Genomic DNA, 57,009 nt, shown 5'->3' with positions numbered 1-57,009 from the left:
TGACCGAAGGTCTGTCGAAGAAGCAATCGGACGAGGAATTCACCGCGGCACTCGGCTCGAATATCGACAAGATCCACGCAGCGTCCGCCGCCTGATCCAGCGGGGCGGAGGCCGGATCGGCCTCCGCGCATGTCATGTAAAAAGCGCCCCCGAAATCGGGGGCGCTTTTTACGTGTCTGGTCTGCGTGAAGTGCGCGGCGCTCAGTTCTGCAGGGAGTAGAGATAGGCCAGAAGGTTGGCGCGGTCGCCGTCATCCTTCACGCCGGGATAGCTCATCGAGGTGCCGGACGCGTATTCGCGCGGATTGAGAAGCCAAGCGTCGAGCTCCTCGGGCGTCCATTGATTGCCCTGCAACTCCTGCAAGGCGGAGGAGTAGCGGAAGCCGTCGATCGAGGCGATATCGCGCCCGACAATGCCCACGAGATGCGGGCCGACGCGGTTCTGTTCCTGCTCGGCCACGTGGCACGCGCGGCATTGGTTCCAGACGCGGCTGCCGGCATCGGCATCCCCATCGAGATAGGCCATCTGTGCTTCGGGCCAGGCTGCATCGCCCTCGGCGGAGGCGGTTTCCTCGGTGGCTTCTTCTTCGGCGGGGGCTTCGGCGGTGTCCTCGGAGGTCTCTTCCTCGGCGGGGGCTTCAGCGGTGTCCTCGGAGGTCTCTTCCTCGGCGGGGGCTTCAGCGGTGTCCTCGGAGGCCTCTTCCTCGGCGGGGGCTTCTGCAGTCTCCTCGGAGGTCTCTTCCTCGGCGGTGTCCTCGGAGGTCTCTTCCTCGGCGGGGGCTTCTGCGGTGTCCTCGGAGGCCTCTTCCTCGGCGGGGGCTTCAGCGGTGTCCTCGGAGGCCTCTTCCTCGGCGGGGGCTTCTGCAGTTTCCTCGGAGGTCTCTTCCTCGGCGGGGGCTTCAGCGGTGTCCTCGGAGGTCTCTTCCTCGGCAGGGGCTTCTGCGGTGTCCTCGGAGGCCTCTTCCTCGGCGGGGGCTTCTGCGGTTTCCTCTGGAGCCTCTTCCTCGGCAGGCGCTTCGGCGGTCTCGTCCGGGGTTTCCGTCTCCGTGCCCTCAGCCATCTCCGCGGGCGCGTCTTCCTCGGCGGGTGCGTCTGCGGTCTCCGCAGGCTTTTCCGGTGCGCTCATTTCGGCGGGTGCGTCCGCGGTCTGCGGGTCGGGCACGACAAGCGCGTGCCAGGCTGCCAGAAGCACGAGGCCGCCGCCGAAGACGGCAATCCCGCCCAGGATGGCCTGGTCGAACGGATCCTTATCTTTGAACATGGGGTGATCTCCTTACTGTCCTACGAAGGAGATGGAGCAATCCGGCGCGTTGGAAAGGTTTGAGGCGCAACCTTCAAGATGCAGGCCGATCTCCGCCAGCCGTGCCGGAGGATTCGATGGGAGACGCTGCGGCACGGTCCCCCGCGCCGCAGCGCTGCTTTTAGCTGCCCGCGCGGGCCAAGGCCTGATCGAGATCCGCGATCAGATCCTCCGCATCCTCGATCCCGATGGAGATCCGCACGACATTCGGGGCCGCCCCGGCTGCGACCTGCTGCTCTTCGGTCAGCTGACGGTGCGTGGTGGAGGCCGAATGGATCACGAGGCTGCGGGTATCGCCGAGATTGGCGACATGGCTGAAGAGCTCAAGACTGTCGACGAAGGTCTTGCAGGCTTCGTAGCCGCCTTTCAGTGTCACAGTGAAAAGCCCGCCCGCCCCCTTGGGACAGATCCGCGGCACCCGGTCGTAATAGGGCGAGGAGGGCAGGCCCGCATAGGTCACGGCCTCGACGGCGTCGTGGTTTTCAAGCCAGCCCGCTACGGCCTCGGCGTTTTCCACATGCTTTTTCATGCGCAGGCTGAGTGTCTCGATGCCCATCAGCGTGTAATGCGCGGCCTGCGGGTTCAGCGTCATCCCGAGATCGCGCAAGCCCACGGCGATGCCGTGGAAGGTGAAGGCGAGGTTGCCGAAGGTCTCGTGGAACTTCAGGCCGTGATAGGCGGGCTCGGGCTCTGACAGAGACGGGAACTTGTCCGAGGCCGACCAGTCGAACTTGCCCGAATCGACCACGACGCCGCCCGTGACCGTGCCGTTGCCGGTCAGGAACTTGGTCATGGAATGCACGACCAGCGTCGCGCCATGCTCGATCGGACGGCAGAGATAGGGCGTGGCGGAGGTGTTATCGACGATGAGCGGCAGGCCCGCCGCGTCCGCGACCTTGGCGGCGGCATCGAGATCGGTGATGTAGCCGCCGGGATTGGCGATGCTCTCGCAGAAGACCGCGCGCGTGTCGTCGTCGATGGCCGCCGCAACGGCGTCCATGTCGTTGAAATCGACGAATTTCGCCGACCAGCCGAAGCGCTTGATGGTCTGGCTGAACTGCGTGACCGAGCCGCCGTAAAGCCGTGTCGAGACGACGATGTTCTTGCCCGGACCCATCAGCGGGAAAAGCGCCATGATCTGCGCCGCGTGCCCCGACGAGCAGCAGACGGCGCCCACGCCGCCTTCAAGCATCGCCATCTTCTCCTGCAAAACCGCCACCGTGGGGTTCGTGAGGCGGGAATAGATGAAGCCCACCTCCTGAAGGTTGAAGAGTGCGGCGGCGTGATCGGCGTCGCGGAAGACGTAAGCCGTGGTCTGGTAGATCGGCGTCTGGCGCGCGCCGGTGGCCGGGTCGGGCCGGGCGCCCGCGTGGATCAGCAGCGTGTCGAAGCCGTATTGCGGTTGATCGGTCATGTCATGGGTCTCCAATTTCCCTCTCCGAGGCGCACGCTAGGAGATCGTACAGGGGGAGGAAAGAGCCACGATGCGGGATTGGCGCGGCATCGCCGTCCTTATGTGGTAGTATGAAGAGTGATTGAGGCGGTCTGCACAGCCGGGAACTATCCCATTCGGAGGGCGTCCCATGATCATGCGAGTATTCCAGGTTCAGATCCGGCCCGGCAAGGAAGCGGCCTTTGAACGCTTCTTCCGCGACACGGCCATCCCCCTGATGAAATCAACCGACGGTCTGGTCGAAATCCTGCCCGGGGCGGCCCGCGCGGATACCCCGCGGAATTTCTGCTTCGTGATGATCTGGCGCGATCTGGACGCGCTTCGGGATTTCGTCGGGGATGACACCAACAGTCCGCATATCGACCCGGCCGAGGCCGAGTTGGTGGAGCACAGGATGATCCGCCATTACGACCTGGTGCAGGTCTGACGCGTCAGCGCATCCAGAAGCCGTTGCGTTTGATCTTGTTGCGGATGGCCTGTTCCTTGCGGGGCAGGTCGTTCTGATCGAAGAGCGCGCGGACCTTGGCGCCGCGGCCCTGGTAGATCATGCGCTTGATGGGCTCGTATTCCTTGAGCACCTTCTTGACCTTGTTGGGGGCGGTGATCGCCTCCAGCGTGTCGATCACGCTTTGATCTTCACGCGCATAGAGCATGGGGAGCATGCGGTAATGGCAGGTCGTCCGCCCATCGAGCCATCCGGGCTCCAGCGCGTCGCGCCCGCCGCCAAGCCCGTGGATCACAAGCGGCAGGGCCACCTGATCGAGCCAGGGATCGAGGCTCTGGCAGATGAGCTCGGCGGGCGGGTCGTCGCGTATCGTCAGGGCGTAATCTAGGAACCGTTCGGCGAAGGGGCGGGCGGCCTTGTAGTAGAAGAAACCCGCATTGAAATAGAGATAGCGCTGCCAATACTCGTCGGGCTGGCTGAGATCGAGCGAGCTGTCGAAATCGAGGCCGAAGCGGTCGTAGAGGCTTTTCCAGATGGCGCTGTAGCCCGGCCCGTAAAGCTCGATCTCGGGCCAGGTGCCTTCGCGCTTCATGGACGCCGTCGGCTTGGCGTAATCGATCGGCACCTCCGACAGATCGCCGGTGATAAGCGTGTCGGTGTCGAAGAAGAGGAACGGCTCCTTTTCGGGCAGGGCGAACAGCGCCTCGATCTTGTTGCCGTAAGGATAGGCATGGCCGAAATGGCGGCTCTCGAAAGGCAGGAAGGTCGCGCCCTGATCCTCCAGCAGCGCGCGCAGCTCGGGCGACTGGATGCGCGGGTCGTGATGCCAGAGGGGGCCGGGCTGCGGCTCCGCGATATAAAGGCGGAACCGGTCGCCCGTGGTGTGGGCATTGAGCGACAGCGCAAAGAGCGCGGCCTCATAGCCGAGCCGCCCTTCCTGTCCAACGATCAGAAGATTGACCCGGCTGGGCGGGGCTTTCCTGCGTGCCATCTCGACTGCTCTTGCCGTTTTGGCGGCACACTAGCCGGGATGGCGCGGGCGGCAAAGAGCCGGTTTTGCAATTGGCCGCCCGCTGTGGCCGATCAGAGCGTGATGGGCGTCATCACCTCGGGCTCGATCACGTTCACGCCCGGAAGGCCCGCCTTCAGCGCGTCCGCCGATTGCTCCAGCGCGGGGAAGGTCTTGTAATGGCAGGGAATGACCGTCTTGAAGTTGAAGAAGGTCTTGGCCGCATAAGCCGCGCGTTTCATGTCCATGGTGAAATGCCCGCCCGCGCAAAGGATGCCCGTGTCGGGCGCGTGCAGATCGTTGAAGACCTTCATGTCAGCCATCACGTCCGTATCGCCCGAGACATAGACCGTGTGCCCGTCCGCTTCGATCATGTAGCCGCATTCGGAGCCCGTCGCGACCGGACCGGCCTCGGTATTGAAGGTCGAGGAATGGGTGGCATGGACCATCGTGACCTTGACGCCCGCAAGATCGACCGTCCCGCCCTTGTTGAAGCCCATGGTCTCGAGGCCTTGGCTGCCGAGATATCCGGCCAGATCGGCAATGGCCACGACCGGCGCGCCGGTGTCGCGAGCGATATCCATGACCTCGTCGGCGTGATCGAAATGCGCATGCGTCAGCAGGATATGCGTGGCGCCTTCGAGGGCCGCCGCGCGCTGGTCATCGGGGAAAGCCGGGTTCCCGGCGAGCCAGGGATCGAGCAGGATGACGGCATCTGCGGCCTCGATGCGGAAGGACGCATGGCCGAGGAAGGTGATTTTCATGGGAGTCTCCTCTTGGTCGCGTGGATTGCTGCGAAGCATAGCGTGTCTGCGCCCTGTGACGAGGGGGGCATGGAGCCCGGACCGGCCGGGGCATTGAGCCCCGTCCGCCCCGGACGAGAGGCCGGCCTCTCGTGCTCTCCGACGTTTTCGGGAAAGGTGAAGCACGGGCAGGGGCTGCGATGGGTAGGTGGCGCGGGCCCCTGCTGCGGGGGCCGCTGCCGGGCAAACAAGTCGCGTCATGGGGCGGTTGCGCGACCCCTTGGGAGAAAGCCGCGCATTTGATCTTGAGGGCGGCTTGCGGGGCGGCGGTGCGGGCGATAAACGCACAGCAACATTCCGCATAGCAAAGAGGTCGTCGCCCATGTCGATCGACGAAAAGACCGCCGCCCATGTGGCCAAGCTTGCCCGGATCCAGGTGGATGCGGCGCGGCTTCCCGAATTGGCGCAGGAATTCAACACGATCCTCGGCTTCATCGAGCAGCTCTCGGAAGTGGATGTCGAGGGGGTCGAGCCGATGGTTTCTGTCGAGCCGATGCGCCTCAAGCGGCGCGAGGATGCGGTAACGGATGGCAATCAACAGGCCAAGGTCCTGTCGAACGCGCCCGATGCGCGCGAAGGCTTTTTCGCGGTCCCGAAGGTGGTGGAATAATGTCCGAGCTGACGAAAATGACGATTGCGGGCGCGCGCGACGCGATGGCCAAGGGCGACGTGACGAGTGCGGAGCTGACCGAGGCCTGCCTGTCGGCCATCGACGGCGCGGATGCGCTGGGGGCCTTCGTGCACAAGACGCCGGATCTGGCGCGCGAGATGGCGTCTGCCGCCGATCAGCGCATCAAGGCGGGCGAGGCCGACAAGCTCACCGGCATTCCGCTGGGTATCAAGGATCTCTTCTGCACCAGGAGCGTGCCTTCCCAGGCGGCGAGCCGCATCCTCGAAGGCTTCAAGCCGGAATACGAATCGACCGTGAGCGGCAAGCTCTTCGATGCGGGCGCGGTCATGCTGGGCAAGCTCAACATGGACGAGTTCGCCATGGGCTCTTCGAACGAGACCTCGGTCTATGGCAATGCGGTGAACCCCTGGCGCGTGGACGGCCAGGACCTGACGCCCGGCGGCTCCTCGGGCGGATCGGCGGCGGCGGTCGCGGCCGATCTCTGCCTCGGCGCCACGGGCACCGATACGGGCGGCTCGATCCGCCAGCCCGCGGCCTTCACCGGCATCACCGGGCTGAAGCCCACCTACGGGCGCTGCTCGCGTTGGGGGATCGTGGCCTTTGCCTCCTCGCTCGATCAGGCGGGCCCGATGGCAAAGGATGTGCGCGACTGCGCCATCATGCTCGAGGCGATGTGCGGGCATGACCCCAAGGATTCCACCTCCGCCGATCTGGCCGTGCCGGATTTCGAGGCGATGCTGACCGGCGATATCCGCGGCAAGACCATCGGTATCCCGCGCGAATACCGCATGGACGGGATGCCCGACGAGATCGAAGCGCTTTGGGCCGAGGGCCGCAAGATGCTGGAGGATGCGGGCGCGAAGATCGTCGATATCTCGCTGCCGCACACCAAGTACGCGCTGCCCACCTATTACGTGATCGCGCCTGCGGAGGCGTCGTCGAACCTCGCGCGTTACGATGGCGTGCGGTTTGGCCATCGCGCGAAGCTCGCCCAGGGCGACGGCATCACCGAGATGTACGAAAAGACCCGCGCCGAAGGCTTCGGTCCCGAGGTGCAGCGCCGCGTGATGGTCGGCACCTACGTGCTGTCCGCGGGCTTCTATGACGCCTATTACAATCGCGCGCGCAAGGTCCGGACCCTGATCAAGCGCGACTTCGAGGAGGTCTTCGCGCAAGGCGTCGATGCCATCCTGACGCCCGCGACGCCGTCGGCGGCCTTCCCGCTGGGCCAGGCCGACGATGCCGATCCGGTCGCGATGTATCTCAATGATGTGTTCACCGTGACCGTGAACCTTGCGGGACTTCCGGGTATATCCGTGCCTGCGGGCAAGGATGCCAAGGGTTTGCCGCTGGGCCTGCAGCTGATCGGACGGCCCTGGGAAGAGGGCGATCTGCTCAATACCGCCTATGCGCTGGAAGCGGCGGCAGGCTCCGTGGGCAAGCCCGAGAAATGGTGGTAAGGCCCGGGCCATTCCCCGAGAGGAGCGACGCGAAACCATGCGCAACCTGATCCTGATTCCCGCGGCTCTGGCCGCCCTCGCGGCCTGCAGCCCGTCCATCCCCGATAGCGGCGCGGGCGTGGGCTTTGACAATTACGACAATTACGACGCCAATCAGCGCGCCGCGGTCGATGCGCAGCTGCAGGGCCGCACCAATATCCAGCCGCCCGCGCAAGGCACTGAAACCGGCGGCGGCGATGACGTGGCCGAAATGGCCGCACGCGCACTCGGCTCGGAGACGAATTCCGGCCAGACGCCGCTCGAGGCCTCGCCCTCGAACCCCTCGCCGCAAGTGGTCTCCAACGCGGCCGGCATCTCCGGCGAGCAGGATTTCGACGCCGTTTCGGGCGAACGCTCCATCGAACAGGATGCGGCGCTGATCGCGCAGAACCGCGCGCAATACCAGGTCGTCCAACCCGGCGCGGTGCCGCAGCGGGAAGGTAATGAAGGGCCGAATATCGTGGCCTATGCGTTGCAGACCACCAATGCGGTGGGTCAGCCGCTTTACCGTCGCGGGGCCTTCAGCTCCAAGGAGAAGGAGCAGCGCAATTGCCGCCGCTTTGCCTCCGACGATCTGGCGCAGGAGGCATTCCTTGCCGCCGGCGGGCCCGAGCGTGATCGCGAAGGCCTCGATGCCGATGGTGACGGCTTTGCCTGCCGGTGGAACCCGGCGGTCTTCCGTTCGGTGCGCGGCTGATCCCCGAACAGCACGCTTCACCCAATCACGGGCCCCGGCGCGATGGCGCCCGGCCCGACCATGTGGTCTTGCATTATACCGCCATGCAAAGCGCCGAGGCCGCGCTGAAGCGCCTCTGCCTGCCCGAGGCGGAGGTCTCGGCGCATTATCTCATCGCCGAAGACGGGCGCGTCTGGCAGATGGTCGACGAGACGGCGCGCGCCTGGCATGCGGGGGCCGGCTGCTGGCGCGGCATTTCGGACATGAACTCCCGCTCCATCGGCATCGAGCTTGCCAATACCGGCGCGCAGCCCTTCGCGGAGCCGCAGATGACCGCGCTCGAAGCGCTCCTGCCCGGGATCATGACGCGCTGGGACATCGCACCCGAAGCGGTCATTGGCCATTCGGACATGGCCTTGGGCCGCAAGATCGATCCCGGCTCCCGCTTCGATTGGCGACGGCTGGCACGGCGGGGCCTCTCGATCTGGCCCGACCCGGCCGATCCGGGCGATTTCCACCAAGACGCCGCGCGCTTCGGCTATCACTGGAACGCGGGCCAGGAGGACGCGCTCCTCGCCGCTTTTCGCGCCCGTTTCCGTCCCGGCGCGACCGGCCCGCTTTCAGATCACGACCGCGCCATCATGGCAGGCCTTGCGGCGACCTGGCCCGCCGCTCCCTGACGCGCCACGCCCTGTTACGACCGGACGATAAATACCTCCGGAGGTCTGGAGGCAGAGCCTCCAGCGGATCCGATGCCAGGGGCATCGGATCAGATCAGGGCTCGCAAAGGCTCACTCCACCTCGTAGGGCAGCACGCCGCGATGATCCGGCGCGATGGACAGGGACCGCTCCAGCGGCGGGACCGAGCGTTGATGACACATCTTCCGCTCACAGATCCGGCAGGAAATCCCGATCGGCTCGAAGGCCTCGGCGCGGTTCACATCGAGCCCGTCCGCATAAACGAGCGCGCCCGCATGCGCCACTTCGCATCCCAGCGCGATGGCGTAGCGCCGCACCGGCGCGCCGAAATGCCCGCCCGGCTTCGAGACGTCCCGCGCAAGACTGATATACCGTACGCCGTCGGGCGTCTCCGCCAGCTGCCGCAAGAACCGCCCCGGCGTCTCGAAGGCGCGATGCACGTTCCACAGGGGGCACGCCCCGCCGAAACGCGCGAATTGCAGCCGTGTGGCCGAGTGGCGCTTGGTGATGGTGCCCGCCTGGTCCACGCGCACGAAGAAGAACGGGATGCCCTTGGCGCCCGGGCGCTGCAGGGTCGACAGCCTGTGCGCGACCTGCTCCACGGACGCATGAAACCGCGCGGATAGAAGCTCCAGGTCGTGCCGGACCTCTTGGGCCGCTGCGAGGAATGCCCGATAGGGCATGAGGGCAGCGCCTGCGAAGTAATTGGCCAGCCCGATCTTCGCGATCGCCCGCGCGCTCTCCGATTGAAATCGCGCGAGATCGAGCGTGGCCTCCAGAAGCTTGTCATGCTGGATCAGCGCGACCTGAAGCAGCAACTGGAAGGTCTGCGTCTCCGGCGGCACCAGCGCCGAGATGCTGAGCCGCCGCAAGGCGGGATCGTAATCCCTGAGCGTGGTCTCGCGCAGGAACCGCGTCTCGATCCCGAGGCCCGCGAAATGCTGCACGAGGGCGCGGCGCGGATCCTCCCCCGCTTGCAGCAATTTCGATGCGTGCTCCGCCGCGCGGTCCACCGCATCGATGTAATTGTCGCAATAGTGGAAGAAATCCCGCACCTCTTCCCAAGGCGAGGGCGCAAGCTGCGCGCCTTCGCGTCCCAAGGCCTCGTCGAGGGAGGCCAGCCGTTCATGGGTCTGCCGGTAGGCGCGGTGCAATTCCAGAAAGGCGCGCGCGAAGGATGGCGCGTTCGACGCCGTCAGCCGCAAATCCGCCAGCGGGGCCGCGTCGGTGAAGACCGGATCGGCCAGCGCCTCGCGCATGTCGGTGATCAACCGCTCGGCATCGCCCTGGCCCAACTCGGTCACGTCGAAGCCGAATTCCTGCGCCAGCGCCAGCATCACCGTCGAGGAGACGGGGCGATTGTTGTTCTCCATCTGATTGAGATAGGGCAGCGACACGCCCAGCTTGGCAGCGAAATCCTTCTGGGTCAGGCTCAGCCGCTGACGCAGCTCGCGCAATTTCGCGCCTGCATAGAGTTTCTGTTGGGCCATGGACCTGTCGCCTTTGCAAATGCACTGGCGTCAGTTTGCAAAAAGATCAGGCCGGGTCCAGCCGGTTGATTTGCCGCTCGCGCCGGATCACCACCAGGATCGACAGCACGCCAAGACAGGCGGTTCCCATCTGCAGCCAAAGAAGCGGCCAGGCCCCCGTGCCGGGTTGCAGAAGCGCTCCCGCAAGCGCCGACAGGGCCGCGCCGAGCCCGATCATGATCGCCCCCGAAAGCCCCGAGGCGGTGCCCGCCAGATGCGGGCGCACCGACAGCGCGCCTGCCGTGGCGTTGGGGATCGTCATGCCATTGCCCAGGCCCACGAAACACATGAAGCCGAAGAACGAGAGGGCCGATCCATATCCCAGCGCGAAGACCAGCATCGAGGCCGCGATGCCGAGACCGTTGATCATCGCCCCCATCAGGACCATGCGGTTCACACCCACATCCTGGCTGAACCGGCCCGACGCGAAATTTCCCAGGAAATACCCCACCGCAGGCGCGCCGAAATAGAGGCCTAGTTCGGCGGGCGTGAGGCCGAACACCTCGGAGCCCACGAAGGGCGCGCCACCGAGATAGGAGAAGAACGCCCCCGACGACATGCCCGCGGCCAGCGCGTATCCCCAAAAACGGGGCGAGCGAAAGAGCTCGGGATATTCGCGGAATTGCTGGAGCAGCGTCAGGCCGGAGGGGCGCGAGGTCTCGCCCAGATCCCGCCAGGACAGCCAGAAGAGGGCAAGGCCGAGGATCAGCAGCAGCCAGAAATTGGCCTGCCAGCCGAAGACCTGATCCAGAACGCCGCCGATTGCGGGGCCGATCATCGGCACCACGGCCATGCCCATGGTCACATAGCCGATCATCGAGGCCGCCTGGTCTTGCGGCACCATGTCCCGGACGACCGCGCGGCTGAGCACCATGGCGGTCACGATGGCCGCCTGTATCATGCGGAAACTCAGGAAGACCCAGATATTGGTGGAGAGCACGCAGCCCAAGGTTGCGAGGCAGAAGATCGCGATGCCGCCCAGGATGACGGGCCGCCGTCCGATCTTGTCCGAGATCGGGCCGACAAGGATCTGCAACACGGCATTCACGGCGAGATAGACCGCGACCGACAGCTGGATGAGGCGGTATTCGGTATCGAAAAACTCTGTCATCTGCGGCAGGCTGGGCAGGAAAATGTTCATGGCCAGCGCGGAGATGCCCGCAAGCAGGATCAGCGTCGCGATATGAGGAGGCGTGCTGCGGTCGAGAAACCGGACGGGTTTGTGGTGGTCCATCCCTTGCGATTTAGGCAAGGCACGCTCCGAAGTCCATCGCGCCAAGGGGCTGGAAAAGCGTCCTTGCAAAAACCGGGACTGGTCGGACGTTCTTAACGCCAGTCACTTTGCTGAATTGCAATTAGCGCATCGTCCGTTTTCCAATATTTGCAAATTTGCGGTATTTTCCTTGTCGCACGCGCCGCCTTTTGGCAAAGCAAACCAACCGGACATGGGAGCGGGCGATGAAAGACATCCTTCAGGAACTCGAGCATCGGCGCGCAGAGGCGCGTCTCGGCGGCGGCGAAAAGCGCATCGATGCGCAGCATGCCAAGGGCAAGCTGACCGCGCGCGAGCGCATCGAGCTTCTGCTCGACGAGGGCTCGTTTGAGGAATTCGACATGTTCGTCGCCCATCGCTGCACCGATTTCGGCATGGAGAAGCAGCGCCCCTATGGTGATGGCGTCATCACCGGCTGGGGCACGATCAACGGCCGTATGGTCTATGTCTTCAGCCAGGATTTCACCGTCTTTGGCGGCTCGCTCTCGGAAACGCACGCCCAGAAGATCTGCAAGATCATGGACATGGCGATGCAGAACGGCGCGCCCGTGATCGGGCTCAACGATTCGGGCGGCGCGCGCATCCAGGAGGGCGTGGCCTCGCTCGCGGGCTATGCCGAGGTGTTTCAGCGCAACATCATGGCCTCGGGTGTCATCCCGCAGATCAGCGTCATCATGGGGCCGTGTGCGGGCGGGGCGGTCTATTCGCCTGCCATGACCGACTTCATCTTCATGGTGAAGGATAGCTCATACATGTTCGTCACCGGCCCCGACGTGGTGAAGACCGTCACCAACGAGGTCGTCACCGCCGAAGAGCTGGGCGGCGCTTCCACCCATACCAAGAAATCCTCGGTCGCGGACGGCGCCTTCGAGAACGATGTCGAGGCGCTCGCCGAAGTGCGGCGTCTGGTCGATTACCTGCCGCTCAACAATCGCGAAAAGCCGCCCGTCCGTCCCTTCTTCGACGAGCCGGGCCGCATCGAGACCTCGCTCGACACGCTGGTGCCCGAGAATGCGAACACCCCCTACGACATGAAGGAGCTGATCCTGAAAGTCGCGGACGAGGCCGATTTCTACGAGATCCAGGAGGATTTCGCGAAGAACATCATCACCGGGTTCATCCGTCTCGAGGGGCAGACCGTGGGCGTCGTCGCCAACCAGCCGATGGTCCTGGCGGGCTGTCTTGATATCGACAGCTCGCGCAAGGCGGCGCGCTTCGTGCGGTTCTGCGATGCCTTCGAAATCCCGATCCTGACCTTCGTCGACGTGCCGGGCTTCCTGCCGGGCACGGGGCAGGAGCTGGGCGGCGTCATCAAGCACGGCGCGAAACTGCTCTTTGCCTATGGGGAGGCGACGGTGCCGAAGGTCACGGTCATCACCCGCAAGGCCTATGGCGGCGCCTATGACGTGATGGCCTCCAAGCATCTGCGCGGCGATTTCAACTATGCCTGGCCCACCGCCGAGATCGCGGTGATGGGCGCCAAGGGCGCCACCGAGATCATCCACCGCGCGGATCTGGGCGATGCGGAGAAGATCGCGGCCCATACCGCGAGCTACGAGGACCGGTTCGCCAATCCCTTCGTCGCCGCCGAGCGGGGGTTCATCGACGAGGTGATCCAGCCGCATTCCACGCGCCGCCGGGTCAGCCGGGCCTTTGCGTCACTCAGGGGCAAGAAGCTGCAGAACCCGTGGAAGAAGCACGACAATATTCCGCTGTAGGCCGATTCGCCGCACGTCGCGCATTTGCGCGGATTTTTGCCACGATTCCGGGGTTTTGAGAGCTTTATGACCGCCTATCACGGAAAACGCCGAAAAATCGGGCTTGATGTGCCGACCTGCATTGGTCAGTCTCCCGGCAAACGCCCAAAGCCTCGGCAGAACGATTGCGATCCGGGGTTTCGACAGGACGCCCAAGTGGCGATCTGTCCCGCGGGCGTACAGGATGCGGGTTCGTCCCGCCATTCGGCAGCCTCGGCGGGAGGAGCCCGGAAACGGGGTCGGGGCTGCCACCTATCCATCCATCGTGACAACCGGACAATACTGGGTGCGTTCGCCCTGCTTGCGGCTGCCGCATCTCCGGCCATGGCCTTGGAAGACCCGATTGCGCTGCCCTCGGGCCTTGTGGCCGATTTCCAGGAATTGCGCATCGAGGCGCGAGACGGGCAGGGGGCGCTGGCCCGCTTCCGTTTTGTCTCGGAGGATCTTGGCACCGTCGCGCCCGATCTCGACGTGTTGGCCGCCGATATGGATTACCTTTGCGACGAGGTGGCCTTGCCCGCGATCCCCGTCGAATTTCCCGACCCTGGCCGGATCGTCATCTCCATCGGTGCCACAGCAACCGAGTTCGGAACCGCACGCCCGGATATTCTGCAAGTCTTCGAGGCCTACCGCGTCGAAGATGATCGCTGCATGTGGGAGGCTTTCTGATGGCCGCACAATATCTTGTTTGTCCTCAGGGCCTTGCGCCGGGTTTTGCGGCTTTCCGACCACAAGTGGCGGAGGATCGCCAACCGCCGTGTATTTGCGTCAGCAATTCGGCTATTCTCGCCCGCGGTTGCCTCCAAGTAACCAGAACCAAGACTAAACACGGGCCGATGGCTGAGGCAGCGTTACGCCCGTACACCGGAAACAGGAGACAGAAATGTCCAAGAGCATCAAGCTTCTCGCCCTCTTCGGCTTCGTCACCACGCTGGCCGCATGCGGTCAGCAGTCGACCGAAGAAGAGTTCATCATTGTCGAGCCGGAGCCGATTTCGACCGAGCCCGTCTACACCGGCAAGTACAAGTAAGTACGTTCGGGGGCGGGCTTTCGAGGCCGCCCCCAACCCCGCCGCCTGCATTCCGGGCCGCTTCGTTCCAACGGGTGCTTTGACATTCGCAGAGACGGAGGCGGGACGATGATCAAGCATCGCGGCTTCCCGGGGCGTCTTCCCGGCACCGATTTCCAGTTCACCCTGCGCCGCGCCAACCCCAAGGGCGCCACGCCGATCATCCGTCGCGAACGGTTCGCCGACCGGCGTCCGCCCGACAAGCGCGCGGATCTGTGGTTCATGGCGGCCCTTTGGGACCATTTCGGGACCGAACCCTTCGAGCGCGGCAATCTCGATGCGGGGCGCCTTTCATGGCTTTTCGGGCGCGAAGTGCTGCCGCTCGACGATCCGTTCGACCCAAAGGATTACGAAGCGCGCCTCATCATCGACGAGCGCGCCGCCCGTGCGGCCTTCCCCGAGGCCATCGATGGGGATCTCTGGGCATGAATATGCCGATCGCCATACAATTTTGGCGGGAACGAGCCGATTTCCGCGCACGGGATTTTCGGCGCTTTTCAGACGTGATTCTCCGTGGCAGCGTACACATGTCCCCTAAGGGGTCGCACCCGGTGAGGCGTTCTTGCACGCTTTCATATCACCGTTACCCTTCCCCTGCCGGGCGGTTCAGTCCATCCCCGAACTGGCCGCCCGGTTTTTTCTTCCGCAGGACACGCTCCGGTTGTATGGCTGCGCTGGAAACCGCCCACGTGCGGCGCTTTGACGTTTTTCGGTGGAACTCCGCCGACGACGCGTGTGTTACTCTGTCGTATAGAAAAAATCTGTCTCAGAGGGAGCATACAGAATGCGTAATCTTGCAAAAATCACCGCCGTCCTTGCGCTTACAGGTCTTGCCGCATGCGGTGACACGCTTGGCGAACAGGCACTCATCGGTGGCGCCGTTGGCGCAGGCACGTCGGCAGCCGTGGATGGCGATGTCACGACCGGCGCCGTGGTCGGCGCGGCAGGCAACATCGCGTATTGCCGGACCTATCCGGAGCGCTGCTGATCTGACATCCCGGGATGCCACGCGCATCCCGACGCAGACGACTTTCAAGACCATCCGGGCACATCGCCCGGGTGGTCTTTTTCGTGGGACATATCCCGGCGAGGCCTTGCTTCGCACGGGCAGCTGAAAGGGACAGCCATGTTCAAGAAGATCCTGATCGCCAATCGCGGGGAAATTGCCTGCCGGGTCATCAAAACCGCGCGGGCCATGGGCATCCAGACGGTCGCCGTCTATTCCGATGCGGACAAGAACGCGTTGCACGTGGAGATGGCGGACGAGGCGGTCCATATCGGCCCGCCGCAGGCCAACCAATCCTACATCGTGATCGACAAGATCATGGAGGCCATCCGCCAGACCGGCGCCGAGGCCGTGCATCCGGGGTATGGCTTCTTGTCGGAGAACCCGAAATTCGCCGAGGCGCTCGAGGCCGCGGGTGTCGCGTTCATCGGCCCGCCCAAAAAGGCCATCGAGGCGATGGGCGACAAGATCACCTCCAAGAAGATCGCCCAGGAGGCGGGGGTGAGTACCGTGCCCGGCTATATGGGCCTGATCGAGGATGCCGAGGAAGCGGTGAAGATCTCCAACGAGATCGGCTACCCGGTGATGATCAAGGCCTCGGCAGGCGGCGGCGGCAAGGGCATGCGCATCGCCTGGACCGACGAGGAGGCGCGCGAGGGCTTCCAGTCGTCCAAGAACGAGGCCGCGAACAGCTTCGGCGACGACCGCATCTTCATCGAAAAATTCGTCACCCAGCCACGCCATATCGAGATCCAGGTGCTGGCGGATGCCCATGGCAATTGCCTCTATCTCAATGAACGCGAATGCTCGATCCAGCGGCGCAACCAGAAGGTCGTGGAAGAGGCGCCGTCGCCCTTCCTCGACGAAGCGACGCGCAAAGCCATGGGCGAGCAATCCTGCGCGCTGGCCCAGGCGGTGGGCTACACCTCCGCAGGCACGGTCGAATTCATCGTCGATGGCGACAAGAACTTCTACTTCCTCGAGATGAACACCCGCCTGCAGGTGGAACATCCCGTGACCGAGCTGATCACCGGCATCGACCTGGTGGAGCAGATGATCCGCGTGGCGAATGGCGAGGCACTGACGCTGAAGCAATCCGATATCGGCATCAATGGCTGGGCCATCGAAAACCGCCTTTACGCCGAGGATCCCTATCGCGGCTTCCTGCCGTCGATCGGGCGTCTGACCCGCTACCGCCCGCCCGCTGAAGGTCCGTTGGGTGACGGGATCGTGCGCAACGACACCGGCGTCTTCGAGGGCGGCGAAATCTCGATGTATTACGACCCGATGATCGCCAAGCTCTGCACCTGGGGGCCGGACCGCGCGACCGCGATCGAGACGATGCGCAATGCGCTCGACAGTTTCGAGGTGGAGGGGATCGGCCATAACCTGCCCTTCGTGGCAGCGGTGATGGATCATCCCAAATTCGTCTCCGGCGACATGACCACCGCCTTCATCGAGGAGGAATATCCCGGCGGTTTCGAGGGCGTGAGCCTGAGTGACGCCGAACAACGCCGGGTCGCGGCGGCTGCCGCCGCGATGAACCGGGTCGCCGAGATCCGCCGGGCGCGCATCTCCGGCACGCTCGACAACCATGAGCGTAAGGTCGGCGACAACTGGAACGTCGCGCTGCAAGGCGTTGATTTCGATCTGACAATCGCGGCCGACCCGCAAGGTGCAACGGTGCGCTTCCCCGACGGGACCGAACACCGGATCACGGGCGACTGGACGCCGGGCGACCAGCTTGCGCGCATGGATGTGGATGGCGCGCCCCTGGTGATGAAGGTGGGCAAGATCTCGGGCGGGTTCCGCATCCGCACGCGCGGCGCGGATATGAAAGTGCATGTGCGCACGCCGCGTCAGGCCGAACTCGCGCGCCTCATGCCCGAGAAGGAAGCCCCTGATACCTCCAAGATGCTGCTTTGCCCGATGCCGGGCCTCATCGTGAAGGTGAACGTCTCCGAGGGTGACGAGGTGCAGGAGGGGCAGGCGCTCTGCACCGTCGAGGCGATGAAGATGGAGAACATCCTGCGCGCCGAACGCAAGGGCGTGGTCTCTAAGGTCAATGCCGGTCCCGGCGACAGCCTCGCCGTGGATGACGTGATCATGGAGTTCGAGTGATCCGATGACCGCGCAGGCCGCATATCCGCAAGACCGCGTGGGCCCGCCCGCGCGGGTCTACCTGTCGGGCGTGCCTGTCCGGTCGCGGATTTCCTGCTGCCGCGCGGGCAGCTTGTCGATGGAGCGCGAGAGCTCGCGCACATCCCAAGGAAACGGTTTGCGCAGCACCCGGGTGCCATCCTTGGCAATCAGCACCATCATAAAGCCGCGTGGGCGCAATTCGGTCCGGATCGCACCGCGTGCCGCGGGGTCCGTGTCGGTCAGCACGATCACGTCCCGATCCTCGAGTGCATCCATCCGGTCGGTGATGAACTGCATCTGCTGGACGTATCGCGGATCGGCGGCGTTGTCGGCGAACACGACAAGCGGGCGCTTCAGCCAGAGAAACTCGTCAAGCGTGCGTCCCTCGGCACTCTGGATCAGGCCGGGCGGTTCGGTCTCCGCGCCGTCGGCGGCATGGGCCGGAAGGGCAGTCAGCGCGGGCAGCGCCGCGATCAGGGCGAGCGTCGTGAATAATCTGTTCATGTTGTCAGATATATGCGGAACGCCGCGCATTTCTAAGGATGCATTGCCGCGGGCGTTCAAAAAATCGGCAATTAATCAGGAGATAACGCCTGTGGCCCTATTGTGCCGCCCGATCGGCAACGCAAGGACGGGCGCGCAACATGGACATCATCCTGCATCTCGGGGCGCATCGCACCGCCTCGACGAGCTTTCAGCGCTATATGCGCAGCGTGAGCGATGCGCTGGCGGCGGGCGGGACCGGCTTTTGGGGGCCGGGGCGGACGCGGAAGGGGCTCTTTCACCGCGTCGGCACGCGCGAGGCGCGGGATCGCGACCGGGGCCGCGTGCAACTGGCCCTCAATGGCGCGGCGCGGCACGGTGTCGCGCGACTGGTGATCTCGGACGAGAACATGATCGGCAATGTGCGTCGGAATATCGCGCAGGCCGATCTTTATCCCGATATCGGCGAACGTCTGGCGCGGTTTCGCGCGGCCTTCGGGCCGGTGGCGCGGGCGCATCTGCAGATCCGGGCGCTGGATCTCTATTGGGCCTCGTCCATGGCGTTCTGTCTACCGCGGGGGATGCCGCTGCCCCGGCCAGATGGTCTGGCGGTGATGACGCGTCATGCGCGCGGCTGGCGCGGCGTGATAGAGGATGTGGCCTCGGCACTGCCGGAAACCTCGATCACCGTCACCCCGTTCGAACGCTTCGCGGATCAGCCCGACCGGCTTCTGGCGGAGATGACGGGCCTGAGCCGGGTGCCGCGCAATATCCTTCGGCCCTGGGTCAACATGTCTCCGGATTTGCCCGCGTTGCGGCAGGTTCTGGAAGATCGCGGCGAGCCTGCCATTGCATTGGGCGCGGGGCCCGGGCGCTGGATGCCTTTCCTGTCCGATCAGGCCGCGGCGCTGCGCGAGACCTATCAGGACGATATCTACTGGCTGCGTGCCGGGGCCGGGGGCCTCGCGCGCTACGAGGACGCGCCCGACAGGGCCGATCCGGCGAAGACCGGGCGGCCTGCGGCGCAAGCAAGAGGACCGACCGATGAAACCGACCACCAACGATTGGCGGGCGCTGGCTGAGAAGGAGCTTAAGGGAAAAAGCCTCGACAGCCTGACCTGGAACACGCTCGAAGGCATCGACATCAAGCCCCTCTACACCGAGGAGGATGTGAAGGACCTGCCCCATATGGGCACCATGCCGGGGCTGGAGCCGTTCACCCGGGGCGTGAAGGCCACGATGTATGCGGGCCGTCCCTGGACCATCCGGCAATATGCGGGCTTCTCCACGGCGGAGGAGAGCAATCGCTTCTATCGCCGCGCGCTCGATGCAGGCCAACAGGGCGTCTCCGTCGCCTTCGATCTGGCCACCCATCGCGGCTACGACAGCGACCACCCCCGCGTCGTGGGGGATGTAGGCAAGGCGGGCGTCGCCATCGACTCGGTCGAGGACATGAAGGTGCTCTTCGATGGTATCCCGCTCGATCAGGTGTCCGTGTCGATGACCATGAACGGTGCGGTGATCCCGGTGCTCGCCAGCTTCATCGCCACCGGCGAGGAGCAGGGCCATGACAAATCGCTCCTGTCGGGCACGATCCAGAACGACATCCTGAAGGAGTTCATGGTCCGCAACACCTATATCTATCCGCCCGAGCCTTCGATGCGGATCATCGCGGATATCATCGAATATACCTCTGCCGAGATGCCGAAGTTCAACTCGATTTCGATCTCGGGCTATCACATGCAGGAGGCCGGCGCGAACCTCGTCCAAGAGCTCGCCTTCACGCTGGCCGATGGCAAGGAATACGTGAAGGCCGCGGTGGATCGTGGCATGGATATCGACAAGTTCGCGGGTCGGCTTTCGTTCTTCTTCGCCATCGGCAAGAACTTCTTCATGGAAGCCGCGAAACTGCGCGCGGCGCGCATGCTCTGGCACCGGATCATGACCGATCTCGGCGCGCAGAACCCGCGCTCGAAGATGCTGCGCACCCATTGCCAGACGAGCGGCGTCAGCCTTGCCGAACAGGACCCTTACAACAACGTCATCCGCACCGCTTACGAGGCGATGTCGGCGGTCCTGGGCGGCACGCAGTCGCTGCACACCAACGCGCTTGACGAGGCGATCGCGCTGCCCACCGATTTCTCGGCCCGGATCGCGCGGAACACCCAGCTGATCCTGCAAGAAGAGACGGGCGTGACCAATGTCGTTGATCCGCTGGCGGGCTCTTACTACGTCGAGAAACTGACCCATGACCTGGCGGAGGCCGCCTGGGCCATGATCGAGGAGGTGGACGAGATGGGCGGCATGACCAAGGCCGTGGAGTCGGGCATGCCCAAACTGCGGATCGAGGAGGCCGCCGCCCAGCGTCAGGCCAAGATCGACCGGGGCGAGGACGTGATCGTCGGCGTGAACAAGTACCGGCTCGCGAAGGAAGACGATCTCGACATCCTCGATATCGACAATGCCAAGGTCCGCGACGGCCAGGTCGCCGCGCTGGAGCGGATCCGCGCCAACCGCGATCAGGCGGCCTGCGACGCCGCCCTGTCGGAACTGGAACGCCGCGCTCAAGAGGGTGGCAACCTTCTGGAAGCCGCGGTTGAGGCGGCGCGCGCACGCGCCAGCGTAGGGGAGATCTCGATGGCCATGGAAAAGGTGTTCGGACGCCATCGCGCCGAGGTGAAGACGCTGGCCGGTGTCTATGGCGCGGCCTATGAGGGCGACGAGGGCTTCGCCGCGATCCAGAAATCGGTGGAGGATTTCGCGGAAACAGAAGGCCGTCGCCCGCGCATGCTGGTCGTGAAGATGGGCCAGGACGGCCATGACCGCGGCGCCAAGGTGATCGCCACGGCCTTCGCCGATATCGGCTTCGACGTGGATGTGGGGCCCCTGTTCCAGACGCCCGAGGAGGCCGCGCAGGACGCCATCGACAACGATGTGCACGTCATCGGCATCTCGTCCCAGGCCGCGGGCCACAAGACGCTCGCGCCCCAGCTGATCGAGGCGCTGAAGGCCGAAGGCGCGGGCGAGATCCTCGTGATCTGTGGCGGCGTGATCCCGCAGCAGGATTACGACTTCCTGAAGAAAGCGGGGGTGAAGGCGATCTTCGGGCCGGGGACCAACATTCCCGAGGCCGCGCAGGATATCCTGCGCCTCATCCGCGAAGCGCGCGCCTGAGGGCGAACATCGATCAAGCGACCGTCACGCCTGTGACGGTCGGTCGCCAAAAGAGCGTTTTTGGGAAAGGTGAAGCGCAAGGGTAGCGCTGTCGGGATCATCGCCGCGCTTGCGTTACGTTCGAGGTCCTCAGCGCCGAAACAAGTCGCGCCGATCTGCCGGTCCACCCCGCACCGTCCGTTCCACCGGGTTCAACGCCGTCTCGAGGGTGGCGCGGGGCTTCACCTTTCGCATGGCGCGGGGCGCCCCCCTGCCATGTATCCCGAGCCTCGCGCAAATTGGTTAAGGCGGGATGAACAGCTTAGGCGCGTTTTGCCTGCCTGGGGATCCCCAAGGCAGGGCCGGGCGCAGCCGCGGAGGGGGGATCCGCCAAGACAGCTTCACCTTTCCCGAAAACCGCCGGGAGTGAATTGGCCGCTTGCGGCCAAGAGAGGGCAGCGCCCTCTCATCCGTCCGGTGAAGCAAAGCTTCATTGGACATGACAAGCGCGGGCGCTCGGCGCCCGCACCGCCGGATCAGGGAATGATGCGGGTGTACTTGGACCCTTCGAGGGTCGCGCCCAGCCGCAGCCCTGCCTGACCGAAGACCACGGCGATCACGGGCGCTGTTGAGGTCAGCGTTTCGGCGGCCAGCGTCTCGCCGCCCTCGGGAATGGCGTATTCCACGTTGGCGCCCGCCGACCAGCCGGGCGAACGGCGGAAATTCATCAGCGATTCCTGCGTCATGAAAAATAGAACATGCGCATATTGCTGTGCGCCGATCTGCAGACCGCCCGAGGCCTTGGTGACCGAGTAGTAATCCACCGTCACACCGCCCACGCGCAAGGCGCCGCGACCATATGCGCCGCCAAGTCCGAGACCCGCCTCGGTCACCAGCGGCATCACGATGATGCCCGACGCCTTGTCGCGCAGCTGGGTCGTGCCGGGATAGGTCCGGTACAGGGTGGAAAGCGTGGAATCGACGCGCGCATCGATCACGGCTGCATTGTTCGTGCCAATGCCGTTATTGCAGGCCGCCGTCAGCCCTGTCGCGCCAAGCGCAAGGGTGAAGCCGCGTCGGGTCAGATGTGTCATTGTACCGCTCTTTGTTTTTTGCCTGGTTTTTGCCTGATATGCCGGGGCCGCGAAGGCCCGGCGCCGGTCTTTCGCCGGTTCATGTGCAAAATATCGCCCATGGGCGAAAATGTCACCCGATATTGGGCGCTTTCGGCGTGAAACCGCTATCCGTTGAGGAGTTTTGCGGCAGCCGGGGCGAAATAGGTCAGGATCCCGTCGCAGCCCGCGCGTCGGAAGGCCATCAGGCTTTCCATCATCACCCGTTCACCGTCGAGCCAGCCGCGCTCCGCAGCCCCTGCGAGCATCGCGTATTCGCCCGACACCTGGTAGGCGAAGATCGGCGCGCCGAAGGCCTCTTTCACCCGCGAACAGATGTCGAGATAGGCCATCCCCGGTTTGACCATGACCATATCCGCGCCCTCGGACAGGTCGCGCGCCACGAGCCGCAGTGCCTCGTCGGTATTGGCCGGGTTCATCTGGTAGGTGGTCTTGTCGCCCTTGAGCGCGCCCGAAGCGCCCACCGCATCGCGGAAGGGCCCGTAGAAGGCCGAGGCATATTTCGCCGCATAGGACAGGATGCAGACCTTGTCGAAGCCCTCGGCCTCCAGCCCTGCGCGCATCGCGCCAATGCGGCCATCCATCATGTCCGAAGGCCCGATGATGTCCGCGCCCGCGCGCGCCTGGCTCAACGTCTGTTTCACCAGCGCCTCGACCGTGCGGTCGTTGACGATCTCGCCATCCTCCACAAAGCCGTCATGGCCGTCGATATTGTAGGGATCGAGCGCCACATCGGTCATAACGGCGATGTCCGGCACCGCCTCCTTGATGGCGCGGGTGGCGCGGTTCGACAGGTTCTCGGGGTTCCAGGCCTCGGCGCAATCGGCGGTCTTGAGGGCTGGATCGGTATAGGGAAAGAGGCAGATCGCCGGGATGCCCAAGGCATGCGCCTCGCGAGCCGCGGCCACGACGCGGTCCACCGACAGACGGTTCACGCCCGGCATGGAGGCGATCGGCTCGACCACATCCTCGCCATCCCGCACGAAGACCGGCCAGATGAAATCGGAGGGCGCGAGCGTCGTCTCGGCCACCAGGGCGCGCAGGGCAGGCGATTTGCGCGTGCGGCGAAACCGTGTGGCGGGGAAGGGGGCGTGGAGCGGCTGCATGGGCGGACTTTCGGTCGTGACGATGTGCCCGCTCTTGATGTCCGGTCTGCCGCGCCAAGTCCAGCCCGCGCCGGGCCTGCGCGGCGGCAACATTCCGGCCCAAGCCGCGCCCGGACCCTCTGGGCAAGCCTTCACCGCCCCGTTAGACAGTCCCCATACTCAAGGTCCGGAGGCCCTGTTTGGACTGGCATCTCAAAGTCTTCGAAGTGATCGACATGCGATCCTTCTCGAATCTGTGGTTCTGGATCGCGCTCGCCGTGATGTGGTCTTCAGCGAGCCATTGGGTGCTGGGCGTGCCCTTCGACATGGTCGGACGGGCGGCCAAGAATGGCGGGCAAGCCGAAAGCGATCTCGAAGATCTCGTGCGCATCAATGCCAATCGTCTGCTCTTCATCGCGGCCGAAGCCGGCTTGTGGCTGACCGGGCTCGGTGCCTTCGTGCTGTCGATGCTGGCGATTTCGGGTTTCGGCTTCGGAGTGGAACTGGCGCAGGCGCTGTTCCTTCTGGGCATGCCGATGTCGATCGTCGCGCTTCTCAGCACGCGCACGGCCCGCATCATCCGCGAGGACGCGCTCCACGGCGCGGGACTGCGTCGTCGCTTGTCGCGGCACCGGGTGGGCGTGCAGGCCATCGGTATGGTGTCGATCTTCGTGACCGCGTTATGGGGCATGTACCAGAACATGGCCGTCGGTCCCTTCGGCGGGTGACTTGACGCGCCGCTGCGGGCGGGCCATTTGCCCATGCCATGGCAGGTAATACGCAGATCAAGATGGGCGGCGCGCCCGAGGGTTTCGACGCGACCCTCTTGTTGCGCGAGGTGGACAAGGCCGAAGGGCCGGTCGTCTTCGTGGCGCGTGACGACAAACGCCTGACGCGCATGGCCGAGGCGCTGGCTTTTTTCGCGCCGGACATGCCGGTCCTGTCCTTCCCGGCCTGGGATTGCCTGCCTTACGATCGTGTCTCGCCCAATGCCGATATCTCGGCCGCGCGCATGGCCACGCTTGCAGGCCTCGTTCATGGCGGCCCGTCGCGCTTCGTTCTGCTGACCACGCTGAACGCGGCGACCCAGCGGCTTCCGGCACGCGACGTGCTGCGCGAGGCCTCCTTCACCGCCAGCGTCGGCGACCGGATCGATGAAGAGGGCTTGCGCAATTTCCTCGTGCGGATGGGCTTCAGCCAGGCGCCCACGGTGATGGAGCCCGGCGATTACGCCATTCGTGGCGGTATCATCGACGTCTTTCCGCCGGGCGAGGGCGGGCCCGTGCGGCTCGATCTTTTCGGCGACGTTCTGGATGGAGCCCGGCGTTTCGATCCGGCCAGCCAGCGCACCACGGACAAGTTGTCGGCGGTGGAATTCGCGCCCGTATCCGAGGTCATTCTGGACGAGGCCGCGATCACGCGCTTCCGGCAGAATTACCGGATCGAGTTCGGCGCGGCAGGCACCGACGATCCGCTCTATGAGGCGGTCAGCGCGGGGCGCAAGCATCAGGGGATCGAGCATTGGTTGCCTTTCTTTCATGAACGGCTGGAGACCCTGTTCGATTACCTGCCGGGCGCGCCTGTTCTGCTGGACGATCAGGCCACGCCCGCGCGGATTGCCCGCTGGGAGCAGATCGCCGATCAATACGAGACGCGGCGGCTGGCCCTGAAGGAGAAAAGCCGCCTCGATTCGGTCTACAAGCCCGCGCCGCCCGAGCTGCTCTATCTCGACGAGGAGGCCTGGGACGCGGCAGTTGCGGATCGCCGTAAGGTGCAATTGTCGCCGCTGCCGCAGGCCACGGGGCCGAACACGGCGGATGCAGGCGGGCGCCTCGGGCGCAACTTCTCGCCTGAGCGGCAACAGGAAAGCATCAGTCTTTTCAAAAGCCTGGCGGATCATGTCAAGAAAAAGCTCGAAGACGGGCCGGTCATCATCGCCTCCTATTCCGAAGGCGCCCGCGAACGTCTGGGCGGGCTCATCGAGGATGAGGGGCTGGGCGAGGCGATCGAGATCGCCAATGGTACGCGGATCGGCAAACGCGGGCTCTACCTCGCCGTCTGGGCGCTGGAGCACGGCTTTGTTGGTCCCTTCGGCGACGGCCACGCGACCTTCATCTCCGAACAGGACGTTCTGGGTGACCGGCTGATCCGGGCACCGAAGAAAAAGCGCCGGGCGGAGAATTTCCTGACCGAGGCGCAATCGCTGGCACCCGGCGATCTGGTCGTGCACGTCGATCACGGCATCGGGCGCTTCCAGGGCATGGAGGTCATCACCGTCGCGGGGGCTGCGCATGAATGCCTGACGCTCGAATACGCCGAGGGCGCGCGGCTTTATCTGCCGGTCGAGAATATCGAGCTACTGTCGCGCTACGGCCATGAAGAAGGCCTTCTTGACAAGCTGGGCGGCGGCGCGTGGCAGGCGAAGAAGGCCAAGCTCAAGGAACGCATCAAGGAGATGGCGGACCGGCTGATCCGCATCGCCGCCGAGCGCGCGCTCCGCAAGGCGCCGGTGCTCGACCCGCCGCCGGGCGCTTGGGACAGTTTCCTTGCGCGCTTCCCCTATCAGGAAACCGACGACCAGATCCGTGCGATCGAGGATGTCGTGAGCGACATGACCAGCGGCCAGCCCATGGATCGTCTGATCTGTGGCGATGTGGGCTTTGGCAAGACGGAAGTGGCGTTGCGCGCCGCGTTCATCGCCGCCATGTCCGGCGTGCAGGTCGCGGTGATCGCGCCCACCACGCTGCTGGCGCGCCAGCATTACAAAAGCTTCGCCGAACGCTTCCGCGGCTTCCCGCTTCAGGTGCGGCCGCTGTCGCGCTTCGTGTCGCAGAAGGACGCCAATGCCACGCGGGAAGGGCTGGCCAAGGGCACCGTCGATATCGTCGTCGGCACCCATGCGCTTCTGTCGAAATCGGTGAAGTTTCAGAACTTGGGTCTCGTCATCGTCGACGAGGAGCAGCATTTCGGCGTCGCTCACAAGGAACGGCTGAAGGCCTTGCGCTCGGACGTGCATATGCTGACGCTGACCGCGACCCCCATCCCGCGCACGCTGCAGCTCTCGCTGTCGGGCGTGCGGGATCTGTCGATCATCGGCACGCCGCCCGTCGACCGGCTCGCAATCCGCACCTATGTGAGCGAGTTCGACGCCGTCACGATCCGCGAGGCGCTTTTGCGCGAGCATTACCGCGGCGGGCAGAGCTTCTATGTCTGCCCGCGGGTCAAGGACCTGCCCGAGATCGAGGAATTCCTGCGCGAGCAATTGCCCGAACTGTCCTACGTCGTAGCCCATGGCCAGATGGCGGCGGGCGAGCTCGACGACAAGATGAATGCCTTTTACGATGGCAAATACGATGTCCTGCTGGCCACGACGATCGTGGAATCCGGCCTCGACATTCCCACGGCGAATACGATGGTCGTGCATCGCGCGGACATGTTTGGACTTGCGCAGCTTTACCAGATCCGGGGCCGGGTGGGCCGTTCCAAGACGCGGGCCTATGCCTATCTGACGACGAAGCCGCGCGCCAAGCTGACCGCCACGGCGGAAAAGCGGCTGCGGGTTCTGTCATCGCTCGACACGCTGGGGGCGGGCTTCACGCTCGCGAGCCAGGACCTCGATATTCGCGGTGCCGGCAATCTTCTGGGCGAAGAGCAATCGGGCCAGATGCGCGATGTGGGCTACGAGCTCTATCAATCGATGCTGGAGGAGGCGATTGCCAAGATCCGCTCCGGCGAGGTCGAGGGCATTCAGGATTTCGACGAGCAATGGTCGCCGCAGATCAATCTGGGCGTGACCGTGATGATCCCCGAGGATTACGTGCCCGATCTCGATGTGCGCCTTGGGCTCTATCGGCGCTTGTCGTCGCTGACCACGAAGGTCGAGCTTGAGGGCTTCGCGGCGGAGTTGATCGACCGTTTCGGCAAATTGCCCAAGGAAGTGAACACGCTCCTGCTGATCGTGCGCATCAAGGCCATGTGCAAACGGGCTGGGATCGCGAAGCTCGACGGGGGCCCCAAGGGGGCGACGATCCAGTTCCACAACGACAAGTTCGCGGCGCCCGAGGGGCTGATGGAGTTCCTGCACGCCCAGAAGGGGCTTGCGAAGATCAAGGAGAACAAGATCGTCGTGCGGCGGGATTGGTCCTCGGACAAGGCAAAGATCGAAGGGGCCTTCGCCATCGCCCGCGACCTTGCGGAAAAGGTGCGCGACGCGAAGAAAGCCAAGAAGGCCGCGAAGGCGAAAGCCAAGGCCTGAGCGAAAAGCCGCAACGTGTCCTTTGGTCCCATTCCGTCGCAGGCGGGGCGGGTGCCAGTCTTCCCTTACGTCAACGTAGGGAGGAATGGAGATGTTGGACACAAGCGCAAGCAATCAGACGCAGGCCGTGCTGGACGACCTCAATGCCGCCTTGGCCCAGGGCGACCCGGCGGCGGTTGCGCGGCTTTTCACCGATGACAGCTTCTGGCGCGACCTTGTCTCGGTTACCTGGAACCTTAAGACCGTCGAGGGTCCGGGCGGTGTCGAGGACATGCTCAAAAGTCAGCTCGACCATGTGAAACTGCGCGATTTCAAGCTGCAGGACGGCGAAATACCCGCCGAGGAGGGCGGCGTGATCACCGCCTGGATCAATTTCGAGACGGCGACGGGGCGTGGCGAAGGTCTGATGCGCATCCGCGACGGCAAGATCTGGACGCTGTTGACGGCGCTCTACGAGCTGAAAGGCTTCGAGGAGCCGAAAGGCCACGGCCGTCCGCTTGGCGCCAAGCACGGCGCGGATCCCGATGAGAAGACATGGCGCGAAAAGCGCGAAGAGGAAATGAAGACGCTGGGCTACGAGACCCAGCCCGACACGCTCATCATCGGCGGCGGGCAGGGCGGCATCGCGCTTGGCGCGCGGCTGCGGCAATTGGGCGTGCCGACTATTATCATCGAGAAGAACGAGCGGCCCGGCGATAGCTGGCGCAACCGCTATAAGTCGCTCTGCCTGCATGATCCCGTGTGGTACGACCATTTGCCCTATATCAAGTTCCCCGAGAACTGGCCGGTCTTTGCGCCGAAGGACAAGATCGGGGACTGGCTCGAGATGTATACCCGCGTGATGGAGCTGAACTACTGGGCCAAGACCGAGGCGAAGTCAGCAACGTACGATGAGGCCAAGGGCGAATGGACCGTTGTGGTTGACCGCGACGGCGAGGAAGTCACGCTTCGCCCCAAGCAGCTGGTTCTCGCGACCGGCATGTCGGGCAAGATGAACAAGCCGTCTTTTCCGGGCGAGGACAGGTTCAAGGGGGAGATCCAGCACAGCTCGGAACATCCCGGCCCCGACGCCTATACCGGCAAGAAATGCGTCGTGGTGGGCTCAAACAATTCCGCCCATGATATCTGCGCGGCGCTTTGGGAAGCGGGCGCCGACGTGACCATGGTCCAGCGCTCCACCACGCATATCGTGCGGTCGGACACGCTGATGGATATTGGTCTTGGCGCGCTTTATTCCGAAGAGGCGGTCGCGGGCGGCGTGACCACCGAGAAGGCGGACATGATCTTCGCCTCCTTGCCCTACCGCATCCTGCACGAGTTCCAGATCCCGCTCTACGAGCAGATGAAGGAGCGCGACAAGGACTTCTATGACGGGCTCGAGAAGGCGGGGTTCCGGCTGGACTGGGGCGCGGATGGCTCGGGCCTGTTCATGAAATACCTGCGGCGCGGCTCCGGCTATTACATCGATGTGGGCGCGAGCCAGCTCATCATCGACGGCAAGATCAAGCTCGCTCATGGGAAAGTGAAGGAATATTCTGAAACCGGCGTGGTGCTGGAGGACGGGACCGAACTGCCCGCCGATTTGGTGGTGCTGGCCACGGGCTACGGCTCGATGAATGGCTGGGCGGCGGACCTGATCAGCCAGGAGGTCGCGGACAAGGTGGGCAAGTGCTGGGGCCTCGGCTCTGACACGCCGAAGGATCCGGGGCCGTGGGAAGGCGAGCAGCGCAACATGTGGAAGCCCACGCAGCAGGAGGCGCTGTGGTTCCATGGCGGCAACCTGCACCAGTCGCGGCATTACTCGCTTTATCTCGCGCTGCAGCTGAAGGCGCGGATGGAGGGGCTGGAGACGCCTGTCTACGCGTTGCAGGACGTGCATCACACCGGGTGATCCCGAAAGGGGTTTCGCCGCGCCGGCGCGCGGCGACCGGCGGGGGGGCTGTCGCCCCCCGTTTTTTTTGCGCTTCACCTCAGGTGGTGCGAGGGGCGGCAGGCCGGGCTGTGCGTTTTTTTGGAAAGGTGAAGGGTAAGGGGCGTTGCGCGTGAGAGGGCAGGGCGCGCGGTCTCTGCGTCGAGGAGCCGAGGGCGGAGAAGGCCGACACCTGGCGGCCCGAGGGCGCGCGGCGGGTGCGGAGTTTACAGGATCAGGGGCATTCGGGCGGCGCAGATCGGCGAGGCCGGTAGCTTGAAAGCGTTGGGCTGCGGAATAGTGGGCGGGCTTCGGGTGGCGGCATGCGGTTCAGGTTTCGCCGCGCTGGCGCGCGGCGACCGGGGCGGGGGCTTGCGCCCCCGCTTTCCAGCTCACGCGCGGCGGCGGCGGCGTCCGCCTGCGCGGCCGCCTTCGGGGGCGGCGCCGGGTACGCGGTTGAACTTGATCCATTCGGCGCCGGACGCGTCATTGTCGGTCAGGAAGTTGGCGGCGCGGATGGCCTCCATCTCCTTGCCCGCACGCGGCTTGGTGGAGCCCAGACCGAAGAGGCGGCAGAAGGTCTCATCGTCCATGCCGTCGGGCAGGGCGATGCCTGCGGCCTCCACCTCGGCACGCTTCTCGGCGATCTTCGAGGCGGGGACCGGCAGGGCGATCGGGTTCATGATCGCGCTGGTCATGCCCGAGGCGATGGCCATGGGCAGGAACGCGTTGTTGATCCCGTGCCGGTTCGGCAGCCCGAAGGAGATGTTCGACGCGCCGCAGGTCGTGTTCACGCCCAGCTCCTCCCGCAGGCGGCGCACCAGCGTGAAGACCTGCAGGCCCGCCGTGCCCATGGCCCCGATCGGCATCACCAGCGGATCGACCACGATGTCATGGGCCGGGATGCCGTAATCGGCGGCGCGTTCGACGATCTTCTTGGCGACCGCGAAGCGCACCTCGGGGTCTTCGGAAATGCCGGTGTCATCGTTCGAGATTGCCACCACCGGCACGTTGTATTTCTTCACGAGCGGCAGGATCTGTTCGAGCCGCTCCTCCTCGCCTGTGACGGAGTTCACCAGCGGGCGGCCATGGGCCACTTCGAGGCCCGCCTCGAGCGCTGCAGGCACGGAGCTGTCGATGCAGAGCGGCACATCGACGAGTCCCTGCACGAGTTCGAGCACCTGGCGCATCAGCGGCGGTTCGGTCTCGTTCGGGTTGGGGTTCGAGTTGTAGACCACGCCCGCATTCACATCGAGCACGGTCGCCCCGGCTTCGACCTGCGCCACGGCGTCTTTCTCGACGGTCGAGAAATCGCCCGCTTCCAGTTCGGCGGCGAGCTTCTTGCGGCCCGTGGGATTGATCCGCTCGCCGATCACGCAGAAGGGCTGGTCGAAGCCGATGATCGCCGTCTTCGTTTTGCTCTCTAGGATGGTGCGGGTCATGAAAGGGAAACTCCTGTTTCGTCTGTGAGGCGCGCGAGGGCATGCTCGAGCGCGGGATCGGTGAAATCGGTCAGTGTCAGATGCGCGCCTGCCTGGCGCAGATCGTGATCGCCCAGGCTGGAGCGGATGCCGACCGTGAAGGCGCCGGAGCCGCGCGCGGCGCGGGCCCCCGAGGGGCTGTCTTCGAAGGCCACGGCGCGGTCGGGCGTGACGCCGAGACGGCGCATCGCCTCTTGGTAGGGTAGGGGATCGGGCTTGGCGCGCGGCAACTCGCCGCCGATCACCAATTCCTGCGCGAACTCGGTCAGGCCGAGCGCGCCCAGCATCGCATCGGCATTGTCGCGGGGCGCGTTCGTGACGATCCCGATGGCCCAGCCTGCGCGCGTCGCGCGTTCCATCAGCGCCAATGCGCCAGGCATGATCGGCGCGTCGATGCGCGCAAGCCTGTCGCGAAAGCGCGCCTCCTTTTCGTCGCCCAGGGCATGGGGGTCCTCGTCGGGAAAGGCCTCGGAGAAGATCGCAACATTCTCGCGGCCATGGATGTGCCGGTAGTAATCCGCAGTCTCGAAGGGCTTGCCGCGCTCACGATAGAGATCGCCGAAGACCTCGACATGGATCGGATCGGAATGGATCAGGGTTCCGTCGAGGTCGAAAAGCAGCGCGGCAGGCATTCGGTCTCCGATCAGAGGGTTGCGCGGGCAGGCGCCGCGGCCAGATGGCCCGCAGCCCAGTCGGCACTGGTCTTGATGCCGCCCAGCGGGAACAGATGCGCCCCCGCGATCAGGCTGTCCGGGTGCGCGGCCTTGTGGCGGGCGAGGTCGGCTGCGACCTCATCGGGCGTGTAGGGCAGCACCAGCTTGGTGACATCCATTGCGCGCTTCTGCAACACGCGCAGGGAGGGGCCTACGCCGCAGGCAATGGCGAACCGGATCAGCGTCTGCAATTTCGCGGGCCCCGCCAGCCCCACGTGAACGGGCAGGTGAATGCCGTTGGCCTGCAGGCGCTCGGTCCAGTCGATGATGGGCTGCGCCTCGAAGGCAAATTGCGTGGCCATGGCCATCTCCGCATCGGTCCGCTCGGAGAAGGCCTGCTTCCAGCGCGCGGCGTCCATGACGGCCTCTTCACCGCCCGAGACATCGATATCGCGATTGCCCTCGGGGTGACCTGCCACATGCAGATGGGTGAAGCCCGTGCGGTCGAACAATCCTGTTTCCAGCAATTGCATGGAGCTGTCGAAGGCGCCCCGCGGCTCGGCCACACCACCGGCGAGAATGAGGCCCTGCGTGACGCCTGCCTCGCCCTGGTAGCGCGCGATCCAGTCGGCGAGCATCGCCTGATCGGCGATGATCCGGGCAGGGAAATGCGGCATGACCGCGAAGCCGTCGCGCGCGAGGCGGGCGGCGGTTGCCACCATGTCCTCGATGGGCGTGCCGTCGATATGGGCGATGTAGATGCGCGTGCCCGGCGCGAAGAGCGTGGTGAAGTCCTCGACCTTTTCAGCGGTGCGCGGCATGACCTCGACCGAATGGCCGGAGAGAAACGCGCCGATATCGCCGCTCAGCGGGGCGGATTTGGTCTTGGTGCGGAAATTGAGCAGGGCCATGAGGAACTCCGTCGCGCGCCCGAGCGGTCTACGCCCGGCCATGGTTGTCGATCAGCGCCTTCAGCCGGGCCTGATCATAATCCGCCTCGATGCGCTGCGCCTCGGACGCGGCCACGTCGGCGGGGATGCCGTCCACGGAATAGGGATCGCCCTTGCGCCATTCTGCAAGATAGGCGTCGGTCTCGGCCGCACCCGACTTCATCGCGGCGCGGTCGATGGCCTGTTCGAACCGTTCGGGAAGCTGCACCTTGTCGGCACGGCGGCCCTTGCCCACGATCACCTGGGCGGGAATGTCGCGCCAATAAACGATGGTGACGTCGGGCATGGTTCGGCGGTTCCTTCTTCTTTCCGTATTGCATCCCTAGCGCGGGAGCCTCGGCGCGCGGCGTCGGTTTTCGACCCTCGATGTCCTGCGCGCGACCTAGGGGAAGAATAGGCCGCCCCCACGGGGATAACCACAGCCCGGGACTGGAAAACCCCTCACCTCAAAGCTGAGGGCTGTTCATGTTGCCGGGGCAAATCCCGGCATCTCCACGCCCGCGAGGTTCGAGATGCGGCGGAGGTCGCGGGCATAGCGCGCGCGCAGAACCTCCGCGTCTTCTGGGCTGAATTCGGCGATGGAGGGCCCGCTCTTGTCGTCGGCATACTCCGCGATCAGCCGACGTGTGGCGCCGACGCCCAGCTTGCGCCCCTCCGCGAAAATCGCCTGCATGGCGCGGCAGGCCGCGTCGGTGGGGCTGACATTGACCTGATCCGAGATGTTGCTGAGCGCTAACCCCTGCGTCTCCGGGATCAGGTGATGCAGCATCTCGATATGGCTGGGCCGGTCCTCCTGGCGCAGCACGACAAGCGCTTCGGGCTCCAGCGCGCGCAGGATGTCCCCGGCAAGATCGAACCAGCCGCGCTTCGATTTCAGCGCGAAAGGCACATAGGCCTCGAACGGGTCGATCAGGCGAAACTCGCAGCGTTTGCGATAGGCGGATTTGAGAAAGCTGTCATAGGAGCGGATGACCAGCAGCACCCGCCGGATGGGGCGCGTCATCTCCCTGCGCATGAAGACCAGACGATCATAGGCCGCGCCGTAAGGCCGGTCGGAGAAGAGCCCCTGAAAGCCCGAGGGGATATTTTCCTCGGAGATGATCGATTTGGGCGCCGCGTTCAGGTGGTGCTTCTCGATCTCCTCAAGCAGGAATTCGCGCCGCTCCTCCAGGTCGTTGCGGCGGAAATGCCGCGGGTCGGGCAGGCGCAGCTTCAGGCTCGACAGCGTCGCGGAATCGCGGTTGGCCACGGCCAGGTTGAAGCCTGCCTCCTCCAGCACCTGCTGGTTCAGCGCGAGGAATTCCTGGAACGACGAGGTGCCCGTACGATGCACCCCGAGGTGGAAAAACAGGCCCGTCCCGGCCTCCTCGGCAGGGGCATCTCGGGGCGAAATTCGGGCGGCGGTGTCATGCATGGGCAGATGATCGGGGTGCGTTCCGCGCACCGCAAGGGCAGGGGCGCGATTGGCCGGATTTTATGCAAGGATGCGGCTGCAGCGTGACATTGGCATTGCCGGAAGCGCCCGGAATGCTTATCGTTATAGACAAGTTGAAATCGAGAAAGGCGCGTAGTCATGGCGCCTGAGCGTCCCGGCGGAGCGGGCGCTTTCCCGAAACCGGTTGAGAGCCTCGCGCCCGCAACCCCAGATCCGGCGGAGCTTTATGCAGCGCTCGATCTGGGCACCAATAGTTGTCGCATGTTGATTGCCCAACCCAAGGGCAGTCAGTTTCACGTGGTCGACAGCTTTTCCAAATCCGTGCAGCTCGGCCAGGGGCTTGAGCGAACGGGCAGATTGTCGCGCAGTTCCATGGGCCGCACGATTGCGGCGCTGCGCGTCTGTCAGCAGAAGATCAAGCGTCACAAGGTCAAGCATATGCGGCTTGTCGCGACGGAGGCGTGCCGTCGCGCGGCCAATTCGCGCGACTTCCTGCGCCGGGTACGGCGCGAGACCGGCCTGCCGCTCGAGATCATCCAGACCGAGGAGGAGGCGCGACTTGCGGTGATTTCCTGCGCGCCCCTCGTCTCGACCCGCACCGAACAGCTTCTGGTGGTCGATATCGGCGGCGGCTCCACGGAGCTTGTCTGGATCGACCTGTCATCGGTGCCGCATCGCGACCGGCCGCGGGCGATCATGCGGCTCCATGCCGGGTTTCACACCACCGACAGTCCGTTTCCGGCGGCAAAGGTCGTCGACTGGATTTCCGTGCCGCTGGGCGTGGCAACCCTCCGGGACCAGTTTTCGGACGTGGAGGATGACGCTGCGCGCTATGCGCTCATGTCCTGGTATTTCGAGGAAAACCTCGCCGAGTTCGCGCCATACAAGGACGAACAGACGCGCGAAGGGTTCCAGATCGTCGGCACCTCGGGGACCGTCACGACCGTCGCCGCCTCGCATCTGGGGCTGCGCCGCTACGACCGGACCAAGGTGGACGGGCTGCGCATGACGTCGGATCAGATCGAGACGGTGATCCAGAATTACCTCGCCATGGGCCCGGACGGGCGACGGCGCGATCCGCGGATCGGGCAGGACCGGCAGGCGCTGATCATGTCCGGTGCGGCGATCCTGCAAGCGCTTCTGCGCTGCTGGCCCACGGACCGGCTGTCCGTGGCCGATCGCGGCCTGCGTGAGGGGTTGCTTTACGCCCAGATGTCGGCGCATGGGGTGCTGGAAGACGCGCCGTACTGAACGGGGCGCGGACAGGGGAAGGGCGATGGCCAAGAAAGTCGAAGACCGCAAAAGCTCGGGCCGGGGGCAGCGCGACCTCAAGGTCAAGGTGAAGTCCGCGCGCGGGCGCAAGCTGTCCTCGACGCGCTGGCTGCAGCGTCAGCTCAACGACCCTTATGTCAAGCGCGCCCAGGCCGAGGGCTATCGCGGGCGCGCGGCCTTCAAGATCCTGGAACTCGACGACAAGTACCGCTTCCTCGTGCCCGGTGCCCGCGTGGTCGATTTGGGCTGCGCGCCTGGCGGCTGGTGTCAGGTCGCCGTGAAGCGCGTCAACGCGCTGGGCGAGAAGGCGGGCAAGGCAACAGGCACCGTCCTGGGCATCGACCTGCAGGAGGTCGATCCGATCCCCGGCGCCGATATCCACGTTCTGGATTTCCTGGAAGACGGGGCGGATGACCGGGTCAAGGAGTGGCTTGGCGGCAAGGCCGATGTGGTCATGTCTGACATGGCCGCCTCCTCCTCGGGTCACAAACAGACCGACCATCTGCGCATCATCACCTTATGTGAAGCCGCAGCCGAACTGGCCTTCGACGTGCTGGAAGAGGGCGGTACCTTCGTCGCCAAGGTGCTGGCGGGCGGCGCGGAAGGATCGCTTCAGGCGCTTCTGAAGCAGCGCTTCTCCAAGGTCGCCAATGTGAAGCCGCCTGCATCCCGCAGCGATTCGTCCGAGAAATTCGTGGTGGCGATGGGCTATCGGCCGCGCAATGACGATCTCTCCGAGGACGAATAGCGCGCGGGGTCGGCCGGGCGGCTACCCGCCGCTTGCAGGCGGGCGCATCAGGCTCGTTCTCGCCCGTTCCCGTAACTTGTAAAGCGCCTCCGCTGTCAGCGGCGCGTCGCCCTCGCGGTCGGCCAGCCCCGTCTGGCGCCAGGCTTGGCGTTGGATCGCGAAGAGCTTGCGCAACTGCACGCTGCGCAGGCTCGGCGGTGTCGGGGTGAAATGGCGCATCGGGCTCTCCAGTCTCAGCGGAGGGCAGGATGCGTGGTTAATGCGGCCAAATCGCGGTGCGGTTGGGGAAAGGTCGGGGAGTTACGCCGCAAGCTCGCGGTTCAGCGCATCCATCACCAGCGCCACCGCCGGGGCCGGATCGACCGCATCGCGGTTGAGCGCGAAACGCAGGTATAGCCCGTCGACCAGCCCTGCGAGCCGTTCTGCCGTCTCGTCCGCACGCGCGCCGATCAGGGGGCGAAGGTCATGCACGAGGTTGGAATGCAGCCGCCGGTGATAGAGCGTCAGCAGGCGCTGCGCCTCGGGCGAGGTCTGCGCCAGCACATAGAAATTGAGCCAGGCGGCGATGGCGCCATCCTCGAACTGCATGTCGGCGAAGTTCTGGTGCAGGATTGCTTCCAGCCGGGCGCGCGGCGTCTCGCATCCTTTCAGGGCGCGCCGGATCTGCCTGCCGTAATCGCGCAGGATGGACCGCATGGCCGCGAGAAAGAGCCGTTCCTTGTCGCCAAAGTAATGAAAGGCCAGTCCCGGCGAGACGCCCGCGCGCTTGGCGATCTGACCCACCGTGACATTGAGCGTGCCTTTCGCGCCGATCTCGCGCAGGGTGGCGGCGATCAGCTGGTGGCGTCGGTCGGCTTCCTTGTTCATCGCGGCGTCTGTGCCTCTTTCCCAAGACTTCGGTTGCAATCTGAGTTTAGGCCGTTATTGATTGACGGGTCAATCAGCTTTTGCGGTGCGTGCCCAAGGCCCGCCGCCCGGAATTCAACAGGAGCGATGCGATGCTCGACTGGCTCACAAGCTACAAGATCCCCGTAGGCGACACCGCCGAGGCGATCTTCGACTGGATCCGTCAGAACTTGGGCTTCATGCTCGATGGTCTGTCCTGGATCATGGAGAATCTCATCGACGGCATCCTGTGGGTGCTGGAAACGCCGCATCCCTTCATCGTCATCGCGGCCTTCGTCGCCATAACCTGGCTGTTGCAGCGCAACTGGAAGACCTGCGCCTTCGTGGCCCTGGGCTTTCTCTTCGTGCTGAACCAGGATTACTGGGAAGAGACGCTGGAAAGCCTGACGCTGATCCTGTCGGCCTGTGTCGTCTGCATGGGGGTGGGGGTGCCCATCGGGATCGCCGCGGCGCATCGGCCCAAGCTTTACACCGCGCTGCGCCCGATCCTCGACCTGATGCAGACGCTGCCCACCTTCGTCTACCTGATCCCCGCCATCGTCTTTTTTGGAATCGGCATGGTGCCGGGCCTCATCGCCACGGTGATCTTCGTGGTGCCCGCCCCCATCCGGCTGACTTACCTTGGCATTGCCTCAACGCCGACTGCGCTGAAAGAGGCGGCGACCGCGTTTGGTGCCACGCCCAGCCAGTTGCTGTGGAAAGTGGAAATGCCCTCGGCCTTCCCGCAGATCATGGCGGGGCTCAACCAGACCATCATGCTGTCGCTGTCGATGGTGGTGATCGCCGCACTCGTAGGTGCGGACGGGCTTGGCGTGCCGGTGGTGCGCGCGCTCAATCAGGTGAACACGTCGCTTGGCTTCGAGTCGGGCTTCGTCATCGTCGTCGTCGCCATCATGCTCGACCGCATTCTCAACATGGGAGACCGCAAATGACGCATGCCGTTGAAATCGACAATGTCTCCATCGTCTTCGGGGACGAGCCGGAAACCGCCCTGCCGCTCATGGATCGCGGGATGGCGCGGCCCGATATTCAGGCCGAGACCGGGCAGGTGCTGGGCGTGCACGATTGCTCCATTGACGTTGAGGAGGGCGAGATCCTCGTGCTCATGGGCCTGTCCGGGTCGGGCAAATCCACGCTTCTGCGCGCGATCAACGGGCTCAACCCGGTGGTGCGCGGCGAGGTGCGGGTGAATGACGGCGGCACGATGGTCGGCGTGTCGGACGCCTCGAAGGACGAGCTGCGCCGCATCCGTCTCAACCGCATCGCCATGGTCTTCCAGCAATTCGGCCTTCTGCCCTGGCGCACCGTGCGCGAAAACGTGGCGCTGGGTCTTGAGCTCGGGGGCATGTCCAAGACCGAGCGCGACGAGAAGGCGAACGAGCAGCTTGGTCTCGTGGGCCTCGACGGTTGGGGCGACCGCAAGGTTGGGGATCTGTCTGGCGGCATGCAGCAGCGCGTGGGTCTTGCGCGCGCCTTTGCGACCGAAGCGCCGATCCTTCTGATGGACGAGCCATTCTCGGCGCTCGATCCGCTTATCCGCAACAAGTTGCAGGACGATCTTCTGGAGCTGCAGCAAAAGCTCAAGCGCACGATCATCTTCGTCTCCCACGACCTCGACGAGGCTTTCAAGATCGGCAACCGCATCGCCATCATGGAAGGCGGGCGGATCGTGCAATGTGGCCGTCCGCAGGAGATTTATTCAAACCCTGCAAATGATTACGTGGCGGAGTTCGTGGCGCACATGAACCCCTTGGGTGTGCTGACAGCACGCGACGTGATGGAGCCTGCCGAAGGCCAGCCCGCGCATACCGTGCCTGCAGAGATGCGCGTGGCCGATGTCATGCAGCATTGCGCCGATGCCGATGCGCCGGTGGGCGTGGAGCGGAACGGCAAGCTGATCGGTCAGGTGAGTGAGACCGGATTGCTGCGCCGTCTGCTTGATCCGCGCGGGCAGGGCTGACGGGCACGGGGTCGCCCGCTAAGGTGGCCCCAAAGCGACCCGCAAAGAGGCCCGAGCAGACATGCAGACCATAGCCGCCGCCGTGACCATGGTCCGGGACGATGCGTTCTTCCTGGACAAATGGCTGCGCTATTACGGCGAGATGTTCGGGCGCGAGAATTGCTACGTCATCAATCACGGGCGCGGCGACACGGTCGCCAAGATGGCTGAGGGCTGCAACGTGATCGGCCTGCCGGGCGATCCGCATCCCGCCTTCGAGCGCAAGCGCTGGCGGCTTCTCAATGCGATGGTCACCGGTCTTCTGGGCTATTACGCGCATGTGGTCGTGGGCGACGTGGATGAACTGGTCGTGGTCGATCCCGACAGCGGGCACACCCTGCTGAGCTGGCTCGAAGCCAAGAAACGGCCCCGCGTCTATACGCCCTTGGGCCTTGACGTGATCCACCGGATCGACCGCGAAGAGGCGGAGATCGGCAGCCATGTGCTGGGTCCGCGGCGTCATGTGAAGCTGCTGCCGCATCATTCCAAACCCTGCATCCTGGGCAAGCCTGCGCAGCTGTCGCGCGGCGGACATTTCGCCAAGGCCGAGAAGCTGAACACGCCCGACGCGCTGTATCTGCTACATCTGAAATTCTGCGATTTCGGCCAATACGTGGAGGCGATGAACCGCCGCAACGCCGTGATCGAGGAGATCGGCGTCGGCGTGCGCGACACCTCGATCGGGCGGCACTGGTTCGCCGAGGCGCGCGGCGAGGATCGTGCGGTCTTCGACGGGTTCGCGCGGATGGAAGAGCGGGATGGCTTCGATCTGGGTTGGCTGCGCGCGGAGATGCAGCAAAGCTGGCAACCGCGCGGCGAGACGGGGTTCTGGCAGTTCGACCGGCCGGATTACGGCCTGCAATATCAATTGCCGGAGCGGTTCTTCGGTCTGATCTGAGCCGCGCGCAGGGCTGTCCCGGCCTGCTTCAGATACTCGCCAGAAACGCCTGCAGCTTCTGCACCGTCTCCTGCGGCGATTGATCCGGAAAGAAGTGCCCGCCTGTCACCGCCGCCGCGCGCATATCCGCAAGCCGGGGCGCCCAGGTTTCGGGCACGTCCATCGCCCGCGCCATGGCACCATCACGTCCGTACAATACCAGCGTCGGGCACCCGACCTGCCGGTCCAGGTCCGCGCGATCATGCGCCAGATCGACATCGATCGCCGCCCGGTAATCGTCGCACATGGCGCGGATCGCCGCCGGATCGCGCCAGGCCCGACGGTACTCCGCCAGAAGCGCCTCGTCGAAATCCGAGAGCGTGGCCCGGCCGAATCCCAGCAGGCAGCGCTCGAAATAGGCGTCGGGATCGTGGCCGATCATCGTCTCGGGAAAGGGGCTGGGCTGGGCCAGGAAGAACCAGTGGTAGTAGGCCCGGGCGACCTCATGGGTCAGGGTGCTCAGCAGATGCTCGGTCGGCACGATGTCCATCACGGTCAGGCTCGCCACCGCGTCCGTCGCATCGAGCGCCATGCGATGCGCGACGCGCGCGCCCCTGTCATGGCCTGCAAGGTGGAAGCGGTCGAAGCCTAGAGCGGCCATGAGCGCGCACATCTCGGCCCCCATGGCACGAAACGACATCGCCTCGACATGCTCGGGTTTCCAGCTTTCGCCATAGCCCCTTAGATCAGCGGCAATCACCGTATGGGTCCGGGCCAGCTCCGGGATCAGAGGGCGCCACATCGCGCGCATCTGCGGAAATCCGTGCAACAGCAGCAGGGGCGGGCCGCTGCCCGCGCGCTCATACGCGATGCGGTGGCCGTCGATGTCGAGAATGTCTGGCAAAGCGCGCTCCTTTTGGAGCGGCAACCTCAGCGCTTACGCCGCAACCTTCAAGATCAATCGGTGATGCCCGAGACGAAGTTCACGTTGGAAATGTTGATGTCCGGGGCGGATATCGCGGGATCGGAGACCATGCCCGCGAGGACCTGACCGGTGCCGAAGACCGCGTTGGCGCTGTCTTGCAGAAGTGCGGGCGGGAGTTGCGTCAGCATCACGGCCCCCAAGGCGCCTGCGAGAAGGCTGCCGGACGCGCCGCGAAAATCGGGCTTCTTGAATAGGAAGCGGAGCAGGTGAAAGCCGAGCGCCACGACCGAGATCACCACAAGACCGGTCAGCGCGTAAAAGACGTAGTCCCGAAACGCGGCCGGGAGCGATCCTTGCGCGAGGCTCGTTTCGAGGTAGGCGCGGTTCTCGGCAATCGAGACCACGAAGAAGATCCAGATGAAGCCGATGATGGTCCAGAGATAGGGACGCTCATTGCGGTTGCGCACGATCGTCTGTGCGTAGCCGTGCTTTGCAAAATGTCCGTCGACGCGCTGAAGGCGCTCCTGGAAATCCTGCTTCCCCAATTTTCTGACATTTCTCTTCATAAGGCTGAAGAAGCCACGCGATTGTGACCAGAAAACGGTAAGCCTTCGGCGGCTCCGTGATTTTGGTTAACGATTCCTTAGGAAGTTTGGCCACAATTGGGGTGACCTTGCGTCAAGTACTATGCGGTCGGCCCGGCCTTGGCGTGTTTGGTGCGGGCGATGCGTTTCAGGCAGCGGCATCGCCCGCGTGATCCCCCGGTCAGATCGTTTTCATCGCATCCAGGATGCGCGCCCAACTGCGCGCGCCCTTGTGGAAGCTCTCGACATCGTACTTTTCATTGGGCGAATGGATGGCGTCGTCATCCTTGGCAAAGCCGATCAGCATCGCCTCCATGCCCAAGATCGTCTTGAAAAGCCCCGCAATCGGGATCGAGCCGCCCATCCCGGCAAAAACCGCCTCGGTGTGCCATTCATCCGACAGCGCCTGGCGCGCGGTTTCGAATTCCGGTCGCGACGTGTCCATGACCGAGGCTTTCGCACCGTCGCCCGCAGGCTCCCACACGACCTCTGCATCTGCAGGGAGCCGCGCCTCCACATGGGCGCGCAGGGCCTTGCGGATATGAGCCGGATCCTGATCGCCCACGAGACGGCAGGTCAGCTTGCAATGCGCTTCGGCGGGAATGACGGTCTTGGTGCCCGCGCCCTGATAGCCGCCCCAGAGGCCGTTGATCTCCAGCGTCGGGCGCGCCCAGACCTGCTCCACCGCGGTGAAGTCCTGCTCGCCATGGGGCTGGACCATGCCGATCCGGCCAAGGAACGCCGCCTCGTCGAACCCGGCCTCCGCCCATTGGCGGCGCAGCTCTTCGGGCAGGTCCGGCACACCGTCATAAAAGCCATCGACCGCGACCCGGCCCGCCTCGTCGTGGAAGGTCGCGATGATCTTCGAGATTTCGCGCAAGGGGTTCAGCGCCGGTCCGCCATAGAGCCCCGAATGCAGGTCCATCTTGGGACCCTTCAGGGTGAATTCGTCCTTCACCATGCCGCGCAATTGCGTGGCGATGGAGGGCAGGCCGGGCGCCGCCATGGAGGTGTCGCAAATGAGCGCGAGGTCGGCGGTCAGTTCGTCCGCATTGTCCCGCATGAAGGGCACGAGCGACGGCGAGCCCGATTCCTCCTCGCCTTCGAGAAAGATGGTGATCTTGCAGGGCAGGGTGCCCGCCTCGGCCATGTAGGCGCGGCAGGCCTCGATGAAGGTCATGAGCTGGCCCTTGTCGTCGGACGCGCCGCGGGCGCGGATGACGCGGCCCTCCGGTGTCTCCTCGATCGCGGGATCGAAGGGATCGCGGTGCCACAGCTCCAGCGGATCCACGGGCTGCACATCGTAATGGCCATAGAACAGAAGGTGCGGACCGGGCCCGTCGTGATGGGCGACGACCATGGGATGTCCCGGAGTTGCGCGTTTCTCGGCCGAAAAGCCGATGCCGCGCAGGTCCTCGACCAGCCAGTCCGCCGCCTTGTCGCATTCGGCCTTGTAGGCCGGGTCGGTCGATATCGACTGGATTTTCAGAAGGTTGAACAGCCGGTCGAGGGAAGCATCGAGATCGGTGTCGATGCGGGACAATACGGCGTCGAGAGACATGCGCGGAGCTCCATTCGTGATTTGCGCGGACGGTAACACGCGCGCCGTGGCTGTCCAGCGATGCCGGGACCGGAGGAGTGGGGCGCGGAAGGTCCGGATGTCCGGACTTGGCATATCGTCGCGCCCCGGCGAAACTGCTTGGAACGCGCTTGGCCCCCGTCGCGCAAACGACTATGTGCAGCCCGTAAACATGGCGCACGCGCCCGCGCGGGACGTAAGTCCCATGGCGCAAACGCAGAACGGTCGGGCAGGATCGCTTGATCGAGATCAAGGAAGACGAAACGCTTCGGTGTCTAACAGGTTGCCAGGTCGGTGCGAACCGGCTAAGCATTCCAAAAGTTGAATATGGACCGGAAACGCGGCCACACCGAAAAGATGGAGGGAACCCCCGTGGATTACACGGCGCAACTGACGCAAGCGATCGACCGGCTGCACGAAGAGGGCCGCTATCGCACCTTCATCGACGTGGAGCGGCGGCAGGGAAACTTCCCGCACGCGACCTGGACCAAGCCCGACGGCACCGAACAGCCGATCACCGTGTGGTGCGGCAACGATTACCTCGGCATGGGGCAGCATCCGGCGGTCCTTTCCGCGATGCATGAGGCGCTGGACGCCACGGGCGCAGGCTCGGGCGGGACGCGCAACATCTCGGGCACCACGGTCTATCACAAGCGCCTCGAGGCGGAGCTTGCGGATCTGCATGGCAAGGAAGCGGCGCTGCTCTTCACCTCCGCCTACATCGCCAACGACGCGACGCTGTCGACGCTACCGAAGCTCTTTCCGGGTCTCATCATCTATTCCGACGCGCTGAACCACGCCTCGATGATCGAAGGCGTCCGCCGCAATGGTGGCGCGAAGCGCATCTTCCGCCATAACGACGTGGCGCATCTGCGCGAATTGCTCGAAGCGGACGATCCCGCGGCGCCGAAGCTCATCGCCTTCGAGTCGATCTACTCGATGGATGGCGATTTCGGACCCATCGAGGCAATCTGCGATCTTGCCGACGAGTTCAACGCACTGACCTATATCGACGAAGTCCATGCCGTCGGCATGTACGGCCCGCGCGGGGCAGGGGTGGCCGAACGCGACCGCCTCATGCACCGGCTCGACATCATCAACGGCACGCTGGCCAAGGCTTACGGCGTGATGGGTGGCTATATCGCGGCCTCCGAGAAGATGTGCGATGCGATCCGGTCCTACGCGCCGGGCTTCATCTTCACCACGTCGCTGCCGCCCGCCGTGGCCGCAGGTGCCGCCGCTTCGGTGGCGCATCTCAAGCGCGATCAGGACCGGCGCGATCAGCACCAGACGCAGGCGCGCATCCTCAAGACACGCCTCAAGGGCATGGGCCTGCCGATCATCGATCACGGCAGCCATATCGTTCCCGTGATCGTCGGCGATCCGGTGCACACCAAGAAGCTGTCGGACATGCTGCTTGAGGGTTACGGCATCTACGTGCAGCCGATCAACTTCCCCACTGTGCCCCGCGGGACGGAGCGGCTGCGCTTCACGCCCTCGCCGGTGCATGGTCCGAACGAGATGGATAAGCTCGTTCGCGCGATGGACGAGCTGTGGTCGCATTGTGCGCTAAATCGCGCCGAACTGAGCGCGTAACCGCTAAAATCCTTCGTTTCCCGTTGCGATGTGGTAACGTTGCCGTAAGTAAAGAGCGGCACGAATCGTAATGTGCCGCCCCCGGGGGCAGACGAAGGGGCGCGTGTAATGGGAACAATAGGGCAGACGCCATGATCGGGCGAAAATCCCGGCAGCCGGATGAGGACGCCGTCGTCGGACCGCAAGGTTACGACACCTATGAAGTGCGTCTTGGCGACGTCATGCGCGGTGAGCGTGCGACGATGGGCAAGTCGTTGCTCGACGTCGAGCGCGAGATTCGCATCAAGGCGAATTACATCGCGGCCATCGAAAATTGTGACCCGACCGCATTCGACACGCCCGGCTTCATTGCAGGCTATGTACGCTCCTATTCGCGTTACCTGAACCTCGATCCGGATGAGGCCTTCGCGCAGTTCTGCGCCGAGTCGGGCTTCGAGACGGCGCATGGCATGTCCGAGGCTGCCTCCATCGTGAAGCGCAAGGATCCGATCGTGGCATCGCCCGCGCGCGATCCCTTCGCCGATCCGCGCATTTCCTTTGCGCCCGCGGGCGACGGGTTCTTCAGCCGGGTCGAACCCGGCGCAATCGGCTCCACCCTTGTCCTGCTCGCGCTTGTGACCGGGATCGGCTACGGCGGCTATTCGGTCCTGCAGGAAGTGCAGCGCGTGCGACTGGCGCCTGTCGATCAGACGCCCGTGGTGCTCACCGATCTCGACCCAGTCGATGTGGCCACGGCCGAACCGGACGAGACGGCGGATGCGGGGGCCGGGCCGTTCACGCCGCCCAGCCCCGAGGCCCTTGATCGTCTCTATCGCCCCGAGGCGCTGGACGTGCCGGTGCTGATCGCGCGCGATGCTCCGATCTCCACGCTCGATCCCTCCAGCGTCGGCGCCTTCGCCGATGCCGGATCGCGCCGTCTGCCGGATCGTCCGGGCACCGAAGCGCCCCGCGACTTCGACGGCTTTGCCGCGACACTGCCAGGCGCCGACCCGACCGGTGTGAACACTGCTCTTGCGCAGGCCTTGGGCCAGGACGCGCCCACGACCCCGCAAGTCCTCGAGGCTGCAGGCCCCGGCGTGACGATGTTGGCCGTGCGGCCCGCTTGGGTGCGCGTGCGCGCCGCCGACGGCTCCGTCATCTTCGAAGGCATCATGAATGCCGGTGACACCTATGACGTGCCCCGCACCGAAGAGCCGCCGAGCCTGCGTATCGGCGAATCCGGCGCGGTCTATTTCGCGATGAATGGCCAGACCTACGGTCCGGTCGGTCCGCGCGGGTCCGTCACCTCGAACCTCGCTCTCTCGGTGGACAACCTGTCCGAGACCTACAGCGTGGCAGAGCTTCAGCAGGATGCCGACCTCGCCCGCGTGGTGGCGGAGCTGAATGTCGGCACCGCCCCGGCTGCGACCGAGTGATCCCAATCTCAAGCGGATGCTTGCAAGCGCTCCCTGCCGCGAATAGCTAAAGGGAAACGGCGCTTTTCCAATCCATGCGCCGAGACGAAAGGAGCAGGCGATGAGCCTCAACCACGTCCGCCCTTGGCGCAACATCTACCGCCGCAAGAGCCGCCAGATCATGGTGGGCTCGGTCCCGGTAGGGGGCGACGCGCCCATTACCGTGCAGACGATGACGAACACCGCGACGACCGATGTGGCGGGCACCATCGCGCAGATCACCGCCGCCGCTGATGCGGGTGCGGATATCGTGCGGGTCTCCGTGCCGGATGAGCCCTCGTCGAAGGCGCTGAAGGAAATCGTGCGCGAAAGCCCTGTGCCGATCGTGGCCGACATCCACTTCCATTACAAACGCGGGATCGAGGCGGCCGAGGCGGGTGCGGCCTGCCTGCGCATCAACCCCGGCAATATCGGCAGCCAGGAACGTGTGCGCGAAGTGATCAAGGCGGCGCGCGACCACAATTGCTCCATCCGGATCGGGGTGAATGCCGGATCGCTCGAGAAGCACCTTCTCGACAAATACGGCGAACCATGCCCCGACGCGATGGTCGAGAGCGGTCTCGATCACATCAAGATCCTTCAGGATAACGATTTTCACGAATTCAAGATCTCCTGCAAGGCCTCCGACGTCTTCATGGCCGCCGCCGCCTATCAGCAGCTCGCGGAACAGACCGACGCACCCATCCATCTCGGCATCACCGAAGCCGGGGGGCTTACCTCCGGCACGATCAAATCCGCGATCGGTCTCGGCAACCTTCTCTGGATGGGGATCGGCGACACGATCCGCGTCTCCCTTTCGGCCGATCCGGTCGAGGAGGTGAAGGTCGGCTACGAGATTCTGAAATCCCTCGGCCTGCGCCATCGCGGCGTGAACATCATCTCCTGCCCGTCCTGCGCGCGGCAAGGCTTCGACGTGATCAAGACTGTCGAGACGCTGGAAGATCGGCTGGCCCATATCAAGACACCGATGTCGCTGTCGATCATCGGCTGTGTGGTGAACGGGCCGGGCGAGGCGCTGATGACCGATGTGGGCTTCACCGGGGGCGGTGCGGGCTCGGGCATGGTCTATCTGGCGGGCAAGGCTAGCCACAAGATGTCCAATGACCAGATGGTCGAGCATATCGTCGAAGAGGTCGAGAAGCGCGCCGCGGCCATCGAGGCGGGCGAGGCGGAGCGTCCGACCGAAGCCGCCGAATAATCCGAACGCTTGTCGCACCGGGCCCTGCGTTTCACCGGCCCGGTCGAACCTCTCAGCTCGGTCCTACCGCTTGGTCGCCTCGGTCGCATGTCTTGCTGTAGGAGCGCTTTGCGTACCTTAGGAGCGCCCGGTACTTATTCCGATAGCCGCGATACCTCGACGCTCTGCCGCAGCAGGTTCGCGGGGCCGTAGCTTGTCAGGAACGCCACGTCCGTCGCGTCGCGGCCCACGCAGATGCGCGCAATCTCGTCCGGCGCGCACATGCCCGTCGGATCCATGACGTGCCAGCGCCCCTCAAGCCAGACCTCAGCGACAAGGTGGAAATCCTGCGGCGTCACGCCCAGCCCGTAGCAACTGGCGACGCGGGCCGGGATCGTGCCTGCCCGCGCGAGTGTCACCAGCATATGCGCGAAATCGCGGCACACCCCTTGGCGCGTCACGAAGGTTTCCAGCGCGGAGGTCTCCGGTCCCGATGCGCCCGGCACGTAGGAGAAGTTGCGCCGCACGAATTCCTCGAGCTCCACCGCCAGCGCGCCGCCGGTCATGCCCGGAAAGGCGGTCGCGATATAGGACAGGAACTTGTCCGACGGGCAAAAGCGCGAGGGCAGCAGGTACTTGACCACGTCGCGCGGCAGATCGGCCGGACTGTCGGCGCTGAGCGTTCCGATATCGTGGATGTCGCGGTCGATCCGCACCTCGGTCGTGTAATCGAGGGTCAGCGCGTCGGCCTCGTGGAACCACAGGCGCAGGCCGATCTCGTCTTCGGCGGGATTGATCTGGGCCTCCGCGCCATGGGCATTCAGATGTTCGTTCCGAACCGCCTGGTCGGGCAGGGCGGCTGCGTTGATCTGGACCAGGCAATCGGTCGGGGCCGCCAAGGCGTAATCGAGCGTGACGTCGATCTTCAGAATCATAAATGCTCCGAAAGGCATGAGTGTAAACGGGGAGGCAGGCCGCGCGGTCTAAGGGTCGAGATACCGGCTCAGAACAAAATCGGGCACATGGCCGCGGACCATCAACTTCGGCAGCACGTAGGACGGCAAGGTATCGAGCGTCAAGCGTTCCATGAGTGCGCGTCCCTCGGCGCTATCCGCATCGATGACGCGGGCCGATGTTCCCCTCGCGTCAAGCAATGCTGCCAGCTCGGCTTGTGCCGCATCGCAGGCGTCGCAATCCGCACTCGTGAAGAAGGCCATCTCGACCGGGCCATCCGCCGTGCCGATGAGGGGCCGTCCGGGCCCGAAAAGGTGCGGCGCCTCGGCCGCGATCAGCGCAAGGTCCGCATCCCTCGCATCCCGAAAGACATCGGCAGCCGCCGGTGCGCCGCCCCGCAAGGCCGTCTCGAGAATCTCCGGGTTGTCCGCCAGCACCGCGCGCAGCTCGTCCGCCAGGGCCGCGCGCGCGGCCTCCGTCCCGAAAAGCGGCTCGCCAGAGACGGGAACGGCGGCCACGAGGGCCGCCGCAAATGTTGCAAGCTTCAGATGTTTCACCCTTCGCCGCGTTCCTCGGCGACGATGCCGCGCATCTCGTCGAGCGTGACGTAGCCGCGCACCAGCGCATCGCCCATCACGAAGGTCGGCGTGCCGCGGATCTGCAGCTGGTCGGCCAGCGCGCGGGTCTCGGCGATCTGGCGGGTGACGCTGTCCGAATCCATCTCGGCGATGATGGCGTCGGCATCGAGCAGCAATTCCTCGGCCACGCGGCGCAGGACCGGCTCCGTGGGCTCGCCCGTCAGCGCCATCAGCGTGTCGTGCACCTGCTTGTAGGCCTCGTCGCCCGCGACCCGCTGCGTGGCGATGGCAAAGCGCGACATGACCAGCGAGGCCTCGCCCAGAATGGGGAATTCCTTGATCACGAACCGGATATTGCCGTCCGATGCGACCAGTTCCTCGACCTCGGGCGCGGCACGGCGGCAATAGCCGCAGCGGTAATCCATGAACTCTACCACGGTGATGTCGCCGTCTGGATTGCCTCCCACCCAGGAGACGCCGTCATCCTTGATCGCGGCGGCGTTGCTGGCCAGCGCCTGTTCCGCGGCGGCTTCGGCCTGGGCGGCCTGGCGCGCTTCGAGCGCATTCACCGCCTCGATGATGACCTGCGGATTTTCCATCAGGTAATCGCGCAGCTCGGAGCGGAACGCTTCGCGCTCCGCGTCGGTCATGTCGGTTATGTCGAAGCCTTGCGCCTGCACGGCCCCGGCTCCGGCCGTGACCAGCGCCAGCGCGGTCAGTGTGGATTTGAACATGAAAACTCCCTGTCTTTGATCGTCGCTTGAATGCGTCGGATGGGTCTCTCAGCGCCTCATGGCGCTCTTGGCCGTGATGGCGACGTCTTCGGCTCGGCGCCACGCGCTCGATCCGCGCGGCAGCAGCGCCATTGCGCGTTCGGCATGCAGGTTGGCATCCTTCAGGCGTCCCTGTAGCGCGTATCGCTCCGCCGTGGCAACCGAGGCAAGCCCGGTCTGTCCGGTCTGCGCATAGGCCACCGCAAGATCGCGCATGAGCCGCGGATCCTGCCCGTCGCGGGCTCGCGCCCGGTCGAGCGCATCGAGCGCGCCGCGCGCATCTCCGGCGGCCAGAAGGGCGCGTCCGAGCCCGCCCAGGATCAGCGCATTGCCGCCCGCAAAGCGCGTGGCCTGCCGATAGGTCGACACGGCTGCCGCCGCCTGGCGGCTTTCCAGCAGGATCTGGCCCTTTAGGTCGAGAAGAAACGGATCGTTCGGACGCAGCCGCAGCGCGCCGTCCATCGCCGCCAGCGCCTTTTTCAGATCGGCGCGCTTGTGATGGGCGACGGCCTCGCGCATCAGCCGGATATCCCGCGACCCGCTGTCTTTTGCGCGGCGCAGGGTCCAGGCCGGGTTGCGCTGGAAGGCCGAGAGTTTGCCCTTGGCGCGCTGGAACCAGTATTCCGCGCCGGGATCGCCCGGGGCCTCGGAACCGTAGGCCGCGGCGAAGCCCTTGAGTGCGCGAAGCCGGTCGCGGCTCATCGGATGCGACAGCATGTAGGGATCCTGTCGCGACACAGAAAGCGCCTCCTGACCCCGGAAGATCTCCATCACATCGACCGCACCTTGCGGATCGATGCCCGCGCGCGCCATGTATCGCACCGCACTCTGGTCGGCGGCAGCCTCTTCGGCGCGAGTATGGGCCAGGAAATTCCGCAGCACGGAGGATTGCGTCCCTGCGGCGATGCCAAAGCCTGCCTCGGCGTTCTGCGTGGCGGCGATGCCCGCAAGGATGAGCCCCAGCCCGGCGGCGGTGCGGGCATTGCGCATATTCGCGACCCGGCGGGAAATATGACCATTGGCGATATGCGCGGCCTCATGAGCCAGAACCGCCTGAAGCGCCTGGGCGCTTTCCAGTTTCAGGATCATGCCCGAATGGATCAGGATATGCGCGTTGTCCGCGACAAAGGCGTTCAGGCTGGAATCGTCGACCACCAGGATGCGAACATTCGAAGGGGACAGCCCGGCGGCGCTGAACACGGGCTTGGCCAGCTCGCGCAGCGCATATTCGATATCCGCATCGCGCAGGACAGTCAGCGCCCGCGCCGGGGTTGCCGCGATCACGGCAAGGCACAGCCAAAGCAGTCCCAGCCGGACCCATTGCATCCACCGCATTGACGCCTGCCTCTCCTGCCTGCATGTCTGGCGCGAACCATAAAGAGGCGGATATGCGGAACTCAAGCCGGGGCGCGGTCGATCCCTTCATTGTGATGGATGTGATGGAGGCCGCCCGCGCGGCGGAAGATGCGGGCCGCCGCATCATCCATATGGAAGTGGGCCAGCCGGGCACGCCGGCCCCCGAGGCCGCGCGCGCAGCACTGGCGCAAGCCATGCAGGACGACGCGCTGGGATATACCGTGGCCCTGGGTCTGCCTGCACTTCGCGCACGCATCGCCCGCCTTTACGCGGATTGGTACGGTGTCGATCTCGATCCCGCGCGTGTGGTGATCACGCCGGGTTCCTCGGGCGCCTTCATCCTCGCCTTCACCGCGCTTTTCGATGCGGGCGAGACGGTGGCGCTGGGACGGCCCGGCTATCCATCCTATCGCCAGATCCTGCGCGCGCTCGATCTGAACGCGCTCGAGGTGGAAAGCTCCGCAGCCAACCGCCTGCAGCCGACGCCCGAAGACCTCGCGCCGCATGATTGGCAGGGGCTGATGGTGGCCTCGCCCGCAAATCCCACGGGCACCATGCTGGGACGGGCCGCGCTGTCGGACCTGATCGCCTGCACGCAGGATCGCGGTGCAGCCTTCATCTCGGACGAGATCTATCACGGCATCGAATACGAGGCGAAAGCCGTCTCCGCGCTCGAAATCTCCGACGATGTCTGTGTGATCAATTCCTTCTCGAAATACTTCTCCATGACCGGCTGGCGCGTGGGCTGGATGGTCGTGCCCGAAGGTCAACTGAGACAGGTGGAGCGTCTGGCGCAGAACCTCTTCATTTGCGCACCGCACGCGGCGCAGGTGGCGGCGCTGGCTGCCATGGATGCGACCGAGGAGCTTGAGGCCAACATGGCGGTTTACGCGAAAAACCGCGCGCTCATGCTGGAAGGGCTGCCAAAGGCGGGGTTCGACAAGATCGCGCCGCCTGATGGGGCCTTTTACGTATATGCGGACGTGTCGGACATCACGGAAGACAGCCGTGCGCTTGCGGCGGACATTCTCGACAAGGCCGGTGTCGCGGTCACGCCGGGCCTCGATTTCGATCCCGAACGCGGCGCCACGACGCTGCGCTTCTCCTATGCCAGGGCGACCGAGGATATCGAGGAAGGCCTCGCGCGCCTGAAGGCTTATATGACGTCGCGTTCATCACTGTGACAGCGGGTTAAGGACTGTGACAGTCGAATAACCATGAACTCGTGGCGAGCTCTATGCCGGTCGCTGCATCATGGCAAATGCGGTCATCCCTCGGGCAAACCGGGCCTGTCACGGTGAGACCCAAAAAGCGGGCATTGCTTGCCATTGGCGCAAGAACAAGGGCGACAGGGGCAGACAGCCCCCCAGGCTCTGCGCTATAGAGATGCCAACAACAAACGTGAGGCGGTATGAGCAGACCCATCGCCCTTCTGACGGCACTGATCCTTGGCGTGACCGCTCCCTTTCAGGCGCTTCAGGCGCAGGACCTGGGCGGTCTCGCGCGTCTCGATCCGACAGACAGCGGCATAACCGATGCGCGCTGGGGCAAGGGGGCCTCGATCGAACTGGCGCTCAGCCAGGGCGTGCCCTGGCGGCTCTTCACGCTCGACAAACCGCACCGGCTGGTTCTCGATTTTCGCGAGGTCGACTGGGGCACCACGCGGGCCGAAGATCTGGACCGTGCGGAGGCTGTCACCGAACTGCGCATGGGGGCGTATCGGGCCGGCTGGTCGCGGCTCGTGGCGGTGTTGAACGGGCCTTATGCTGTCACCGAGGCCGGGCTCAGCGTTGACGAAAGCGCGGGCACGGCGCGGCTCAAGGTGGCGTTGCAGCCCACGGAGCCCGAACGCTTCGCGGCCAAGGCCGGGGCGCCGCGCGATCCCCGCTGGGATCTGCCGCCACCCGCGCCCGTGCGCGCCATGCCCCGTGGCGGGGTCGAGGGACGGCCGCTGCATGTGGTCCTGGATCCCGGCCATGGCGGCATTGATCCCGGCGCCGAACATGGCGGGGCGACCGAGGCGGATCTGATGCTGACCTTCGCGCGCGAGCTGAAAGAGGTGCTGCTGCGCGATGGCAGTTTCGAAGTCACGATGACCCGCGATGCGGATGTCTTCGTTTCGCTCGAGGCCCGCGTCGCCGCGGCACATGACGCGAATGCGGATCTCTTCATGTCGCTTCATGCCGATGCGCTGGAGGAGGGGATCGCACGCGGTGCGACGGTATACACCCTGTCCGAGGATGCGTCTGATGCCGCGTCGGCGGCGCTCGCCGAGCGCCACAACCGTGACGATATCCTTGCGGGGCTCGATCTTGCGCGCACGGATGATCGCGTCGCAGGCGTCTTGATGGACCTCGCACGCCTCGACACGACGCCGCGCAGCACAGCGCTTGCCAGCGCGCTTGTGGCCGGGATCGACAATGCCACCGGCGATACCCACAAACGCCCCTTGCGTAGCGCCGGCTTCTCGGTCCTCAAAAGCGCCGACATCCCCTCGGTCCTCGTCGAGGTCGGCTACCTGTCGACACCGGACGATCTGAAAAAGCTGCGCGATCCCGCCTGGCGGGCGGGCATGGCGGCCGGGCTGCGGGACGGTCTTCTGGCCTGGGCGGTCGAGGATGCGGCACTGGCGGGGCTCCGGCGGCAATAACGGAGCGTTCCTCCGGCGGATGCGTGCTGATACCGCACCGTTGTGTGTTTTGACCTAGACGCCGTTCCTCTATACTGGCGTCACAAATCCTGTGCTCGAGGCGTATGCCATGACCCGTTTCATCCTGTCCTTCTTTGGTGCGATCTTCTCGCTTTTGACGCTGGGCATTGCTGCCATCGCGATCTCGATCGGGGCGATCTTCTGGATCTACGGTCGCGATCTGCCCAGCCATGAGAGCCTGGCGCAGTACACGCCGCCCACGATCAGCCGGATCTATTCGACCGAGGGCCGGATTATCGACGAATTCGCGCAGGAGCGGCGTCTCTTCACGCCCGCCAACGAGATCCCCGACCTCGTCAAGCAGGGCTTCATCTCGGCGGAAGACAAGAACTTCTACGTCCATGAGGGCTACGACCCGCGCGGTATCGCCGCGGCCATCGTCGATGCCGTCCGGTCGCGCGGTCAGGACGTGCGGGGCGCCTCGACGATCACGCAGCAGGTGATGAAGAACTTCCTGCTGGGCGGCGACCGGCGCGCCGAGCGCAAGATCAAGGAAATCATCCTTGCCACACGGCTCGAAGGCACGCTGTCCAAAGACAAGATCCTGGAGCTTTACCTGAACGAGATCTTCCTCGGGCAAAACTCCTACGGCGTGACCGCCGCGGCGCAGACCTATTTCAACAAGACGCTGTCGCAGCTTGCCCCGCATGAGGTGGCGTTCCTCGCCTCGATGCCGAAGGCCCCGTCGGATTATCACCCGGTCCGCAACAAGGATCGTCTGCTCGCGCGGCGCAACTTCGTGCTGAAGGAGATGTACGAGAACGGCTACATCTCCGAAACCGAGTATGAAAGCGAGCGGGACATGCCGCTGCGATCCGTCCAGAACGGCGATTTCGAGCCGTTCCAGAAGCAGCTTCCGCCGCGTGACTACTTCACCGATGAAATTCGCCGCCAGCTCAGTCGCGATTTCGGCGAGGGCGAGTTCTTCTCGGGCGGCTTCTCGGTGCGGGCGACGCTCGATCCCGAGATGCAGGACGTCGCCGCTCGGTCGCTGCGCATCGCACTTGAGCAATACGACCGCTCGATCGGCGTCTGGCGCGGCACGGGCAAGACCCTGCCCGAAGAGGCGCTGGCCGATTGGCAGGACGCGCTTGGCGATGTGAGTGTTGCGCGTGACATCGATCTCGAAAGCCAGTGGTACCCGGCGGTGGTTCTGGACGTGGCCGAAAACACGCTGACCCTCGGCATCGAGGGGGAGGGCGAAGGCACCGTCCCGCGCGAGGATATCCGCTGGCTGCGCGGCGATTTCTTCGACAATTTCACGCGCGGCGACGTGGTGCATGTGCGCCGGATGATCGCCGATGACGGGGGCGAATTCATCCGCTGGACCCTGCGCCAGGTGCCCGAGGTCGAGGGCGGCTTCATGGCGATGGACGTCAATTCCGGCCGGGTCCTCGCGATGCAGGGGGGCTTTTCCTACCAGCATTCGGTCTTCAACCGCGCGACACAGGCCAACCGGCAGCCCGGCTCCAGCTTCAAGCCCTTCGTCTATGCGGCCGCGCTCGATTCCGGCTACAGCCCCGCGACGATCGTCGTGGACGCCCCCATCGAGATCAACACGCCCCAGGGTGTGTGGCGTCCCAAGAACGCCTCCAACCAGTTCTACGGGCCGACGCCCTTGCGCACCGGGATCGAACGGTCGCGGAACCTGATGACCGTGCGCCTTGCGCAGGAGATCGGGATGGACACCGTCGCGCGCTACGCCGAGCGCTTCGGCGTCTACGAGGACATGCAGCGGGTCCTCGCGAACTCGCTGGGCTCCGAGGAGACGACGCTGTTCAAGATGGTCGCGGCCTATGCGATGTTCGCCAATGGCGGCGAGCGGGTGGAGCCGACACTCGTGGACCGTGTGCAGGACCGCTACGGGCGCACCGTCTACAACCACGAAAAAGAGCGCGACAATGAACGGGTCTGCGTCAATTGCACCGATCCGAACCTGCCGCCGGGCGAGGCGCCGCGCATTGCCAATAACCGCCAACGCATCATGGATCCGGTCACGGCGTATCAGCTGACCTCGATGATGCGGGGCGTGGTGGATCGCGGCACCGCATCGGGCACTGTCAACCTGCCCGTGCCGACCGCGGGCAAGACCGGCACCACCAACGATGCCAAGGATGTCTGGTTCGTGGGCTTCACCTCCAACATCGTGGCGGGCTGCTATATCGGCCATGACCAGCCGCGCAGCCTGGGGCGCGGCGCGTCGGGCGGGGGCATGTGCGGCCCGGTCTTCCAGCGCTTCATGCAGGAGGCCGTGGCGAAATATGGCGGGGGCGACTTCGCGGTGCCCGAGGAATGCATGTTCATCAAGATCGACCGCAACACAGGCGCACGGCTGGGCGACGGCGCCTCTGGCGCGAACGTGGTGGCGGAATGCTTCCGGGAGGGCCTCGAGCCCATGTTCGGTATCCAGTTCGACGGCGGCTGGGCGATGGGATCGGGCTTCGATGTCATCACCCCCGGCGGCACTGCGCGCGAGGTCACGACCTCGAGCGGTGGTACGGCGGTCGTGGGGCCGAAAGCGAGCTTCGGCACCCTGTCCTCGGGCGGTTTGTACTGATCCGGTTTCGACCCGGGCAAAGCCCGGGCCGATCCGCGCCGCGCGCGCCTGCGGCGCGCGCGGCGGTTTTGCGTTTTATTTGAAAGGTGAAACGGGGACGCCGTGAGCGGCCCTGACGGATGGGCGCGGATGGTGCCTGCGGGGTCCGCTTCTGGCCAAAGTCCGGCACCCGGCGCGGCGGGCGGGGGCGCCTTTCAGGGGCGGCTTGTGAGCCATCGGGCGATGGGGTATCACCGCGTCCAGTTTCCAGAGATCGTCGGAGCCTCCATGCGCGCTGAAGCCGAAAACAATGTCGAGCGGATCGAAAAATCGCTGGCCCTTCTGAGCCAGCGGCTGGACTGGGACACCGCCGAACACCGGCTTGAAGAGTTCAACGCCCGTGTCGAGGACCCCAACCTCTGGAACGATCCCGACGCGGCGCAGAAGCTGATGCGGGACCGGCAATTGCTGGTCGACGCGATGGACACCTACCGGACCATTGCCCAGGAAAAGAGCGATCAGGTCGAGCTGATCGAGATGGGCGAGGCCGAGGGCGACGAGGAGATCGTGTCGGAGGCGGAGGCGGCGCTGCGGGCCCTGGCCGAGAAGGCCGCCACAAAGGAGTTGGAGGCGCTTCTCGACGGCGAGGCGGACAGCAACGACACCTTCCTCGAGATCAATTCCGGCGCGGGTGGCACGGAAAGCTGCGACTGGGCATCGATGCTGGCGCGGATGTATGTCCGCTGGGCCGAGAAGAAGGGCTACGAGGTCGAACTGCAATCCGAAAGCCCCGGCGAAGAGGCGGGTATCAAATCGGCCTCCTACAAGATTTCCGGGCACAACGCCTATGGCTGGCTGAAATCCGAATCCGGCGTGCATCGCCTCGTGCGCATCTCGCCGTACGATTCGGCGGCGCGGCGGCATACCTCCTTCTGCTCCGTCTGGGTCTACCCGGTGGTCGACGACAATATCGAGATCGAGGTGAACCCCGCCGATATCCGCGTTGACACCTATCGGTCCTCGGGGGCTGGCGGTCAGCACGTCAACACGACCGACTCGGCGGTGCGGATCACTCACGCGCCCACGGGCATTGTCGTGACCTCGTCGGAGAAATCGCAGCACCAGAACCGCGACATCGCCATGAAGGCGCTGAAATCG

The 57,009-nt window shown here is 64.9% G+C and carries 52 protein-coding genes (2 of these 52 cut by a window edge); 29 read left to right on the top strand and 23 right to left on the bottom strand.

Annotation, left to right across the window (positions count from 1 at the left end; translation table 11 throughout):
* Positions 1-95: the 3' end of a fructose bisphosphate aldolase gene (locus FIV09_RS11340; RefSeq protein WP_152450052.1), read on the top strand. The gene continues 811 nt to the left of window position 1, outside the view; 95 of the gene's 906 nt are visible here — the last part of the coding sequence; its start codon lies off the left edge, out of view; it ends in the stop codon at positions 93-95.
* A gap of 106 nt (positions 96-201) precedes the next feature.
* On the opposite strand, the gene FIV09_RS11335 is transcribed toward FIV09_RS11340, so the two are convergent.
* Entirely contained in the window at positions 202-1,260 is a 1,059-nt protein-coding gene (locus FIV09_RS11335) for a cytochrome c family protein (protein ID WP_152450051.1), read from the bottom strand.
* A gap of 160 nt (positions 1,261-1,420) precedes the next feature.
* Complete coding sequence (locus FIV09_RS11330; RefSeq protein WP_152450050.1) at positions 1,421-2,713, bottom strand: O-acetylhomoserine aminocarboxypropyltransferase/cysteine synthase family protein; 1,293 nt, start codon at positions 2,711-2,713, stop codon at positions 1,421-1,423.
* A gap of 169 nt (positions 2,714-2,882) precedes the next feature.
* Here FIV09_RS11330 and FIV09_RS11325 point away from each other — a divergent pair, with 169 nt between their 5' ends.
* The gene (locus FIV09_RS11325; RefSeq protein ID WP_152450049.1) at positions 2,883-3,179 is read left to right on the top strand and encodes an antibiotic biosynthesis monooxygenase; all 297 of its coding nucleotides are present in this window, start codon (positions 2,883-2,885) and stop codon (positions 3,177-3,179) included.
* Between the two features lie 4 nt (positions 3,180-3,183).
* Here FIV09_RS11325 and FIV09_RS11320 read toward each other — a convergent pair whose 3' ends face one another.
* Both FIV09_RS11320 and FIV09_RS11315 read right to left on the bottom strand, forming a co-directional pair.
* Positions 3,184-4,188 carry a hypothetical protein gene (locus FIV09_RS11320; protein ID WP_152450048.1) on the bottom strand — a complete coding sequence of 335 codons (1,005 nt, stop codon included), beginning with the start codon at positions 4,186-4,188 and terminating at the stop codon, positions 3,184-3,186.
* A 92-nt stretch (positions 4,189-4,280) separates the two neighbouring features.
* Positions 4,281-4,970: a metal-dependent hydrolase gene (locus FIV09_RS11315; RefSeq protein WP_152450047.1), complete on the bottom strand. Its 690-nt coding sequence runs from the start codon at positions 4,968-4,970 to the stop codon at positions 4,281-4,283.
* Positions 4,971-5,331: 361 nt separating this feature from the next.
* Here FIV09_RS11315 and gatC point away from each other — a divergent pair, with 361 nt between their 5' ends.
* From gatC to FIV09_RS11295, 4 genes are read left to right on the top strand one after another with little or no spacing between them, the layout of a single operon-like run.
* Positions 5,332-5,619 (top strand): Asp-tRNA(Asn)/Glu-tRNA(Gln) amidotransferase subunit GatC, encoded by a 288-nt coding sequence (gatC, locus tag FIV09_RS11310; protein WP_152450046.1) that lies wholly within the window; start codon positions 5,332-5,334, stop codon positions 5,617-5,619.
* Positions 5,619-7,100: an Asp-tRNA(Asn)/Glu-tRNA(Gln) amidotransferase subunit GatA gene (gene gatA, locus FIV09_RS11305; protein WP_152450045.1), complete on the top strand. Its 1,482-nt coding sequence runs from the start codon at positions 5,619-5,621 to the stop codon at positions 7,098-7,100. Before gatC ends, gatA begins: the two co-directional genes overlap by 1 nt.
* 37 nt (positions 7,101-7,137) lie before the next feature.
* Complete coding sequence (locus FIV09_RS11300) at positions 7,138-7,836, top strand: hypothetical protein (RefSeq protein ID WP_152450044.1); 699 nt, start codon at positions 7,138-7,140, stop codon at positions 7,834-7,836.
* On the top strand, positions 7,800-8,495 hold the full coding sequence (locus FIV09_RS11295) for an N-acetylmuramoyl-L-alanine amidase (RefSeq protein ID WP_152450043.1): 696 nt from the start codon (positions 7,800-7,802) through the stop codon (positions 8,493-8,495). The genes FIV09_RS11300 and FIV09_RS11295 overlap by 37 nt, the downstream gene beginning before the upstream one ends.
* A gap of 111 nt (positions 8,496-8,606) precedes the next feature.
* Here FIV09_RS11295 and FIV09_RS11290 read toward each other — a convergent pair whose 3' ends face one another.
* Positions 8,607-10,004, bottom strand: a complete 1,398-nt coding sequence (locus FIV09_RS11290; protein WP_152450042.1) for a short-chain fatty acyl-CoA regulator family protein — start codon at positions 10,002-10,004, stop codon at positions 8,607-8,609.
* Between the two features lie 46 nt (positions 10,005-10,050).
* Positions 10,051-11,277: a multidrug effflux MFS transporter gene (locus FIV09_RS11285; RefSeq protein ID WP_152450041.1), complete on the bottom strand. Its 1,227-nt coding sequence runs from the start codon at positions 11,275-11,277 to the stop codon at positions 10,051-10,053.
* 224 nt (positions 11,278-11,501) lie between these two features.
* Between FIV09_RS11285 and FIV09_RS11280 the strand changes: the two genes are divergently transcribed.
* The 6 genes from FIV09_RS11280 (at position 11,502) to FIV09_RS11260 (ending at position 17,269) form a co-directional block, all read left to right on the top strand.
* A complete protein-coding gene (locus tag FIV09_RS11280) occupies positions 11,502-13,034 on the top strand; it encodes an acyl-CoA carboxylase subunit beta (protein ID WP_152450040.1) in 1,533 nt (510 codons plus the stop codon).
* Between the two features lie 363 nt (positions 13,035-13,397).
* Positions 13,398-13,742 (top strand): DUF6497 family protein, encoded by a 345-nt coding sequence (locus tag FIV09_RS11275; RefSeq protein WP_152450039.1) that lies wholly within the window; start codon positions 13,398-13,400, stop codon positions 13,740-13,742.
* A 214-nt stretch (positions 13,743-13,956) separates the two neighbouring features.
* Positions 13,957-14,103 (top strand): hypothetical protein, encoded by a 147-nt coding sequence (locus FIV09_RS20410; RefSeq protein WP_172975693.1) that lies wholly within the window; start codon positions 13,957-13,959, stop codon positions 14,101-14,103.
* 108 nt (positions 14,104-14,211) lie between these two features.
* Positions 14,212-14,571, top strand: a complete 360-nt coding sequence (locus FIV09_RS11270; RefSeq protein ID WP_152450038.1) for a hypothetical protein — start codon at positions 14,212-14,214, stop codon at positions 14,569-14,571.
* Between the two features lie 355 nt (positions 14,572-14,926).
* Positions 14,927-15,130 carry a hypothetical protein gene (locus FIV09_RS11265; protein ID WP_152450037.1) on the top strand — a complete coding sequence of 68 codons (204 nt, stop codon included), beginning with the start codon at positions 14,927-14,929 and terminating at the stop codon, positions 15,128-15,130.
* A gap of 138 nt (positions 15,131-15,268) precedes the next feature.
* Positions 15,269-17,269, top strand: coding sequence for an acetyl/propionyl/methylcrotonyl-CoA carboxylase subunit alpha (locus FIV09_RS11260; RefSeq protein WP_152450036.1), 2,001 nt, complete (start codon positions 15,269-15,271; stop codon positions 17,267-17,269).
* 57 nt (positions 17,270-17,326) lie between these two features.
* Here the strand turns inward: FIV09_RS11260 and FIV09_RS11255 are convergent, their stop codons facing one another.
* Entirely contained in the window at positions 17,327-17,794 is a 468-nt protein-coding gene (locus FIV09_RS11255; protein WP_152450035.1) for a DUF4174 domain-containing protein, read from the bottom strand.
* Positions 17,795-17,934: 140 nt separating this feature from the next.
* On the opposite strand from FIV09_RS11255, the gene FIV09_RS11250 reads away from it, so the two are divergent.
* Positions 17,935-18,855, top strand: coding sequence for a hypothetical protein (locus tag FIV09_RS11250; protein ID WP_152450034.1), 921 nt, complete (start codon positions 17,935-17,937; stop codon positions 18,853-18,855).
* Positions 18,818-20,947, top strand: a complete 2,130-nt coding sequence (scpA, locus tag FIV09_RS11245) for a methylmalonyl-CoA mutase (RefSeq protein ID WP_152450033.1) — start codon at positions 18,818-18,820, stop codon at positions 20,945-20,947. The genes FIV09_RS11250 and scpA overlap by 38 nt, the downstream gene beginning before the upstream one ends.
* Positions 20,948-21,462: 515 nt before the next feature.
* On the opposite strand, the gene FIV09_RS11240 is transcribed toward scpA, so the two are convergent.
* On the bottom strand, positions 21,463-22,020 hold the full coding sequence (locus FIV09_RS11240) for a YSC84-related protein (protein WP_152450032.1): 558 nt from the start codon (positions 22,018-22,020) through the stop codon (positions 21,463-21,465).
* A gap of 146 nt (positions 22,021-22,166) precedes the next feature.
* On the bottom strand, positions 22,167-23,165 hold the full coding sequence (gene hemB / locus FIV09_RS11235) for a porphobilinogen synthase (RefSeq protein ID WP_152450031.1): 999 nt from the start codon (positions 23,163-23,165) through the stop codon (positions 22,167-22,169).
* 179 nt (positions 23,166-23,344) lie between these two features.
* Between hemB and FIV09_RS11230 the strand changes: the two genes are divergently transcribed.
* From FIV09_RS11230 to FIV09_RS11220, 3 genes are all read left to right on the top strand, one after another.
* Complete coding sequence (locus FIV09_RS11230; RefSeq protein WP_152450030.1) at positions 23,345-23,872, top strand: component of SufBCD complex; 528 nt, start codon at positions 23,345-23,347, stop codon at positions 23,870-23,872.
* Between the two features lie 38 nt (positions 23,873-23,910).
* Positions 23,911-27,399 carry a transcription-repair coupling factor gene (gene mfd, locus FIV09_RS11225; protein WP_152450029.1) on the top strand — a complete coding sequence of 1,163 codons (3,489 nt, stop codon included), beginning with the start codon at positions 23,911-23,913 and terminating at the stop codon, positions 27,397-27,399.
* 91 nt (positions 27,400-27,490) lie between these two features.
* Positions 27,491-29,290, top strand: a complete 1,800-nt coding sequence (locus FIV09_RS11220; protein ID WP_152450028.1) for an NAD(P)/FAD-dependent oxidoreductase — start codon at positions 27,491-27,493, stop codon at positions 29,288-29,290.
* A 410-nt stretch (positions 29,291-29,700) separates the two neighbouring features.
* Here the strand turns inward: FIV09_RS11220 and FIV09_RS11215 are convergent, their stop codons facing one another.
* From FIV09_RS11215 to FIV09_RS11195, 5 genes are all read right to left on the bottom strand, one after another.
* Positions 29,701-30,750, bottom strand: coding sequence for a methyltetrahydrofolate cobalamin methyltransferase (locus tag FIV09_RS11215; RefSeq protein ID WP_152450027.1), 1,050 nt, complete (start codon positions 30,748-30,750; stop codon positions 29,701-29,703).
* A complete protein-coding gene (locus tag FIV09_RS11210) occupies positions 30,747-31,421 on the bottom strand; it encodes an HAD family phosphatase (protein ID WP_152450026.1) in 675 nt (224 codons plus the stop codon). The genes FIV09_RS11215 and FIV09_RS11210 overlap by 4 nt, the downstream gene beginning before the upstream one ends.
* An 11-nt stretch (positions 31,422-31,432) precedes the next feature.
* Positions 31,433-32,353 carry a methylenetetrahydrofolate reductase gene (locus FIV09_RS11205; RefSeq protein WP_152450025.1) on the bottom strand — a complete coding sequence of 307 codons (921 nt, stop codon included), beginning with the start codon at positions 32,351-32,353 and terminating at the stop codon, positions 31,433-31,435.
* Positions 32,354-32,381: 28 nt separating this feature from the next.
* Positions 32,382-32,678: a virulence factor gene (locus FIV09_RS11200; RefSeq protein ID WP_152450024.1), complete on the bottom strand. Its 297-nt coding sequence runs from the start codon at positions 32,676-32,678 to the stop codon at positions 32,382-32,384.
* 177 nt (positions 32,679-32,855) lie between these two features.
* On the bottom strand, positions 32,856-33,806 hold the full coding sequence (locus FIV09_RS11195; RefSeq protein ID WP_152450023.1) for a hypothetical protein: 951 nt from the start codon (positions 33,804-33,806) through the stop codon (positions 32,856-32,858).
* A 159-nt stretch (positions 33,807-33,965) separates the two neighbouring features.
* Between FIV09_RS11195 and FIV09_RS11190 the strand changes: the two genes are divergently transcribed.
* A complete protein-coding gene (locus tag FIV09_RS11190) occupies positions 33,966-35,078 on the top strand; it encodes a Ppx/GppA phosphatase family protein (RefSeq protein WP_152450022.1) in 1,113 nt (370 codons plus the stop codon).
* A gap of 25 nt (positions 35,079-35,103) precedes the next feature.
* Positions 35,104-35,847, top strand: a complete 744-nt coding sequence (locus FIV09_RS11185) for an RlmE family RNA methyltransferase (RefSeq protein WP_152450021.1) — start codon at positions 35,104-35,106, stop codon at positions 35,845-35,847.
* A gap of 21 nt (positions 35,848-35,868) precedes the next feature.
* On the opposite strand, the gene FIV09_RS11180 is transcribed toward FIV09_RS11185, so the two are convergent.
* Entirely contained in the window at positions 35,869-36,066 is a 198-nt protein-coding gene (locus FIV09_RS11180; RefSeq protein WP_152450020.1) for a hypothetical protein, read from the bottom strand.
* An 81-nt stretch (positions 36,067-36,147) separates the two neighbouring features.
* Positions 36,148-36,714 carry a transcriptional regulator BetI gene (gene betI, locus FIV09_RS11175; RefSeq protein ID WP_152450019.1) on the bottom strand — a complete coding sequence of 189 codons (567 nt, stop codon included), beginning with the start codon at positions 36,712-36,714 and terminating at the stop codon, positions 36,148-36,150.
* A gap of 131 nt (positions 36,715-36,845) precedes the next feature.
* Between betI and choW the strand changes: the two genes are divergently transcribed.
* The 3 genes from choW (at position 36,846) to FIV09_RS11160 (ending at position 39,650) form a co-directional block, all read left to right on the top strand.
* A complete protein-coding gene (gene choW / locus FIV09_RS11170) occupies positions 36,846-37,685 on the top strand; it encodes a choline ABC transporter permease subunit (protein ID WP_152450018.1) in 840 nt (279 codons plus the stop codon).
* Positions 37,682-38,713, top strand: coding sequence for a choline ABC transporter ATP-binding protein (gene choV / locus FIV09_RS11165; RefSeq protein ID WP_152450017.1), 1,032 nt, complete (start codon positions 37,682-37,684; stop codon positions 38,711-38,713). Before choW ends, choV begins: the two co-directional genes overlap by 4 nt.
* 61 nt (positions 38,714-38,774) lie before the next feature.
* Complete coding sequence (locus FIV09_RS11160; RefSeq protein ID WP_152450016.1) at positions 38,775-39,650, top strand: glycosyltransferase family 2 protein; 876 nt, start codon at positions 38,775-38,777, stop codon at positions 39,648-39,650.
* A 28-nt stretch (positions 39,651-39,678) separates the two neighbouring features.
* Here FIV09_RS11160 and FIV09_RS11155 read toward each other — a convergent pair whose 3' ends face one another.
* From FIV09_RS11155 to FIV09_RS11145, 3 genes are all read right to left on the bottom strand, one after another.
* Entirely contained in the window at positions 39,679-40,533 is an 855-nt protein-coding gene (locus FIV09_RS11155; protein WP_254702210.1) for an alpha/beta fold hydrolase, read from the bottom strand.
* A 53-nt stretch (positions 40,534-40,586) separates the two neighbouring features.
* A complete protein-coding gene (locus FIV09_RS11150; protein ID WP_216646955.1) occupies positions 40,587-41,099 on the bottom strand; it encodes a hypothetical protein in 513 nt (170 codons plus the stop codon).
* A 220-nt stretch (positions 41,100-41,319) separates the two neighbouring features.
* Complete coding sequence (locus FIV09_RS11145) at positions 41,320-42,699, bottom strand: dipeptidase (protein WP_152450014.1); 1,380 nt, start codon at positions 42,697-42,699, stop codon at positions 41,320-41,322.
* A gap of 390 nt (positions 42,700-43,089) precedes the next feature.
* Between FIV09_RS11145 and hemA the strand changes: the two genes are divergently transcribed.
* The 3 genes from hemA (at position 43,090) to ispG (ending at position 46,965) form a co-directional block, all read left to right on the top strand.
* Positions 43,090-44,313, top strand: coding sequence for a 5-aminolevulinate synthase (hemA, locus tag FIV09_RS11140; protein WP_152452539.1), 1,224 nt, complete (start codon positions 43,090-43,092; stop codon positions 44,311-44,313).
* 131 nt (positions 44,314-44,444) lie between these two features.
* On the top strand, positions 44,445-45,728 hold the full coding sequence (locus tag FIV09_RS11135) for a helix-turn-helix domain-containing protein (protein ID WP_152450013.1): 1,284 nt from the start codon (positions 44,445-44,447) through the stop codon (positions 45,726-45,728).
* A 100-nt stretch (positions 45,729-45,828) separates the two neighbouring features.
* Positions 45,829-46,965, top strand: a complete 1,137-nt coding sequence (ispG, locus tag FIV09_RS11130; RefSeq protein WP_152450012.1) for a flavodoxin-dependent (E)-4-hydroxy-3-methylbut-2-enyl-diphosphate synthase — start codon at positions 45,829-45,831, stop codon at positions 46,963-46,965.
* 134 nt (positions 46,966-47,099) lie between these two features.
* Here ispG and FIV09_RS11125 read toward each other — a convergent pair whose 3' ends face one another.
* Genes FIV09_RS11125 through FIV09_RS11110 form a run of 4 tightly spaced genes read right to left on the bottom strand, consistent with a single transcriptional unit; the run spans position 47,100 to position 50,584 of the window.
* On the bottom strand, positions 47,100-47,879 hold the full coding sequence (locus FIV09_RS11125; RefSeq protein ID WP_152450011.1) for a transglutaminase family protein: 780 nt from the start codon (positions 47,877-47,879) through the stop codon (positions 47,100-47,102).
* Between the two features lie 48 nt (positions 47,880-47,927).
* Positions 47,928-48,455, bottom strand: coding sequence for a hypothetical protein (locus tag FIV09_RS11120; protein ID WP_152450010.1), 528 nt, complete (start codon positions 48,453-48,455; stop codon positions 47,928-47,930).
* On the bottom strand, positions 48,452-49,210 hold the full coding sequence (locus FIV09_RS11115) for a DsbA family protein (protein ID WP_152450009.1): 759 nt from the start codon (positions 49,208-49,210) through the stop codon (positions 48,452-48,454). The genes FIV09_RS11120 and FIV09_RS11115 overlap by 4 nt, the downstream gene beginning before the upstream one ends.
* A 48-nt stretch (positions 49,211-49,258) precedes the next feature.
* On the bottom strand, positions 49,259-50,584 hold the full coding sequence (locus FIV09_RS11110) for a M48 family metalloprotease (RefSeq protein WP_371417697.1): 1,326 nt from the start codon (positions 50,582-50,584) through the stop codon (positions 49,259-49,261).
* A gap of 53 nt (positions 50,585-50,637) precedes the next feature.
* Between FIV09_RS11110 and FIV09_RS11105 the strand changes: the two genes are divergently transcribed.
* The 4 genes from FIV09_RS11105 to prfB all read left to right on the top strand — a co-directional run.
* Entirely contained in the window at positions 50,638-51,789 is a 1,152-nt protein-coding gene (locus tag FIV09_RS11105; protein ID WP_152450008.1) for an aminotransferase class I/II-fold pyridoxal phosphate-dependent enzyme, read from the top strand.
* A gap of 227 nt (positions 51,790-52,016) precedes the next feature.
* Positions 52,017-53,255, top strand: a complete 1,239-nt coding sequence (locus FIV09_RS11100; RefSeq protein WP_152450007.1) for an N-acetylmuramoyl-L-alanine amidase — start codon at positions 52,017-52,019, stop codon at positions 53,253-53,255.
* Positions 53,256-53,364: 109 nt separating this feature from the next.
* On the top strand, positions 53,365-55,872 hold the full coding sequence (locus tag FIV09_RS11095) for a penicillin-binding protein 1A (protein WP_152450006.1): 2,508 nt from the start codon (positions 53,365-53,367) through the stop codon (positions 55,870-55,872).
* 267 nt (positions 55,873-56,139) lie between these two features.
* Positions 56,140-57,009 carry the 5' portion of a peptide chain release factor 2 gene (gene prfB, locus FIV09_RS11090; RefSeq protein ID WP_152450005.1) on the top strand. 255 nt of this gene lie beyond the right edge of the window, so only the first 870 of its 1,125 coding nucleotides appear in the window; the start codon lies at positions 56,140-56,142; the stop codon falls past the right edge of the window.

Origin of the sequence: Roseivivax sp. THAF197b (assembly GCF_009363255.1) — a bacterium.
GTDB lineage: Bacteria > Pseudomonadota > Alphaproteobacteria > Rhodobacterales > Rhodobacteraceae > Roseivivax.
The sequence above is the reverse complement of the archived record's forward strand: the minus strand, read 5'-3'. Positions and strand labels throughout refer to the sequence as shown.

Bases quoted from the DNA above. Each gene is read 5' to 3' on its own strand.
- FIV09_RS11145 (WP_152450014.1), bottom strand. From the start codon at position 42,699: ATGTCTCTCGACGCCGTATTGTCCCGCATCGACACCGATCTCGATGCT.
- FIV09_RS11185 (WP_152450021.1), top strand. From the start codon at position 35,104: ATGGCCAAGAAAGTCGAAGACCGCAAAAGCTCGGGCCGGGGGCAGCGC.
- ispG (WP_152450012.1), top strand. From the start codon at position 45,829: ATGAGCCTCAACCACGTCCGCCCTTGGCGCAACATCTACCGCCGCAAG.
- FIV09_RS11265 (WP_152450037.1), top strand. From the start codon at position 14,927: ATGCGTAATCTTGCAAAAATCACCGCCGTCCTTGCGCTTACAGGTCTT.
- FIV09_RS11190 (WP_152450022.1), top strand. From the start codon at position 33,966: ATGGCGCCTGAGCGTCCCGGCGGAGCGGGCGCTTTCCCGAAACCGGTT.
- FIV09_RS11250 (WP_152450034.1), top strand. From the start codon at position 17,935: ATGGACATCATCCTGCATCTCGGGGCGCATCGCACCGCCTCGACGAGC.
- FIV09_RS11195 (WP_152450023.1), bottom strand. From the start codon at position 33,806: ATGCATGACACCGCCGCCCGAATTTCGCCCCGAGATGCCCCTGCCGAG.
- scpA (WP_152450033.1), top strand. From the start codon at position 18,818: ATGAAACCGACCACCAACGATTGGCGGGCGCTGGCTGAGAAGGAGCTT.
- FIV09_RS11330 (WP_152450050.1), bottom strand. From the start codon at position 2,713: ATGACCGATCAACCGCAATACGGCTTCGACACGCTGCTGATCCACGCG.
- FIV09_RS11300 (WP_152450044.1), top strand. From the start codon at position 7,138: ATGCGCAACCTGATCCTGATTCCCGCGGCTCTGGCCGCCCTCGCGGCC.
- FIV09_RS11100 (WP_152450007.1), top strand. From the start codon at position 52,017: ATGAGCAGACCCATCGCCCTTCTGACGGCACTGATCCTTGGCGTGACC.
- FIV09_RS11240 (WP_152450032.1), bottom strand. From the start codon at position 22,020: ATGACACATCTGACCCGACGCGGCTTCACCCTTGCGCTTGGCGCGACA.
- FIV09_RS11180 (WP_152450020.1), bottom strand. From the start codon at position 36,066: ATGCGCCATTTCACCCCGACACCGCCGAGCCTGCGCAGCGTGCAGTTG.
- FIV09_RS11220 (WP_152450028.1), top strand. From the start codon at position 27,491: ATGTTGGACACAAGCGCAAGCAATCAGACGCAGGCCGTGCTGGACGAC.
- FIV09_RS11200 (WP_152450024.1), bottom strand. From the start codon at position 32,678: ATGCCCGACGTCACCATCGTTTATTGGCGCGACATTCCCGCCCAGGTG.
- FIV09_RS11270 (WP_152450038.1), top strand. From the start codon at position 14,212: ATGATCAAGCATCGCGGCTTCCCGGGGCGTCTTCCCGGCACCGATTTC.
- FIV09_RS20410 (WP_172975693.1), top strand. From the start codon at position 13,957: ATGTCCAAGAGCATCAAGCTTCTCGCCCTCTTCGGCTTCGTCACCACG.
- FIV09_RS11135 (WP_152450013.1), top strand. From the start codon at position 44,445: ATGATCGGGCGAAAATCCCGGCAGCCGGATGAGGACGCCGTCGTCGGA.
- FIV09_RS11255 (WP_152450035.1), bottom strand. From the start codon at position 17,794: ATGAACAGATTATTCACGACGCTCGCCCTGATCGCGGCGCTGCCCGCG.
- FIV09_RS11325 (WP_152450049.1), top strand. From the start codon at position 2,883: ATGATCATGCGAGTATTCCAGGTTCAGATCCGGCCCGGCAAGGAAGCG.
- FIV09_RS11320 (WP_152450048.1), bottom strand. From the start codon at position 4,188: ATGGCACGCAGGAAAGCCCCGCCCAGCCGGGTCAATCTTCTGATCGTT.
- FIV09_RS11335 (WP_152450051.1), bottom strand. From the start codon at position 1,260: ATGTTCAAAGATAAGGATCCGTTCGACCAGGCCATCCTGGGCGGGATT.
- FIV09_RS11215 (WP_152450027.1), bottom strand. From the start codon at position 30,750: ATGACCCGCACCATCCTAGAGAGCAAAACGAAGACGGCGATCATCGGC.
- FIV09_RS11125 (WP_152450011.1), bottom strand. From the start codon at position 47,879: ATGATTCTGAAGATCGACGTCACGCTCGATTACGCCTTGGCGGCCCCG.
- FIV09_RS11260 (WP_152450036.1), top strand. From the start codon at position 15,269: ATGTTCAAGAAGATCCTGATCGCCAATCGCGGGGAAATTGCCTGCCGG.
- FIV09_RS11095 (WP_152450006.1), top strand. From the start codon at position 53,365: ATGACCCGTTTCATCCTGTCCTTCTTTGGTGCGATCTTCTCGCTTTTG.
- FIV09_RS11210 (WP_152450026.1), bottom strand. From the start codon at position 31,421: ATGCCTGCCGCGCTGCTTTTCGACCTCGACGGAACCCTGATCCATTCC.
- choV (WP_152450017.1), top strand. From the start codon at position 37,682: ATGACGCATGCCGTTGAAATCGACAATGTCTCCATCGTCTTCGGGGAC.
- FIV09_RS11315 (WP_152450047.1), bottom strand. From the start codon at position 4,970: ATGAAAATCACCTTCCTCGGCCATGCGTCCTTCCGCATCGAGGCCGCA.
- FIV09_RS11280 (WP_152450040.1), top strand. From the start codon at position 11,502: ATGAAAGACATCCTTCAGGAACTCGAGCATCGGCGCGCAGAGGCGCGT.
- FIV09_RS11110 (WP_371417697.1), bottom strand. From the start codon at position 50,584: ATGCGGTGGATGCAATGGGTCCGGCTGGGACTGCTTTGGCTGTGCCTT.
- FIV09_RS11115 (WP_152450009.1), bottom strand. From the start codon at position 49,210: ATGTTCAAATCCACACTGACCGCGCTGGCGCTGGTCACGGCCGGAGCC.
- hemB (WP_152450031.1), bottom strand. From the start codon at position 23,165: ATGCAGCCGCTCCACGCCCCCTTCCCCGCCACACGGTTTCGCCGCACG.
- choW (WP_152450018.1), top strand. From the start codon at position 36,846: ATGCTCGACTGGCTCACAAGCTACAAGATCCCCGTAGGCGACACCGCC.
- FIV09_RS11275 (WP_152450039.1), top strand. From the start codon at position 13,398: ATGGCCTTGGAAGACCCGATTGCGCTGCCCTCGGGCCTTGTGGCCGAT.
- FIV09_RS11160 (WP_152450016.1), top strand. From the start codon at position 38,775: ATGCAGACCATAGCCGCCGCCGTGACCATGGTCCGGGACGATGCGTTC.
- gatC (WP_152450046.1), top strand. From the start codon at position 5,332: ATGTCGATCGACGAAAAGACCGCCGCCCATGTGGCCAAGCTTGCCCGG.
- mfd (WP_152450029.1), top strand. From the start codon at position 23,911: ATGGCAGGTAATACGCAGATCAAGATGGGCGGCGCGCCCGAGGGTTTC.
- gatA (WP_152450045.1), top strand. From the start codon at position 5,619: ATGTCCGAGCTGACGAAAATGACGATTGCGGGCGCGCGCGACGCGATG.
- FIV09_RS11105 (WP_152450008.1), top strand. From the start codon at position 50,638: ATGCGGAACTCAAGCCGGGGCGCGGTCGATCCCTTCATTGTGATGGAT.
- FIV09_RS11205 (WP_152450025.1), bottom strand. From the start codon at position 32,353: ATGGCCCTGCTCAATTTCCGCACCAAGACCAAATCCGCCCCGCTGAGC.
- FIV09_RS11285 (WP_152450041.1), bottom strand. From the start codon at position 11,277: ATGGACCACCACAAACCCGTCCGGTTTCTCGACCGCAGCACGCCTCCT.
- FIV09_RS11290 (WP_152450042.1), bottom strand. From the start codon at position 10,004: ATGGCCCAACAGAAACTCTATGCAGGCGCGAAATTGCGCGAGCTGCGT.
- betI (WP_152450019.1), bottom strand. From the start codon at position 36,714: ATGAACAAGGAAGCCGACCGACGCCACCAGCTGATCGCCGCCACCCTG.